38 protein-coding genes and 1 tRNA gene (1 of these 39 running past the window's edge) are annotated in these 57,671 nt (G+C 64.1%); 19 read left to right on the top strand and 20 right to left on the bottom strand.

Features of this window, described 5'->3' with window-relative positions:
* Positions 1-675 carry the 5' portion of a PHP domain-containing protein gene (locus K8I61_20475; GenBank protein ID MBZ0274419.1) on the bottom strand. It extends 78 nt beyond the left edge of the window, so 675 of the gene's 753 nt are visible here — the first part of the coding sequence; the start codon lies at positions 673-675; its stop codon lies beyond the left edge, outside the window.
* Positions 676-712: 37 nt separating this feature from the next.
* Here K8I61_20475 and K8I61_20470 point away from each other — a divergent pair, with 37 nt between their 5' ends.
* The 3 genes from K8I61_20470 to K8I61_20460 are packed head-to-tail and all read left to right on the top strand — an operon-like array spanning position 713 to position 7,464.
* Entirely contained in the window at positions 713-2,692 is a 1,980-nt protein-coding gene (locus K8I61_20470; GenBank protein ID MBZ0274418.1) for a hypothetical protein, read from the top strand.
* A 15-nt stretch (positions 2,693-2,707) separates the two neighbouring features.
* Positions 2,708-4,930 (top strand): hypothetical protein, encoded by a 2,223-nt coding sequence (locus K8I61_20465; GenBank protein MBZ0274417.1) that lies wholly within the window; start codon positions 2,708-2,710, stop codon positions 4,928-4,930.
* On the top strand, positions 4,918-7,464 hold the full coding sequence (locus tag K8I61_20460) for a beta-N-acetylglucosaminidase domain-containing protein (GenBank protein ID MBZ0274416.1): 2,547 nt from the start codon (positions 4,918-4,920) through the stop codon (positions 7,462-7,464). The genes K8I61_20465 and K8I61_20460 overlap by 13 nt, the downstream gene beginning before the upstream one ends.
* Before the next feature lie 91 nt (positions 7,465-7,555).
* Here K8I61_20460 and K8I61_20455 read toward each other — a convergent pair whose 3' ends face one another.
* The 3 genes from K8I61_20455 to K8I61_20445 form a co-directional block, all read right to left on the bottom strand.
* Positions 7,556-9,208 carry a hypothetical protein gene (locus K8I61_20455; protein ID MBZ0274415.1) on the bottom strand — a complete coding sequence of 551 codons (1,653 nt, stop codon included), beginning with the start codon at positions 9,206-9,208 and terminating at the stop codon, positions 7,556-7,558.
* Positions 9,205-11,052 carry a hypothetical protein gene (locus K8I61_20450; GenBank protein ID MBZ0274414.1) on the bottom strand — a complete coding sequence of 616 codons (1,848 nt, stop codon included), beginning with the start codon at positions 11,050-11,052 and terminating at the stop codon, positions 9,205-9,207. Before K8I61_20450 ends, K8I61_20455 begins: the two co-directional genes overlap by 4 nt.
* Positions 11,053-11,775: 723 nt before the next feature.
* Complete coding sequence (locus K8I61_20445; GenBank protein MBZ0274413.1) at positions 11,776-13,911, bottom strand: S9 family peptidase; 2,136 nt, start codon at positions 13,909-13,911, stop codon at positions 11,776-11,778.
* A 218-nt stretch (positions 13,912-14,129) separates the two neighbouring features.
* On the opposite strand from K8I61_20445, the gene K8I61_20440 reads away from it, so the two are divergent.
* From K8I61_20440 to K8I61_20420, 5 genes are all read left to right on the top strand, one after another.
* A tRNA-Asp gene (locus K8I61_20440) sits at positions 14,130-14,203 on the top strand.
* A 505-nt stretch (positions 14,204-14,708) separates the two neighbouring features.
* Positions 14,709-16,547 (top strand): HAMP domain-containing protein, encoded by a 1,839-nt coding sequence (locus K8I61_20435; GenBank protein MBZ0274412.1) that lies wholly within the window; start codon positions 14,709-14,711, stop codon positions 16,545-16,547.
* Complete coding sequence (locus K8I61_20430) at positions 16,544-17,176, top strand: response regulator transcription factor (protein MBZ0274411.1); 633 nt, start codon at positions 16,544-16,546, stop codon at positions 17,174-17,176. Before K8I61_20435 ends, K8I61_20430 begins: the two co-directional genes overlap by 4 nt.
* Before the next feature lie 102 nt (positions 17,177-17,278).
* On the top strand, positions 17,279-18,466 hold the full coding sequence (locus K8I61_20425; GenBank protein ID MBZ0274410.1) for a tellurite resistance/C4-dicarboxylate transporter family protein: 1,188 nt from the start codon (positions 17,279-17,281) through the stop codon (positions 18,464-18,466).
* Positions 18,463-18,858, top strand: a complete 396-nt coding sequence (locus K8I61_20420; GenBank protein ID MBZ0274409.1) for a hypothetical protein — start codon at positions 18,463-18,465, stop codon at positions 18,856-18,858. Before K8I61_20425 ends, K8I61_20420 begins: the two co-directional genes overlap by 4 nt.
* Before the next feature lie 29 nt (positions 18,859-18,887).
* Here K8I61_20420 and K8I61_20415 read toward each other — a convergent pair whose 3' ends face one another.
* From K8I61_20415 to K8I61_20365, 11 genes are all read right to left on the bottom strand, one after another.
* On the bottom strand, positions 18,888-21,086 hold the full coding sequence (locus K8I61_20415; GenBank protein ID MBZ0274408.1) for a response regulator: 2,199 nt from the start codon (positions 21,084-21,086) through the stop codon (positions 18,888-18,890).
* Positions 21,083-22,846 carry a hypothetical protein gene (locus tag K8I61_20410; protein MBZ0274407.1) on the bottom strand — a complete coding sequence of 588 codons (1,764 nt, stop codon included), beginning with the start codon at positions 22,844-22,846 and terminating at the stop codon, positions 21,083-21,085. The genes K8I61_20415 and K8I61_20410 overlap by 4 nt, the downstream gene beginning before the upstream one ends.
* Positions 22,847-23,027: 181 nt before the next feature.
* Entirely contained in the window at positions 23,028-24,416 is a 1,389-nt protein-coding gene (locus tag K8I61_20405; protein MBZ0274406.1) for an MFS transporter, read from the bottom strand.
* The gene (locus tag K8I61_20400; protein ID MBZ0274405.1) at positions 24,413-25,921 is read right to left on the bottom strand and encodes an MFS transporter; all 1,509 of its coding nucleotides are present in this window, start codon (positions 25,919-25,921) and stop codon (positions 24,413-24,415) included. Before K8I61_20400 ends, K8I61_20405 begins: the two co-directional genes overlap by 4 nt.
* Before the next feature lie 75 nt (positions 25,922-25,996).
* Positions 25,997-26,725 carry a respiratory nitrate reductase subunit gamma gene (gene narI / locus K8I61_20395; GenBank protein ID MBZ0274404.1) on the bottom strand — a complete coding sequence of 243 codons (729 nt, stop codon included), beginning with the start codon at positions 26,723-26,725 and terminating at the stop codon, positions 25,997-25,999.
* Positions 26,725-27,417, bottom strand: coding sequence for a hypothetical protein (locus K8I61_20390; GenBank protein ID MBZ0274403.1), 693 nt, complete (start codon positions 27,415-27,417; stop codon positions 26,725-26,727). Before K8I61_20390 ends, narI begins: the two co-directional genes overlap by 1 nt.
* 2 nt (positions 27,418-27,419) lie before the next feature.
* Positions 27,420-28,970 (bottom strand): nitrate reductase subunit beta, encoded by a 1,551-nt coding sequence (gene narH / locus K8I61_20385; protein MBZ0274402.1) that lies wholly within the window; start codon positions 28,968-28,970, stop codon positions 27,420-27,422.
* A gap of 14 nt (positions 28,971-28,984) precedes the next feature.
* Positions 28,985-32,602: a nitrate reductase subunit alpha gene (locus K8I61_20380; GenBank protein ID MBZ0274401.1), complete on the bottom strand. Its 3,618-nt coding sequence runs from the start codon at positions 32,600-32,602 to the stop codon at positions 28,985-28,987.
* Positions 32,603-32,666: 64 nt separating this feature from the next.
* Positions 32,667-33,506 carry a cytochrome c gene (locus K8I61_20375; protein MBZ0274400.1) on the bottom strand — a complete coding sequence of 280 codons (840 nt, stop codon included), beginning with the start codon at positions 33,504-33,506 and terminating at the stop codon, positions 32,667-32,669.
* Positions 33,507-33,762: 256 nt separating this feature from the next.
* Positions 33,763-35,013, bottom strand: coding sequence for an MBL fold metallo-hydrolase (locus tag K8I61_20370; protein ID MBZ0274399.1), 1,251 nt, complete (start codon positions 35,011-35,013; stop codon positions 33,763-33,765).
* Entirely contained in the window at positions 35,001-36,005 is a 1,005-nt protein-coding gene (locus K8I61_20365) for a hypothetical protein (GenBank protein MBZ0274398.1), read from the bottom strand. The genes K8I61_20370 and K8I61_20365 overlap by 13 nt, the downstream gene beginning before the upstream one ends.
* 128 nt (positions 36,006-36,133) lie before the next feature.
* Between K8I61_20365 and K8I61_20360 the strand changes: the two genes are divergently transcribed.
* A complete protein-coding gene (locus tag K8I61_20360) occupies positions 36,134-37,162 on the top strand; it encodes a transcriptional regulator (protein MBZ0274397.1) in 1,029 nt (342 codons plus the stop codon).
* Here the strand turns inward: K8I61_20360 and K8I61_20355 are convergent.
* Both K8I61_20355 and K8I61_20350 read right to left on the bottom strand, forming a co-directional pair.
* Positions 37,135-37,977 (bottom strand): HIRAN domain-containing protein, encoded by an 843-nt coding sequence (locus K8I61_20355; GenBank protein ID MBZ0274396.1) that lies wholly within the window; start codon positions 37,975-37,977, stop codon positions 37,135-37,137. The genes K8I61_20360 and K8I61_20355 overlap by 28 nt on opposite strands.
* 166 nt (positions 37,978-38,143) lie before the next feature.
* Positions 38,144-39,379, bottom strand: a complete 1,236-nt coding sequence (locus K8I61_20350; protein ID MBZ0274395.1) for a DegT/DnrJ/EryC1/StrS family aminotransferase — start codon at positions 39,377-39,379, stop codon at positions 38,144-38,146.
* Between the two features lie 86 nt (positions 39,380-39,465).
* Between K8I61_20350 and K8I61_20345 the strand changes: the two genes are divergently transcribed.
* Positions 39,466-40,491, top strand: a complete 1,026-nt coding sequence (locus tag K8I61_20345) for a flippase-like domain-containing protein (GenBank protein ID MBZ0274394.1) — start codon at positions 39,466-39,468, stop codon at positions 40,489-40,491.
* Positions 40,492-40,546: 55 nt separating this feature from the next.
* On the opposite strand, the gene K8I61_20340 is transcribed toward K8I61_20345, so the two are convergent.
* Entirely contained in the window at positions 40,547-41,587 is a 1,041-nt protein-coding gene (locus tag K8I61_20340; protein ID MBZ0274393.1) for a radical SAM protein, read from the bottom strand.
* Between the two features lie 238 nt (positions 41,588-41,825).
* Here K8I61_20340 and K8I61_20335 point away from each other — a divergent pair, with 238 nt between their 5' ends.
* From K8I61_20335 to K8I61_20315, 5 genes are all read left to right on the top strand, one after another.
* Entirely contained in the window at positions 41,826-42,947 is a 1,122-nt protein-coding gene (locus K8I61_20335; protein ID MBZ0274392.1) for a radical SAM protein, read from the top strand.
* A gap of 71 nt (positions 42,948-43,018) precedes the next feature.
* Positions 43,019-44,509 carry a B12-binding domain-containing radical SAM protein gene (locus tag K8I61_20330; GenBank protein MBZ0274391.1) on the top strand — a complete coding sequence of 497 codons (1,491 nt, stop codon included), beginning with the start codon at positions 43,019-43,021 and terminating at the stop codon, positions 44,507-44,509.
* Between the two features lie 184 nt (positions 44,510-44,693).
* The gene (locus K8I61_20325) at positions 44,694-47,072 is read left to right on the top strand and encodes a YfhO family protein (protein MBZ0274390.1); all 2,379 of its coding nucleotides are present in this window, start codon (positions 44,694-44,696) and stop codon (positions 47,070-47,072) included.
* Positions 47,073-47,079: 7 nt separating this feature from the next.
* Entirely contained in the window at positions 47,080-48,282 is a 1,203-nt protein-coding gene (locus K8I61_20320; protein ID MBZ0274389.1) for a DegT/DnrJ/EryC1/StrS family aminotransferase, read from the top strand.
* Positions 48,279-49,940 (top strand): hypothetical protein, encoded by a 1,662-nt coding sequence (locus K8I61_20315; protein ID MBZ0274388.1) that lies wholly within the window; start codon positions 48,279-48,281, stop codon positions 49,938-49,940. The genes K8I61_20320 and K8I61_20315 overlap by 4 nt, the downstream gene beginning before the upstream one ends.
* On the opposite strand, the gene K8I61_20310 is transcribed toward K8I61_20315, so the two are convergent.
* Entirely contained in the window at positions 49,867-50,277 is a 411-nt protein-coding gene (locus tag K8I61_20310) for a glycosyltransferase (GenBank protein MBZ0274387.1), read from the bottom strand. The genes K8I61_20315 and K8I61_20310 overlap by 74 nt on opposite strands.
* Positions 50,278-50,420: 143 nt before the next feature.
* On the opposite strand from K8I61_20310, the gene K8I61_20305 reads away from it, so the two are divergent.
* Positions 50,421-51,446: a flippase-like domain-containing protein gene (locus K8I61_20305; protein ID MBZ0274386.1), complete on the top strand. Its 1,026-nt coding sequence runs from the start codon at positions 50,421-50,423 to the stop codon at positions 51,444-51,446.
* A 4-nt stretch (positions 51,447-51,450) separates the two neighbouring features.
* On the opposite strand, the gene K8I61_20300 is transcribed toward K8I61_20305, so the two are convergent.
* Positions 51,451-52,872 (bottom strand): B12-binding domain-containing radical SAM protein, encoded by a 1,422-nt coding sequence (locus K8I61_20300; protein ID MBZ0274385.1) that lies wholly within the window; start codon positions 52,870-52,872, stop codon positions 51,451-51,453.
* 331 nt (positions 52,873-53,203) lie between these two features.
* Between K8I61_20300 and K8I61_20295 the strand changes: the two genes are divergently transcribed.
* The 3 genes from K8I61_20295 to K8I61_20285 all read left to right on the top strand — a co-directional run.
* Positions 53,204-54,232 carry a radical SAM protein gene (locus K8I61_20295; GenBank protein ID MBZ0274384.1) on the top strand — a complete coding sequence of 343 codons (1,029 nt, stop codon included), beginning with the start codon at positions 53,204-53,206 and terminating at the stop codon, positions 54,230-54,232.
* 60 nt (positions 54,233-54,292) lie between these two features.
* On the top strand, positions 54,293-56,230 hold the full coding sequence (locus tag K8I61_20290) for a tetratricopeptide repeat protein (protein MBZ0274383.1): 1,938 nt from the start codon (positions 54,293-54,295) through the stop codon (positions 56,228-56,230).
* Between the two features lie 343 nt (positions 56,231-56,573).
* On the top strand, positions 56,574-57,671 hold a 1,098-nt coding region (locus K8I61_20285; GenBank protein ID MBZ0274382.1), incomplete at its 3' end, for a B12-binding domain-containing radical SAM protein.

The raw sequence follows: 57,671 nt of genomic DNA, 5'->3' as shown, positions 1-57,671 counted from the left end.
GCGGATCATCCGCCCGACGCGGATCTGCCCGAGCGTGTTGCCGTAAGCGAAGTTGACAAGCGAGCGCGCCATGGCCTCGCGCTTGCGCGCGACGATCGTGCCGCGATGGAGCTTTTCGAGAAAATCCGCCGGTCCGTCAAACGGCTCCATCAGCACGTATCCCGTGCCCGCGCCGCTTATCGCATGTGCGTCCGACCCCGCGCCGCGCGCCTTGCCGTAAGCGTTCGCGACAAGCGCCGCGTCGCGGTCAAACGCGGGATCGGCGTTACGCGCGTTGACGCACTCGATGATGTCGATGTGTTCGAGCACCGCGGGCAGCACGCGCGGATCGATGCGCGTCGGCACCACATCGATCATCGGGTGCGGCAAAAGCGTCAGCCCGCCCGCGTCGTGGATCGCCTTCGCGGTGTCGATCGCGGACAGCCCCCGGGGGATGTCGCGGTCGAGAAACAGTCCGATGATCTCGCCCTCGCGCGATTTTACCTCGCACGAAACGATGACGCGAAACGGCGGATCGAGCTCGGCGACCGCCAGCGCGCCAAGGCGCGTGTTGTGATCGGTCACCGCCACCGCGCCGAATCCAAGGCGTGTGTAGACCTCGACAAAGCGGCGCGGGTTCATCTCGCCGTCGAAGCTGAAATTCGTGTGGTTGTGCAAATCGACCTTGATGCGCACGAGCCGAGCCTACTACACTTGGCGCCGTTTCAAACGCATGAACGCTCAACCTCCCAACGCAACCGGCGACGTGGCGCGCGCGCCCGCGACCGTGCGCCTTTCGTCCGAATATCTCGCCGCGATTTTTTTCGGCGCGCTTTTGTTCGTCACGTTCCTGAAGGTGCACGATTACGACCTGTTCTGGCACGTCAAGACGGGCGAGCAGATTCTCGAGCGCGGCGAGCTGGCGTTCCCCAGCGTCGTGACGCACACGAACGACGGCCGCGTCATCAAGCATCACGACTGGTTGATCGAGATCGTGCTTTATGGCCTCTCGCGCCTGGATTCCGTCAACGTTACCGGCCTCATCCTTTTTCAGTCGCTTGTCTTTGTCGGCATCTACGCGTTCCTCTGGCGGCTTGGGCGGTCCGTTGGCCTGGCGCCGGCGATCGTCGCGCCGATTCTCGTCGCGTCGTTTTTGGTCATCCGGTTTCGGCTCCAGATCCGCCCCTTCATGATTACGTACCTGATGCTCGCGGCGTTCATGTTTTTTCTCGTGCGCGCGATGCGCCAAAAGGATGCCGACTTCCGCGTCTTCGCGGCGTTGCCGCTGTTGGGCGCGGTGTGGGCGAACAGCCATCCGCTCGTCGCGCTTGGGGTTTTTCTTTCGGGGCTCGCGTTCGCGATCTCGGCGATCGCGGATGGACGCGCGCGGGCGCTCACGATGAAAACGCGCGTGCTTCTCGGCACGTTTCTGCTCGTCGCGGTCGTTTCGGTGTTTTCGACGATGCATCCGGGCTTCAACTACGCGCGGCTCTGGTACAACCTCACGCAGTACAACAAGCTCGTCGCGACGGATGAGGAGGTCGCCACGAGTTTCGCGCTGCATCCGGAATTCTTCGGGATGCTCGCGGCCGGCGCGATCGCGACGCCGTTCGCGATCCGGCGCGGCCGGTGGTTTTCGCTTGCCGCGTTTTGGGTTTTCGGCCTGGTGGCGTTAAAGACGGTGCGTTTCGTCGGCGATTTCGCCGTCGTCGCCGTGCCGCTTTATTTCGAGGTTCTCGCGGACCGGCCGTTCGCGGGTATCGTCGAGCGTATCTCGCGCCAGCGACTCGTGCCGGTGTTGTCGGCCGCCGTGCTCGCCGCGGGGTTCGTGCACGCCCATCGCACGCTGCCGGCATGGGGCGCGGGGATCGATTGCTCGCGCCTGCCTTGCGACGCGGTGACATTTCTCGAACGCGAGGCCGCCGACCTGCGCCTGTACAACGACATCGCGTTCGGCGGGTACGTCGAGTGGCGCGCCTGGCCGCGCCTGTCGGCGTTTTGGGACACCCGATTCGAGGCGCAGCGGCACCTATTCGAATTGTTGCCGCGCGAAAAGTTTCCAGAGTGGCTGGCCGCCAAAGGCATCCCTGTCGCGCTTTTGGCGAACAAGGGCCCATACGAACCCAAGCCCCTGATGGCGATCGAGCGCGAGATCGTCGACGCGCCGCACTGGGAGCTTGTGTGGATCGACCGGCGCGCGATCGTGCTGGCGCACGTCGAACCGGCCACCGCCGATCTGAGCGAGCGCGCGTTTCGCACGCTCAAACCGTGGGAGCCGATGTATGGCCTTCGCGGCGCCGGCGAGGCCACGCTCGTGCAAGCGCTTTCCGAGGCGCGCCGCGCCGTGGCCGACGTTGCCGACACGCACAACCTGTTCATGCTCGCCACGGTCGCGCGGCAGGCCGGCGCGCGCGAAGCCTCGATCGAGGCGGCGAGGGCGTGCGTCGATACCGACGAAAAAAACGGAAGCTGCCACGCGCTGCTTGGGCTGTTCGCGCTCGAGGCGGATAACGTCGGCGCGGGGCGCGCGCACCTGGAGCGCGCGGTGATCTACGGGGCGTGGGACGCCTCGACCTGGACGAATCTCGGCGTCGCGCGCCTTCGCACCGGCGATCCGGCCGGGGCGCGCAAGGCGTTCGAGCACGCGATCTGGGTCGATCCGAACTTCGCGCCCGCCCGCGAGAATCTCGCGCTTCTCGGTGCTTCCAAATAGTTGGAGTCTGATATCATGCCGGCCATGAAATGCATTCGGGCGCGTGTGATGGCGACGTTATGGCTTGCGGTCGGCCTTCCCGCGCCGGCCCTTGCGAGCGCGCCAGGCGACCTGGCGCCGACGTTTTCCATCGAATGGATCGACGGCTTCCCCGTGCCGTTTCAATCGGGCGTGCCGCTGCCCGATTTCGATCCGCAGGATCACGATACGCTCGACCTTTCCGGTACGTGGAAACGCGAGCGCGTCGATCTGGATCATGACATCTCGTTCGGCGCGCGCGACGCGGACGGTATCGCCGCGCTCGAAGCCGAAGCAGCCGGCCGATTCGAATCGGACTACGACGACTCCGCGTGGGCGACGCGCGAACTACCGGGCCACGAGGGCGATCTCGCGGGAGACGAGTCCGGCATCCCCGAGGGCTACCACGGCGGTGTTTGGTATCGCCGCGCGATCGACGTGCCCGCGGACTTCGACGAGGTGGTGCGTCTCGTGTGCCTGGGCGCGAACTACATCACGGATCTGTGGGTGAACGGAGAATGGGCCGGCGTGCACGAAGGCGGCGATCTGCCGTTCGCGTTCGACGTGACACCGCACGTCGTGCCGGGCGAGCAGATCGTATTTGCGATCCGCATCGACAAGCCGTTTCCCGGCGCGCGCCAGGACGCCATCCCCGCGTGGTTTCTGATGGACTGGTGGAGCTATACGGGCGTGTTGCAAGACATCTACCTCGAATCGCTGCCCGCCGTTCACATCGTCCGTGCCGACGTGCGGCCGGTCGGCCGGCGCGGTTTGATCGACGTGCGCATCGTCGTCGCGAATAGCGGCGCCAACGCCGTCGATGCGCGGGTGGGCATCGAGGCGCTCATCGCCGATCGCACAGGCGGCGCATGGCTTGGCGATCCGCGCGCTTCGGCGATCGCGGGCGAGGCGGCGGTGTTGTCGGGCGGCGCCGCGACATTCGTGACGATTCCACCGGGTGGCGTCCGCGTCGTGCATCTGGTTCCGCGAATCGAGGATGTCGCGCTATGGACCCCGAACGAACCGAATCTTTATGTGCTGCGTTCGACGCTCGAGATCGACGGCGCGCTCGCCGACGAACGCCACAACCAGTTCGGCGTGCGTACCGTGGACGCGCGCGAGGGCAAGATGTTCGTGAACGATCGCGTCGCGTTTTTCCCCGGCGTGGCGCGGCACGAGGAGTGGCCGGACACCGGCCGCACCGCGACGTTTGAACGCATCCGCGACGACCTCGACGTCATCCTCGATCTCAACGCGATCTTCCTGCGCACGGGCCACTACCCCAATCATCCGTACACGTACCTGCTCACCGATCGCATGGGCCTGGCGGTTTGGACCGAGCTGCCGGTGTACTGGATGATGGGCTGGAACTGGGGCTATCAGACGTATCGCCGCGTGCCGCAACAGATGTTCCGCGAGATGGTGTTCATGGGCCTTTCGCGCCCGTCGATCCTCGTGTGGGGTACGATGAACGAGTGCCCATTCGTGTTCACGCCGCAGATCCGCGACTACAACGCGTCGCTCATCGACGATCACGCGGCGTACGACGATGGCCGCATCGTCAGCCAGTCGCCGGCCGCGGACCTGGGCTGGCAGATCCTCGCGGCAACGGTGAACGATCTCGATCTCGCCGGATGGACGATGTACTACGGCGTTTTCTACGACGACGATCCGTACGCCGACACGCTGGCGTTCGTCGCCGAACACCAGGCGCGTTTCCCCGACGTGCCGATGGTGGCGACCGAGTTCGGCTACTGGTCGGAGGCCGACGACTCCGAGGCGCAAAAGCAGAAGGATGTCTTCGACGACACGTGGGTGGCGTTTGCCGAGATCGCCGCGTTGACCGAGGAGGGCGAGGTGAACCCCGATGGAATCCTCGCGGGCACGAGCTGGTGGACGGCGTTCAACTGGTTTACGAAAAATGGCCTGCCGGAATTTTTTGCCACGCCCCTTCAGTCGATGGGCCTCATCCACATGGATCGCACGACGTGGAAGCCCGCGGCCAATGCGCTCGCCGCGGCGTACGCACCCTACCGCGCGTTCGGCGGCCTGGGGCCGATGCCGCCGGATGACGACGTGGATGACGATACGACTGATGATGACATGGGCGACGACGATAGCGGGAACGCAGACGATGACGACTACGCTTGGGATGGCTGTCCCGATTGTTGGAATGACGATGACGACGACGATGACGGAGGATGCGGATGCGGTTGCTGAATTTGCGAAGCGCGACGGGTGTTGTCGCCGCGTTGTTCGCGATGCTTCTTGCGGCGACGCCCGCGTCATCGGAACCGATCGACCTGGCGCCTTACGCCCGCATCGTCGCCGACCGCACGCACGAAACCTTCCTCGGCTTCTGGCCGAACGAGCGCGAGGACGCGGCGTACACCATCCGCGACGAGCGCGGCGACACGTCGTGGAAGCCCGCTCGCCAGGGGCGCGTCACGCTGACGCTTGATTTCGCGCCGCTCCTGCCGGACGGCTTCGTGCCCGATCGCGTGGAGATGGACTGGAACCCTCCGCCGGGCGGCGGCATCCAGGCGCGAGCGTTTTCGTATTGCGGCGCGCTCGCGAACGACGAGGTCATCGTCGCGCCGAATGACGACATCGTTTTTGGCGCCGGCAAGGTTGCCAGGTGCGTCACGCTGACGATGTACGACGCCGGCCCCGCCGCGCTCGTGAGGCTGCGCGTGTTCGCGCGTGAGCTTGGCGTGCCGCCCGCCTCGGCGCGAAGCGTCGTCGTCACCGAAACGGACGGCGCGCTGCATCTCGCCTTCACGCTTGCCGATAGCGCGAACGCGCCGCAGATCGTGCGCGTTCATTACACGGATTTCGGCGACGCGCCGACGCCGGAAAATCTCATCGACGAATTTCCCGCGCGCGAGACGTGGGACGGCCCGCTGCCGGATTTCGCGAACGCGGAAGCCGTCATCGTGACACTGCGCGCCGACGGAACGGAAAGCCGCACGACGCGCGTGGAGATCCCGTGGCGCATCGAGCCGGTTTTCGCGCAAAGTGGCGTCGTCGAGGGCTTTTACGGCACGCCGTGGACGCACTCCGAGCGCCGCGCGATGATGCGCCTGCTCGGACGCGCGGGGCTTGGGCTCTACATCTACGGCCCGAAAAACGATCCGCTGCATCGCGACGAGTGGCGCACACCGTATCCGGACGAGGACATCGCGCGTTTCGCGGAACTGCACCGGCTGGGCGAGCGCGTCGGCGTCACGTTTTCGTTCGGCATCAGCCCCGGCAAAGACATGGCGATGGAAGACGAGGCCGAGCGCGCGACGCTCATCGGCAAGCTCGCGCCGTTCGTCGACGCGGGCTTTCGCCATTTCACGCTGCTGCTCGACGACATCGAGTTCGACCTGGCCGAGCCGGTCGACGGCGCGCTTGGCGCAAAGCACACCGACCTCGCGAACTGGCTGCGGCTGACGCTTTCGGACATGGCCGGCGAGCGCGTTGCGATGCTCGTCGTGCCGACGGTGTATTCGACAAACCGCCAGGAGAGCTGGGCGGGCGGCGACGATTATCTCGATACGCTTTTCGCCCTGCACCCGGACATCGGCGTGATGTGGACCGGCACGGAAACGTTCAGCCAGACGCTTGCCGCCGCGGACCTCGCCGACGTAAACGCGCGCGTCGGGCGCGAGGTGGTCATCTGGGACAACGAGCATGCCACCGATGGCGGCGATGCCTTCGTCGCCAAGGTGTACCTGCGGCCGCTCACCGGCCGCGCGCCGGATCTCGTGGACGCGATCGGCGGCCTGGTCGCGAACCCCATGATCCTCGGCGCGGCCGATCGCCTCATCGTGCCGAGCTACGCGGACAATCTGCGCGATCCGGACGGCTACGACACGAACCTCGCGCGAGCGCGCGCCGCCGGGATGGAAGGCGCGCATGCGTTCGACGAACAGCTTCTGCAATTCCTCGCGCTCGCGTTCGACGGCAACGGCGGTTCGGGCGTGCGCGGCGTGGCGTTTCCATCGAACGGCGTCATGGAGGCGCACGTCGCGGCGTTCAAACAAGCGGTGTCCGCGGGCGACCCGAACTCGACGATCGCGGCGGGCGGCGATCTTGTCGCGTACGCGGCATCAATGGCGACGGCGCAAAATCGCCTGCACCATTCGGCGCTCGACCCGTCGCTTGTGGATGATCTGTGGTATCCCGCCGACCGGCTCACGCACGAGGGCTATCAGCTTCTGTACCTGCTCGCGTGGTACGGAACGCACCTGGCCGGCGCGCCCGACCCGGCGCTGCTCGACGTGTCGAACCTGTTCGCGGGCCTGGCCATCGGCGACCGCTACCAGCTCAGCCTGTTCGTCGTCGATTTGCTGCGCTTCTTTTTGATCGACCGCCTGCCGGAAGCCACCGAATTCGTCGCGCCGGCGATCGGCGCGCCCGAACGCGCGTTTGTGGAGGTCGGCGCCACGTATCGATACCAGGCGTCGAGCGCCGCGCGGGTCGACGTTTACGGCATGCCCGGCGCGGACGTTTTCGGCGGCGTGCTATCGTTCACGCCGGCGCACGCGGGCACGTATCACGGCATTGTCGTGGCGCGTGACGCAAGCGGCTACGCCTTCCGCGATATCGCGATCACGGCGACGCCAAAGAGCGACGCGGTATCCGACCCCCCGCCATTCGATCGCGGCAGCGATGACGACGACGACACGGACGATGACGGCCAGGACATCGCGCCGGACCTCGAACCCGACGATGTGGACGAACACGACAGCGGCTGCGCGTGCTGACAGGGTTCACGCCCAGGCGCGGAGTGCGCGGAGAGAGATCGACGATAAAGCCTACCGCAGGCCCGAGATGACCTTTCAGACTTCCAGCCTTTCAGCCTTCCAGTCTCTTCCTTGAAACGACGTCCCGTGACGCCCAGATCGGCCCGGTGAACGGCACGAAGTCGCGTTCGAGCGTTTCGATCACTTCGCGCGGCAGCCGATCGAATTCCTCGTCGCGGATCACGAGCCTGGCGCGCGATAGCGCCGCGAGCCCGCCGTCCCGTTGCACCGGCAACGGCAACATCTTGCGCACCTCCAGATGCAGGAAGTGGTAGTACGACGCGGTGGGATTGAACGCGGCCCAGCCCGTCCACGCGCCCATCACCGGCCACGCCGGATCGACCTCGTTCACAAAAAACGAAATCGCCGCGCGCTGATTCGCGTTCGATTCCGCCGGGCCTTGCAGCGGACGCGCCAGCGTGCCCATGCCGAGCGACGTGATCAGCGCCGCGCCGACCAATAGCCCCGTCCCCCGTCGTCCTTGCGCGATCCGTGGGGAGGCGGACTCAAGATCGTCCGGCGGATCGGGGATGCCGTACGCCCGGGCGATGAAGGCGAGATTCGCTCGCGTCACGAGAATGTGGATGGCGTGCGTCGCGGCGAGCGCCGCCGCGGGGACGAGCAACAGCCAGTATTGCGCGTAGGGAACGTGCACGGCGAACGCCCCCGCGCCGCCGCACGCGAGCACGAGCGCGAATAGCAGCGGCGGACCGGCGACGCGAGTTTGCGCAAAGGTGCGCAACGCGAGCGCGACGCCGAGTATCGAAAACAAAACCAGCGCCGCATTTTCGCGCGCTACGTCCGCGAACGTCGCGAACGGGCTGAACGTGTTGGCCCAGTTCGCGTTCCAGAAGATCAGGCGATCGACCATCGCGGGCAGCGCGCCGGGCAGCGCCCGCACGAACTCGGGCGCGTACCACGGGTCGGGGATCGACCGCGGCTCGGCGAGCGCGTAACCGACCGCCCACGGCAGCGCGGGAACGGCGGCCGCGACAAACCAGACCGCTATCTCTCGCGTTTGAAACCGCGTGAGCTTGTCCTGAGCGGAAGCGAAGGATAAGGGAGCGGGTACGGACGCATCATTGCGTCTACCAAAGGCGTTCCGCGCGATCTCAAACAGCGTCGCGCCGGCAAACGCGAACAGGGCTTTGGGCGTGAACGTCAGCGCCAGGCCCCAGAAAAGCGCCGCGACGATCGAGCGCCGTCGCGTGTCGCCGCTCGTCGCCTGAAAATAAATCGCCCACGCGATGAGCGCGGTCGCCGGACCGTCGGGGCGAAACTCGATGCCCTTGTCGAGCACGACCGTGCACCACAAAAAGGCGATGCCCGCGACGCCGGCGAGCGCGACGGATTGCGTGGTGCGATACGCCGTCGCAAACAGCGCGGCGAATGTCGCGGCGACGCACGCGAGCATCAGGAAACGCAGCGCCGTCATCGTGCGCGGATCGCGCGCGAAAATTTCGTAGAGCGGAACGGACGCGTAGTAAAGCGCGGGCGGGTGGTGCTCGAAAAAATCGCGGAACGGTAGATCACCTTGTGCGACGCGATACACCGCGTGCGCGTGCTGCAACTCGTCGCCGTTGTATTTTCGGTTGATCGCGCGCTCGACCAGATGCGCCATCGCCACCGCGCCGAGCACGACGGCGATCGCGACGACCGCGCGCGTTTTCGGCGCGAAAGCCGCGTCCTCGCGCGCGTTTTTCACCACGCCCGCGGCGAGACGTTGATCGCGGTGTCGTTCGAGCGTCGCATAAACCGGCCAAGCCAATATGCGCCGTGGAAATCGCCGCCGGGATTCAGGCGCACGCCGCCGCCGCCGTTGACGTCATACGGCGGCGAACGCCAGTCGAAGTTACTCGGCGGCCGGATCGTGCGCGGCAGCGGGTCCGTTGAAATCGGATCGCCGGTGTGCGTGGGATACGCATGGAAGACGCCGTGCGTATCCGTGTAACCCGCAAGCGTGATGATCGTGGTGCCGTCGATCGCCAGGCACTCGCCCGCGGCCAGCTCGTCATCGTCGCAGTTCACGATTTTGGGCGCGTGCCAGTACGGCGGCGTCTTGAAGCCCGCGAGATCGTACGCGGCTGTATCGGCCTCCGCGTCGTCCGTCGCCCCGTTTTTGAACGACGCCCAGATCAAGCCGAAAAACGCCTGATGCGAGTTGGACACGGCCCAGTCCGAAAAGCGGCTGCCCCACAGATCGTCGGCCATCACCTTTTGCCAATACGCGCGCAAATCGCGATCGGCCTCGTAGCGCAGCAGCGGATAAATCGCCACGAACATCATGTTGACGTTCGACCAGTTCGTCAGCGGTCCGTTGTTGGTCAGAAAGACCGTCTGGTCCACGTAGTCAAGGAACCCGCGATCCTCGATCATCTCCGCGAAGAAATCCCTGAACCGCTCCTCGCCCGTGATGAACGCGATCGTCTTGACGATGCCAAGCGCCATCAGCGCGTTGAAGCCGTTGCCGACGCCGAGAAATTCGGGGATGACGAACGAGCCCATGTCGCGTGGGTGAATATCGTGGAATTGCGTCAGGCGGCCGTCCGCGTCGCGAATCGACAGATCCAGCCCCGTCTCCGGCGCGACCTCCATCAGCATGTCGCCGATGGCCGCCGCGTCGGCGATAAGCGCGTCCTTTTTCGCCTGCGGAATATCGGGATCGTCCGCGACGATGTCCCACACCGCGCCCATCGAGAAGATGTACCCGTCGAGCTGGTCCTTGCTCGTGTTGTCTTCCCAGATGAAGTCGGGATGCGCGCCGGAATTGTCCTCGCGCCAGACGTTGTCGTCCTTGTTCGGCGGATACGGATCGCCGTTGATATCGAACAGCGGCTCGGTCGTCTGCAACGGTCCGGGTTCGGCGATCTTGCGGATGCCGCGCACCACCACGCCCGGCTCTCCCGTGATCTCGACGCACACGTGCAGCGCGTCCATCAGCTCGATGACGTTCTGGCGCAACTCGGCGATCGGGATCTCGAACGTCTCGCCGCGGTCGCGCGCGAGCGCATAGCGGAACACGTCGCCGATTGACGCCATGCCGCCGAACATGCCGAGGTCGCCGTGCTCGCCGTAGGCGTCGGCGTTGTCGAACGGGTGGATGCCGGAATATTCCTCGAACGTCTCGTCGAGGTCGGAGTTTTCGAGCCAGTCGTCGATCTCGGCACGCATGTCCGGATCCGAGATATAGGCCTCGAGAGACATGCCGAACGGTACGGTCATGAACCCGTGGAACTGCTGCGCGTAGCGCGCCGCCAAAAGCTCCAGCGCCGCATCGTGACCGGGATCGGCGGGGCCGGGGATCAGGCCTCCCCGATCGAGAGGATCGGTGTCATCGTCGGCCGAATCGTCGTCAACGGCGTCGTCATCGTCCATGTCTTCGTCCACGTCGTCGTCGTCGGTATCGTCGTCGTCCATGTCGTCGTCGCCGGTGTCGTCATCGCCCAGGTCGTCGTCGCCGGTGTCATCGTCGCCGCAGGAACAGCCGGCGGCAAACGGGGCGGCGAACAGCAAAAACAGGACGAGAATGGCAGGGGCGCAGCGAAACATCGTGATATTCCTTACACATGCTTGCGTAGTTCCGGGAGAAACGAGAAGCAATCATATCCAAACAAGCGCCGCGTTCCTAGACGCCGCCGCCGCGTGCCAGGCCGTGAACCCCCTGACGGCAAATTTTTACGCGATTTGACACGATAAAACTCGTGAGGCGCGGTGTTTGGTCGGCCGCGGATGGCCGCGCGAAACGCGCCTTGCACCGGGCGGGATCGGTTGACATTGACCACACGCGTCCTTAAATTGCTTGAAATTGCCTTGCGGCGATCAACGCCGCAAATACAGGAGGAAAGCACCATGAAGCGTTACATGCTGCGTCCTGTGGCTCACTGCAGCGAAGGCTGTATAGCCCGGTCCTGGGCATGACTTAAAACGGCCCGTCGGCAGAAAGCGACCCCGTGAACGAAAGTTTGCGGGGTTTGCTTTTGTGGGCGCGTTGGCGGTTTCGATTCCTGGCACGCATCGACGGTATCGCCTCGAAGATTTCGTCGAAATCCCGAAAAATCCCAAAAAAAGGGCCCCGGTTTTCCGGGGCCTGGCGATGTCACCTTGGGTCGTGTCTTTCAGAAGGAGGGACTTCGATTCAACACGTCCAAAGGAGGGAAGGGTCCGTGACTCCTTTTTCAAGGAGCCACTGGACTTGGCTTATTTGTACCACAATGGTCCTATTTAGCAATATGAGCTATCTAACCAAAATCACAGCCGTTTTTTGACCGCACATCAGGGCAGGGTGGACGCATCCGGGGCGGAATTCGACGATTTTTCTACATCCGATTCCGTTTTCAGAGCTCCAGCCGGGTCCGCGACGCATTTCCGTAGAAAATCCGCGACCTTCGGGTAAGCGTCCAGGCGATTTTTCAGCTTGGCGAGGCCATGCCCCTCGTCGGGATAGAGGAGATAGGACACTTCCCGCCCGCGCTCGCGCAGCGCGGCGACCATCTGATCGGATTCGCTCGCCGGCACGCGCGGATCGTTCGCGCCCTGGATGACCATGAGCGGCGCGCGCATGGTATCGACCTGGTTTGTCGGGCTGATCGATTCCAGGAACTCGCGGTCCTCGGCGAGCGTCCCGTATTCCGCCTCGCGGATCGTTCGCCGCCATGCGCCGGTGTTCTCCAGGAACGTGACGAAGTTCGAAATCCCGACAACCGAAACCCCGCACGCGAATAACTCGGGATATTCCGCAAGACTCCCCAGCACGACGTATCCGCCGTAGCTGCCGCCGAAGATGCCGATTTTTTCCGCGTCGAACCCGCCAGCCGATTTCAGAAATTCCACCCCCGCCGCGTAGTCGCGCAAGGAATTGCGGCGCAGGCGCTTGTCGTCCAGATGTTCGTAGGTCTTGCCGTACCCCGTGCTGCCGCGAACGTTCGGCGCGAAGATCGCGATGCCGCGCGAGAGCAGATATTGAAATAGCCCCGAAAAATCCGGCCGCTCCTGCGCCTCCGGTCCGCCGTGCGCGTACACGACGACACCGCGCGGGCCGTCGCTCTCGCCGGGCGGAACGTAGAGGAACGCCGGGATCACAAGGTCGTCGTGGCCGCGATAGCGAACTTGGCGCGGGGAAACGAACGTTGCCGGGTCGATCCCCGCGAGGCTCGCGTCGGTCAGCGGCGCCGCGGTGTTCGCGGCCAGGTCCGCGATCCAGACGTTGTGCGTTCGCGTGGGAGAGCTGAAGTGAAACGCGAGCTTGTTGCTGTCCGGCGAAAACTCGAGCCCGCCGATGATGCCCTCCTCGATCGCCGGTACGGGCAGCGGCTTGCCCTGCTTGAGATCGACAAGCGCCAGCGTCGATTGGCCATTGACGTTCAGTGTGTACGCGAGGCGCGAGCCGTCGCGCGAGATCGCCAGCGTCTGCGCATCCCACTTGCCCGTGCCCTTGTAGGCGAGCTCGCGCTCCTTTGGTTCGAGCGTTGCGACCTTCGACCAATCCTGCCCGAGGTTGGATATAAGATAGAACGCGTCCGCTCCCGGCGGCCACGCGATGTCGGTGTACGTCGCCCATCCGGAGTGCGGAGTCAGGAGCTGATCGGCGAGCGACGGCATCTCGACGAGCGTGAGGTTGTTGTTGAAGTTCGACTCCCACGTCGACACGACGACGAATTTTCCGTCGGGCGAAAACGCGGCTGCCTCGTTGTACGCATCCTGCTGCAGCACGAGGCGCGATTGGCGCGTGGCGAGATCCATGACGTACACGTCGAAGTAGCGCTGGTCGCGCGCGTTGCTCGCGTAGGCAATGCGCTTGCCGTCGCGATCCACCGCGCCGAGCGTGTGGATGACGTTTTCGTCGGAGGTCAGGCGAACGACGTCCATGCCGTCGTCGTTCATGATGTAGATCTGCGTGCGCTCGTTGCCGCCTTCGTCCATGCCGAACAAGATGCGGCGCGCGTTCGGCAGGTATTCCACGAAGCCGATCGTGTTTTCAAACTGCGTCAAACGCACGGGCTCTCCGCCGTCCGCGGCGATCTTCCACGCCTGATAGGTGCCCGTATCGTTCGAGAGGTACACGAGGCTCTGCCCGTCGGGCGACCACGTCGGCCCCACCGCGCGGCGGATGTTCAGATACGCCTCGATCGGCGGCAGACCATCGTCGGGAGGTTTGGCCGGCGTGGCCTCTGCGTCCACCGGCGTCGCATCGGGCGCCGGCGTCGATTCCGCCGCCGGCGCGGGTGACGCAGCGGGTGAAGGGGTGGGCGTCGGCGTCGGGGTCGCTTCGGACGAGGGGGGCGAATCGCCCTTGTCGTCCTCGGCGACCGCGCGCTCGATTGCCGCGCCGGCTATTACGGTGAGAATCAAAGCGCACGCAATCGCGATCGCCGCGCGCCAAACCCATCCGCGAAAAATTTTGTCGAACATGGCGCGGATCGTAGAAAACGCGCGCGACACACGCAACGTTCGACTAAGAGCGAAACGTCGTCGCGTCTCGCGCCGCGAGACGAACCCGACGCGCGGCGAAACATGCCCGGGGAAAAGCCCATGTCATTCCCGCCTTGAATCGGTGCGGATTTGCTTGACACCGGCGCGGCTCTATCTACAATACGCGCCTTGGCACGCGGCCCGCCGTGCGCCTTGATGGGGTTGTAGTTAAGTTGGTTATAACGCCGGCCTGTCACGCCGGAGGCCGCGGGTTCGAGTCCCGTCAACCCCGATCGACCAAAGTCCTTGAATCCCCGGGGAAATTCCCCCGGGGATTCGTTTTTCCGTGTCGTGGTGCACACCTGGTGCACAAGGATCAGGTCCCAGTGGGCTTTTCGGTGGCCGGGTTACCGGCTACCTAGAATCGCGGCCGGCATAAGGGCGGCGCCGATGTCGTCGACTACCGGGAACCGGGTTTCGCCGAGCCGTGGCATCTCCTCGTTTCGCCCGCCGCCCGAAACCTCCGCAACCCGGAGCGTGCCGTCGAGTTGTATTGCGAGCGATGCCGATCGTGCACAGCTTCCGCGACTTTAAGACGCATCCCGCCTCCCTTGACACCGGCTCCCGTACGGACGTCAATGCCTGATACGTATCGCGCTACTGTCCTGGACCTGCCGCGCACCGGGATACCCGTGTTATGACACAACGACGATCCACGCGACGGCCATACTCGATCATGCGATGGAGGAAGAACCCGTATGACCGCGCCGCGCCGGCCTGGCGCGTCCCGTGAGCCGATGGAAAACCGCGAGGTCAGCGGAAAACAGCTATCGACGACGCGGCGGTTCGTCAAAGTCTTCCTTACCCTACGCGGCCGCCTGATATTGCTCATCGGCTTCGCGACCGTACCGGCGGTCCTGTTCATTTTTCTTGCGGCGGCCCGGGAGCGCGTGGCGGCTCTGGAACGCATGGAAACCGAGGCGCGCCATCTCGGAAACCTGGCGTCGCGCGAACACGCCCATCAGCTCAACGGCGGCCGCAACCTCCTTCGTCGCCTCGGCGACGTGCTCGCGTGCGAAGGCGGGCCGCCGGTGGCGGCGCCGGTCTGTCCGGAATACCTACCCGCGCTTCTCAACGGATTTCCCCAGTTCGCGAATATCGGCGTTGCCGATCCGGACGGCGAGGTTGTGTGCAGCGCGGCGGACATCCGGCATTCGAGCCTGAAGACGAACGTCGCCTTCGAGCGCGCACTCGGCTCAATCGAGGTCGAGACGGGGACGTATGTCGTCGGCTTCGTCGACCGACCCGTCCTGCACCTGGCCCATGCGATTCGCGGCCCGGATCAAGCGCCTTGCGCCGTTGCGTTCGTGGCGGTGGAACTCGGCTGGCTCGATCAACTGGCCGAGCAGGCGAATCTGCCGGCGGACTACTCGCTGCTGATCACGGACCGCGACGGGCACGTGCTCGCGCGTTCGGGTGCGGATACGGGCCTTCTCGCCGCCGAGCAACAGCAACCCAATCCCGCCCTCGCCCAGGCGTTGGGCCGCCCGCACGGAGCCGTCATCGATATCGGTCCCGACGCGATGTCGCGATTTTTTGTGGCGACGCCGATGGAAGGCATCCCCGGTATCTTCGTCGTCGCCGGCTTGCCGTACGAACGCGTGCAAGGGACGGCGAATCACGCCTTCTACCGCACCTTGGTGGGACTCATCCTGGTGACGATTTTCGCGATTGCCTCGGCGATTTTCGCGGCTGAGTTCTCCGTGCTGCGTGTCTTGCGCGCGCTGACGAGGGCGGTGCGACGGTTCGGCGCCGGCGACCTCTCGGCGCGGGCTCCGTTGCCCGGAAGTCACGGGGAGTTGCGGGAGCTTGCCGTTTCGTTCAGCGCCATGGCCGACGCCTTGGCCACCCGGCAAAAGGAGGCTCACGAAGCCCAGGGGCGGCTTCGCGCCCTTTCTCATCGACTCCAGGCGGCGCGCGACGAAGAAGCAAGCCGGATCGCGCGCGAACTTCATGACGAACTTGGCCAGATTCTGACCGGCCTGAAGATGGAACTTTCGACCGTCTGCCGCGTGTGCTCGCGCCGGCCGGACTCGTTGGCCGGCGATGAGGCGATCGTCAAGATGGGCGAGCAGATCAACCGCGCCATCGATTCCGTCCGGCGGATTTCATCGGAACTGCGTCCCCCGGTGCTTGATCGGCTGGGGCTTGCCGCGGCCGTCGATTGGCTTGTGCGCGATCGCGAGGCCAACTCCGGTCTTGCGATCATTCTCAATGTCGGCAATGTTTCGGAGCCCATCGACGGGCTGGTATCGACCACCGTGTTCCGGATCGTGCAGGAAGCCTTGACGAACGTCATCCGACATGCCGACGCAACCGAAGTGAGCGTTGACCTTATGGGCAACGAAGCGACTCTTGCGCTTACGATTCACGATAACGGCAAGGGCATCGAGCCCGCGGACGCCGAAGGGCCCCAGTCGCTCGGCATCCTGGGCATGCGCGAGCGTGTCCACCTTCTCGGCGGCTCGTTCGCCGTGCGGGGACGGCCCGGAGAAGGCACGACGATCGAGGTTGAAGTGCCCCGGGAGGCGCCGATAGCGCCGGATGGCGCGGCGGGTCCGGATGGCGGACCATGAAGATTCTCATCGCCGATGACCACGCGATCGTGCGATCCGGGTTGAGCCGGATCCTCGAGCTGGAGTTTCCGGGCGTCACGATCGGGGAAGCGACGACGTGCGCGGAATTGCTCCGGAAGGTGAGGTCGGCGCCGTGGGATGTCGTGATCCTGGATGTCGCGCTCGGGGCCGAAAACGGCCTGGCCGCGTTGCCGCAAATCAAGGAAGCGCGGCCGAGCCTGCCGGTGATCGTGTTGTCGATGTACAGCGAGCGGCAGTTTGTCGTCCGCGCGCTCGCCGGCGGCGCCTCCGCCTACCTCACAAAAGAGCAAGCCGCGGATACGGAGCTGTTCAAGGCCATTCGAACCGTCCGCAAGGGACGGCGCTATCTCTCGGAAACACTCGCGGAACAGCTTGCCGATCACCTGGCCAAAAAGCCCGGCGAGATGCCGCACGAAACCCTTTCCGGCCGCGAGCTCGAGGTCTTTCTGCTGTTGGCGTCGGCCAAATCCGTGTCGGAGATCGCCGAACGACTCCAACTCAGCGTCAAAACCGTGAGTACGTACCGGACACGCATCCTCGAAAAGATGTCGCTCGCTTCCAACGCCGAAATCATCCAGTACGCCGTGCGCAACGGTCTTGTCGGTTGAAATTGTAGGACAAACGCCGACCGGCGCCTTCCCGCCTTCCTACGCCGCGATCGGACGAAGCCCGATTCCCGGCGCAACGGGACCGAGCTCATAATTTCCTGCATGATGGGATTGGACGTGGAGAGCCGGGCATCGTTCCCGGCATCGGGACGCGCGCGCCGCTTCCTCGGCGAGGGGGTGGCGACGTTTCACCCGGCGTATTTCGCGATGTCGATGGCGACGGGGATCGTCTGCATCGCGTGCCATCTGCTCGGCTTGCGCGATCTGTCGGCGTTCCTGTTCTGGGTCAACATTTTCGCGTATGGCGCGATCTGGCTTGCCACGATGGCCCGGGCGCTCTGGTTTCGCGAGACGTTCCTCGCCGACTGGAGCTGCCATCAGCGGAGTCCCGGATTCTTCACGATGGTGGCCGCGACGTGCGTGCTGGGATCCCAGTTTGTCCTTGTGCGGCATTCCCTGGCGATCGGCTTTGCGCTGTGGATTGCCGGCCTGTTGCTCTGGGTGATTTGTACCTACACGGTCTTTGTCGCGCTCAGCGTTCGGGAGGTGAAACCGTCGCTGGCCGAAGGCATCAACGGCGGTTGGCTTGTCGCGGTCGTGGCAACGCAGTCCGTCGCCGTCCTGGGGTGCCTTGTCCTTCCCGGGCATTCGGGCAATCGGGACGCGACCTTGTTTTTTCTGACCTCCTTTTGGCTATGCGGCGGGATGCTCTACATCTGGATGATCTCGCTGATCTTCTATCGTTATACGTTTCTCCGGTTTTCCCCGGCCGACCTCATGCCGCCGTATTGGATCAACATGGGCGCGGTCGCCATCTCGACGCTTGCCGGCACGGCACTCGTCGCGGTTTCGGGCGATTCGCCGTTCATGGAGTCGATCCGCCCGTTCGTCAAAGGGTTCACGATTCTCTATTGGGCGACGGCGACCTGGTGGATTCCGATGCTGATCGTTCTCGGCATCTGGCGGCACGTCGTGCGCAAGGTGGCCTTCACGTATGACCCGTTGTATTGGGGAATGGTCTTTCCGCTCGGGATGTACAGCGTCTGCACCTTTCGTCTCGTCGAGACCTTCGAGTTGCCGTTTCTCGCCTGGATATCCCGATCCTTCGTTATCCTTGCCATCATCGCCTGGCTGTTCACCTTCTTTGGTCTGGTGAACCGCTTTCTTTATCTGCTCCTTTCCGCATGGAGCGATCTGAGGCGCCCGCTTTCCACCGGATCGCCGTTTGCCGCTCTCGCGGCGACCGGCCGCCCGGGCACCCGTTCGTCGTCACTTGGAGGTTCGCCATGAGCACGACCCCGTTGTCTTCCCGAATTCTGAACCGGCATGCCGCGGGCGCCTTCGTTCGCGAGATCCCCGATTCGGAATCCCGATCGCCCGCGCTCCCTTCGACGGCCGCGCGCGCGGAATCCATGCAAAAAACTGGTAAGCGGATGATTTTCGCCGGCTTCGTCATGACGGTCGTGGGCGTGATTCTCTACTGCGCGGCCTGCTTTGCCGGCGGGATGGATACCGATATCGGCGACATCCTGTTCCGGAACGCCGTCCCGTTCGCGCGGGGCACGCTCGCTTTCCTCGGCCTTGGCACGCTCGTGTGGCTCGTCGGTTCGTTCACCTACCTGCGCGGGGCCATGGAAGCGGACGAAGACGCCCGCGAGGAAAGCGGATCGGGCACGCCGTAAATGGTGTTCGCGTTAGCGGGACGTCGCGGTCATGGCCGGGACGCGGGTCGCCCTTGCCGGTTCGCCTGTTCCTGCGTCGTTCTCATCAGGCGCCGATAGAGAATCCGGATATCCTCGGTGGGTTCGGCATCGAGATCGTCCATCAGCAGCCGCCGGTAATCCTGATAGCACGCCATCGCTTCCGCGGGTCGCCCCAATTCGGAAAGCAGACGCATTTGCGCCTGCAAAAGGTTCTCGCAAAACGGTGACGAATGCCGCGCGAGGCGCAGGCATTCGAGCGCTTTTTCCGGCGCGCCCCGTTTTGCGTGAAGCCGCGCGAGCCGATCGAGCATGTTCGCGTGCGTTTCCTTCAGTTTCTGCCGTTCCGCCTCGCACCAGGAGGAAAACGGATCGTCCTCGAACAGATCGCCCCGGTAAAGCTCCACGGCCCGTTCGAGGTCGTCGATGACGTCCGCGGTCGCCGCGAAACCGGCCCGAAGCCCCCGCGACGACAACTTGCGAAAACGGACGAGATCAAGGTCGATCGGCGCATCCAGATTGAGATAATAAAATTCGCCCCGATTGACGACGTAGAGCCATTCCTGCCGGGCCCGGCGCGGCTCGATCACCGAGCGAAGGTCGTGGATGACGCCATACAGCCGGTTGATCCCGTGCCGGGGGTTGACCTCGGGCCACAGGTGTTCGATGAGCACGTCGCGGTGCTGCGGCGTGCCGGCCTTTAAGGCAAGGAACTTGAGCAACGCGAGCGCCTTGCTTCGCGAAAAGGCCTCGGCCGGCACCGGCCGGCCCCCAAGGGCAAGAGTAAAGGAACCAAGGCAACGTAACTCGAGCCCCGGCGTCGGGTGCGCCGCGGCGCCGGCGGCGAAACCGTTACTTTCCACGGTCGGCGTGTGCCCCGCGCGATGCGATTGCAGCCTGACGGCGGTCTGGTGCGCCATCGTCAAAAGCGGCACGAGCCGGCCGATCGCGTTTTCGGCTCCATCCCTTCCGAAATCAAGAAAGACGACGCCGTAAACGTGCCCTCCCGCGACGAGCGGAAGACAACAAGGCGTCGCCGCACGCCGCGGCAGTCCGCACCGGCAGCGGTCGGGCCAGGTACGGCGGCTGGAGTCCGCGACGAACCCGTGCGCGGCCAGGATGGAAGGGCAGCCCATCCAGGAGTTCTCCGCGGCGTGTCCGCACGACAGCGATGCCGGGCCGGTGGACACGACACGGTCCGGGTATCCGGTGCGCGGATCGATCAGAAACAGCGATCCATTGCGGGCGCCCGCGACCTGCCTCATGGATTCAAGAAGGACGCGAAGCGGCGGGCCGGTCGATTCGTCGGTGTCGCCGCAAACGCGGTCGACCGACTGACGCAATGCCGCGAGTCCGGCGCGCACCACATTGCTGACGGGCGAAGCGGCACGCGTCAGCAACTCGAGCACGTGTTCGGTCGGAAAATCATGGCGCCGGGACATCAGGTGGATCGAGCCCAGGGCTCCGTGTGTGTCGGGAAGGGGAACGGCCACAAACGAACGTATACCGGCATCGACGACGCGCCGCCTTAGATATCGCGAATCGTCCGCCAGTCCGCCCTTGGTGGACAACGGTTTGCCCGTCGCCACGACGATACCCGGATAGCCGACGCCGGGTTCGAAGCGCGTTCGATCCGCAAGCGCGATGGCGTCCGGTCCCGCCCACGCGGCGAGCAGCGGATCCCTTCCTTCGGGTTCGCACAGGAATATCTCACCATCGTCCGCGCCGGTGGCTTCGAGAAGCACCGCAAGCGCGCTTCTTAAACTGGGCAAGAGATCCTCGGCGGAAATGGCCGCCGCGACGTCGCCGACGACGGAGGCCGTGTCGGTGCCGCCGGAGGCGACGCCGCTTGCGAGGGCGCGCCGCACGACGTCCACGAGCGCGTCGTTGTCGAAAGGTTTGGTCAGATAGTCGCACGCCCCGCCTTTCATCGCATCGACGGCCGTGTCGATGGCGCCGTAGGCCGTGATCAGGACGACCTTCGTCAACGGCCAGCGCGCGCGGATGTCCTTGAGCAAATCGAGGCCGCTCATGGAAGGCATGCGGATATCGCTCAACACCAGTTCGAATTCGCCGGCTTCCAGGAGCTCAAGCGCGCTTGGGGCGGAATACGCGACGTGGGCTTTGAGCCCGGCTTCGCCGAGCACCATGGCGATTCCGTTCGCCAGGTCGCGATTATCGTCCACGACGAGAATGCGCGCGCCTGTCATGCCCGGCCCGCCGCGAAAAAGGTTTCCCCGCCCAAGCGGGGCGGGTCCGGCGGCATGTCGTCCCGCGCGGGGTCAGGCAGGACGATGCGAAAGACCGTTCCCCTACCCGGCGCGTTCTCCACATCGATCCGGCCGTCGTGGCCCTTGACGATGTTGTCGGCAACGGAAAGTCCAAGCCCGGTCCCCGTCTGTTTCGTCGTGAAAAACGGCTGGAAGATCCGTTCGAGATCGCCGGCGGCAATCCCCGCGCCAGTGTCGCGGACCTCGATGGCCTGCGCGGGCGATAGGCCGTCCTGCGTTTCGTAAGCGCCGATCGAGACCTCGTCGCCCGCGCCGCCGGCTTCGATGGCGTTCACCGCCAGATTGAGCAGCGCCTGATGCAACATGCTTGCGTCGGCTTGCGCCCAGATCGGCACGTCGCTCGCGTGAATCCCGCCCGAGATTGCAATACCATGACGCAGCGCCAGCGGCTCGACGAACTCGACCACCTCGCGGCACAACCGCCGCAGGTCAACCCGCCGGCGCTCCGGCTTCGGCGAACGGGCCAGCTTCAGAAGGTTCCCGATGATCGTGCGGCAATCCTCGGCGTTGCGGCGGATCGTCTCGAGATTCTTGTAGACGGGGTTGTCCCGCGACAGGTGGGCCAGCGCATGCTGGCTATACAAACACAAGACCCCGATCGGGTTGTTGATTTCGTGAGCGATCGTCGCGGCGAGCTTGCCCACGACGTTCATCCGCTCCTCGTGCATGTGGCGCTTGTCCATCGCGAGGCGGTCGGTCACGTCGCGCACGACCAACACCGTTCCAAGGTTCGCTCCCTTTGCGCCGCGCACCGGCGAACGGATCGCGTCAAACGCGCGGCCTCCCTGCTCGAACGAGGTCCGGGCGCGCGAGGCGGCGCGGGCGCCGCCGTTATGAGGCAAAACGCCGCGGGATTCGTAGCCTCCCGGCGGCGCGCCGTTACGCCAGAGATCCCGCGCCTTGCGGTTGCTGAACAGCGGAATGCCGCCGGGTCCCAGAAAGGTCACCGCGTCGTCCATGCAGTCGATGATCGCCTGCAACCGGGAGCGCTCGGTTTCGATCGCCGCTCGCGTGTCCGCCAGCCGTTGTCTCTCGGCGGTAAGTTCCGTGACGGTGGAAAGCAAACGCCGTTGGCCGGCGCGCAGCCTTGCCGCCAGGAAACGCGTGAAAAGGGATGCGCCGACAAGAGAGAGCACGAGGCCGCCGAGCTGGGCGATCGCACGCAGGTCGAGAATTCCGGTGCTACACGCCGCGCCCGGGCCGCGCAGGCAATGGTGGGGGATGAGGCCGCTGCCTTCCCCAAGAATGATCGTTGAAACAATAGCGATGGCGAGGCCGAGCGTAAACAGCGCGCCGCGGCTCGACATGACAATACCCGCGGTGACGACGTGGAGCACGAAAAGCGGAAGGAAGGGATTTTCCGGGCCGCCGGCCAGATGCACGAAGGTGGCGAGCGCCACGCAGTCCACCGTGATCTGCACGGCAAAGTGCGTCAACCATAACCGGTCCCGGCGCGGCCCCATGACGACCAGCATCGCGTTGTAGGCCGCGAGCGCCGCCGCCGTCGCCCAGAGTCCACCGGCCACGCCGGCCGGGAGCATCGAAAGGACCGGCCCCGCCAGCAAAAGGACGAGCGCCACGCCGAGCAGCGCGATCCAGCGAAGTCGGACGAGCCAGCCGTAAACGGCGTCGCTCGACTCGCGATCGGTGCCCTCGATGATGGGCCAGCCCGAGAACATCGTCTCACCTCGGCGGACCTTGGGTAAAACAACGCAAAACGCCCCATCGACCGGATACCGATCGCCGGCGGGTTTTTCGGACGTCGGGGGCGCGGCGTCATGCCCGTAAGCTACGCCACATCATAGCCCGAATGGCGGGTCGCGATCAACGCGAAAGCGATGCCCGGCCGGTCCGCGCGCGCTACGAAGGATGCTCGCAGCCTTTGCGCGTGTAGAACCACCAATTGATTCCGACCGCGACGAGATAGAAGACCGCGACCGCAACGAAGAAGGGCGCCGCGGAGCCGGTTCGGGTAATGGACGCGCCGACCAGGGTCGAGAAGACGAACGGTCCATAAGCGGCGACGGCTCCCGTCCAGCCGAGCACCTGGGCGCCTTGCCGGGGTGAGTGCGCAAAGACGATGGGGTACTGGCGGAAGGTGGAGGCGTTCCCGATCCCGGCGAAAAAGAACAGGCCAAGCATGCAGGCGACGAAGTAAGGGAATTGATCGACCGAGACGGGGGTCAGCAAGCCGAAAAAAACGATGATCGCGCAAATGGCGGTCATCGCCAGGCCGGCGATGTGCGTGAGAATGGCGCCGCCGGTCCGGTCCGCGACAAATCCGAAAAGGACGCGCGTGGCCGAACCGACCAGAGGTCCGAGAAAGGCGAACTTCAACGGATCCGGCGCGTCCGGGAAGACGCCGTAGATCGTCGTGATCATCAGCGGGAAAGCGGCGGCGAATCCCGAAAACGATCCGAACGTCATCACGTACGTCGCGGTGCAAAACCAGGTGTGCCGGTTCTTGAAGATATCGAGTTGTTCTCGAAACGACGCCTTCACAGGCACCGATCGAAGCAGGAACAGGCATAGCCCTCCCACGACGACAAGCAGCGGGATATACCCAAACACGGCGTTTTGCAGCCAGATCGGTTTTGTGACCTCGCCCTTCGTGAAAACCTGCGCGCCGCCCGCGATCGCGCCGAACGCCGCGAAGCCGATGATCCACGGGCTTACGAATTGAGCCAGGCTCACGCCGAAATTGCCGATGCCCGCCTGAATGCCGAGCGCCGCGCCCTGAAGGCGTTTGGGGAAAAAGAGGCTGGTGCTTGGCATGTAGGATGAAAAATCACCCCCGCCCATCCCGGCGAGGAGCGCAAGCACCATGAAGACCCAGAAGGGGGTCGTCGGGGTAAGGACCGCAAGCCCCAGGCCGAGGCAGGGGATGATCTTGAGCAGCGTGGCGACCCCGATGACGAGGCGCGTGCCGAAAATGGGAATCAGGAATGTGTGAATGACCCGCAGCGTTCCGCCGGCGAGTCCGGGCATGGCCGCGAGCCAGAAGAGCTGCATCGTGTCGAACTTGAAGCCGATGGCCGGCAGGCGCACGACAAGCACGCTCATCACGAACCAGGTGGCGAACGAAAGAACCAGCGTCGCCGTCGTGAGGGTCAGCGTTCGCCAGGCGATTCGGCTGCCCGTCTCCCGCCAGAACGCCGCGTTCTCCGGCTCCCACGTGGAAAGCCACCCCCCGATGCCGCCGTTCGCGACGGTGTCGCGGCCGGATTGCGTTTTTGCGGCCGAGCTCATGCCATTCCCGCGTCTGTTTGGTGTTCGAGGTGCCGGTACGTGCGCGGGGCGGCTTTCGCGTCGAGCCGGCGCACGGTCCGCATCATCCAGACCAGGCACGTCAGGGACAGAACGAACATGAACATCCAGCAGCTCGTCCAGAGTCCCGTGCCTTCAAGCAGATATCCAAAGATGATCGGGCAGAAAAAACCGCCAAGGCCGCCGAGCACCCCGACCATGCCGCCGACGACGCCGACCTCGTCGGGAAAATAGTCCGGAATGTATTTGTACACGGCCGCCTTCCCGATGCCCCAAACGGCGCCCAGCAGCATCACCAGTCCCGCGAAGATCCAGACGTTGGCCTGGAAAAAGATCCGGGTGACGCCCTTCGCGAGCAGCTCCCGGCGATTGACGGTCTGGCCGACGGCGACGGCGGGTTCCTGCCAGACTTCCTTCCTCGGAAAAACGAGGATTCCCGATTCCAGGTCGGCAAACGCGGTCGGCTTCTCGATCAACGGATAGATCAGGCCGTCCACGCTGAGGCTTTGCCCGGATACCGCGGTGACCGTGCCCGGGCGCGTGGCCATGATCCCCTTGCCCGGGGAGAGAATCTCCATGCGCGGAATCGTCACGGCAAAGCTGATAAGGCACGACGCCGTGAGGACCCAATACATCACCCGGCGGGCGCCCCACTTGTCGGACATCCATCCCCCCGCCGCGCGGATCACGCCCGACGGGAAGCTGAACAGGGACGCAAACAACCCGGCCACGCCAAGCGGCAGGTAGTAGGCATTCACGAAATACGGGACGAGCCACTGCGAAAAGGCGACAAAACATCCGAAGACCAGAAAATAATAAAGCCCGAAACGCCAGACGCGGGCGCTCCGAAGCGGCGATAGCATCGCGCCAAGCGTCTTGACCGAGCTGGCCGGTTTCTTGTTTGTGGTGAAGATGAGGAAGATCAGCCCCATCGCCACGAGCGTCGCCGCGTAAACGATCGGGAGCTGCCGCCAGCCGTCGAGGTTTGCGCCGTTGTCGGTGAACCTGTTCAAGAGCGTCGGCGCCAGTAGCGTTGTTGCCGCGGCCCCCGCGTTTCCGGCCCCGAAGATTCCGAGCGCCGTCCCCTGGAACTTTTTCGGATACCAGACCGATGTGAACGCGATTCCGACGGAAAAGCCGACGCCCGTCAGCCCGAAACCGAAGCTGCAAAGCGCGAACGCCTGGAAACCGTCGGCCCGCGACAGCAGAAACATCGGCACGGCGCTCAGCAGCAGCAACGCGCCGAACACCGGCTTGCCGCCGTACCGGTCGGTCAGGATGCCGCCGGGGAGCCGGAGGACCGATCCGGTCAACACCGGAATTCCCATCAGCCAGCCGATCTCGACCGGACCCCACGGGAAGACCTGGTTGATCGACAGGAACGTCACCAGGACGCCGTTGAGCATCCAGGCCGCGAAGCAGACCGCAAACGCGAGCGTGTTAAGGGCCAGCACCTTGTGCGAGGTCGCCGTCGCTCGTTCTTCCACGATCGGACTCCCTATCCGGCAAACCGGAGGGTACGGACCTTACGATGTTCGTGCGCGCGCATTTGCTTTCCCGGCTCAGTTGTTCCGGGGGCGCACCCGGCTCCAGGGCGTGGCCGGATCCCGCACGGCCTTGCGGTCCCAGTTCCAGATCACGCGCTGGTACGGCCGGGCGATGTAGTGCAGGGGGGCCACCAGGATGTGCACAAGGCGCGTAAACGGGAAGATCGCCAGGATGAGCCACGCGCCGGTGATGTGAAGTTTGACCACGACGGGCATCGCGCTCACGGCCGAGATGTTCGGATTGAGGGCAAACAGCGATCGGAGATACGGCGTGAGATCCGAGGCGAACCAGGACGAACCCCAGCGATATCCGAGCGCGATCCACAGGCCGAGGATCACCTGCGCCAGCAGAAGAACCTCGATGGCAACGTCCATTCGCGTCGTCACCATCCGCACCCGCCGGTTGGTCAGCCGGCGATAAATCAAACCAAGCAAACCCACCGCGACGCTCAGGCCGAACGCGAACGCGCAGACCTGCAATACGATCAGGCGCACCGGGTGGCTGTTCCAGAGCAAAAGTCCGCGCGGGATGAGAAAGGCCGTCAGGTGACCGCAGAAGACTACGAGGATTCCGATGTGAAAGGGCAGGGTGCCCCAAAACAGCGCGTTCCCCTCCAGGAACTGCGACGAAAGCGAGGTGACCTTGAAACCCTTCGAGCGGTACCGCTGAATCGTTCCGTAGAGAAAGATCAGCGCCGCCGCGTAGGGCAGCCCCGCGAACAGAAACGCGTTCGGCAAATTCATCACGCACCTCTCCCGTTGTTGACGCAGGTTCCGCCGTCCTCGATGGCCAGTTCGGTGCCAAGCGCGCCGGCAAACCGGGAAGCCATGTCGTCCGAAAAGCCGTCGTCCAACGCGAAATCCGCGCGCAGCCGCTCGAATATCGCCTCGAGCGCGTGGCGCCACGCGGTGCGGGCCGGCCCCGTCGCGACGGCGATGATGGTCTTGTGGTGCTTTCGATACAGATCCTCTTTTTTGGCGAGACGCGACGGCTCGAAGTCGCGAATCATTTCCCGCAACGCGGGCGCGAGCAAAAGGCGGACAAACTCCTCGCGCAGCGCGGCGTCCGCCATTTTCGGCAGCAGGCGCAGCACGTTCGGCAGATGGTCGGCGAGCTCCGCGCCGCAGTCGTTGCCCGCGCGCGTGTGTTCCGCGCTCAGATTCGCAAGGAGCGCTCCCCGCTTGTAATCCTCGCCAAAGAGCGTGTAACCGATGTCGAGCGTGGTGATGGGCTGAACGTCGAAGGTCCGCGTGTGCAGTTCCCGCAACGCGACAAGGTCGTCGAGAGGCAGTTGCTCGCGAAACGCCTCGATTTCCCGCGCCGTGCCCGGGTGAAGCTCGGAATGAAGCGCGATCGCCCGTGAAAGTTCGGCCTCGAATCCGGGACCGGGATAGGCAACCAGGCCCGCAAGAGAGTCGTAATGCGCCAGGGACATATTTATAACCCCCGCTCCGGCCTCTCCCGGAAGCCGAAGCCGACGGACCCCTTCACGTCGCCCGTGAACTCGAGCATCTCGATCGCCTGCTCGCGATGAGCCGGCGGGATCACGAAGCGATCGTTGAATTTGGCGAGCGCCGTCAGGTAGAAGATGCCTTCGGCCGACTCCTGCGTCAGGCCGGTTTCGGCGAGGGCCTGCTTCATCTTTTCCTCCGCGATATCGCCCACGGTCTTCCAGCGGCGATACAGCCGGACCGCCATCAGTCTCTTGAGGCGTAGCGCGACGGCCGTCGTATCCCCCGCGCCAAACAGGCTCGCCATGTATTTGAGCGGGAAGCGGGCCTGCTCGATCGCTCCCCAAAGCTCCTCGGTGCTCGTGTCGTAGAGCCGGTTTTCCTCCCATCGCTTCGCGATGGTATTCAGTTTTTCCTTTTGGGCGCCGTCCGACGGCGTCACCGACGCCATCACGGGCAATAGCGGCGGCACGTAGAAGAGCATCGGCAACGTCCGGAATTCGGGATGGAGCGGCAGGGCCATGCCCCATTCCTTGACGAACTTGTACGTCGGCGAGTCCTGGGCCGCCTTGATGGTCGAGTCGGGAATGCCGTTGGCCTTGGCCGCCGCGATCACCGTCTCGTCGAAGGGATCCATCAGGATGTCGAGCTGACGCGCCACCAGGTCGTTTTCGTCGGCCGACGCCGCGGCTTCGATCCGGTCGGCGTCGTAGAGAAGAACGCCGATATAACGAATACGCCCCACGCACGAGTGCATGCATGCGGGGGCGTAACCGGCCTCCATGCGGGGGAAGCACAGGATGCATTTCTCGGACTTGCCGGTGTGCCAGTTGTAGTAGGACTTCTTGTAAGGGCAAGCCGTGACGCACATGCGCCAGGCGCGGCACACCTTCTGGTTGATCAGGACGATGCCGTCCTCGCCGCGTTTGTAGATCGCGCCGGACGGGCACGAGGCGACGCACGCCGGATTGAGGCAATGGTTGCAGATCCGGGGCAGGTAGAAGAACGCCATGCGTTCGAGCTGAAACATGGCGTCCCGCTCGGCGGGCGTCAGGTTCTCAAGATTCGGATCGTTGCGGGCGTAGTCGGGCGTCCCGCTGAGATCGTCGTCCCAGTTCGGTCCCATCTTCACGTCCATCGGTTCGCCCGTGATGAGCGAAATCGGCCTCGCGGTCGGTTGATCGTCACCCGCGGGCGCTTCGATCAGATTCAGGTAGTCGTAGGTGAACGGCTCGTAGTAGTCGTCGATCGTAGGCAGGGCGGGGTTGTGGAAAATATTGGCGAGGCCCTTCTGCTTGCCCGCGCCTTTCAATTCGATACGTCCGTTGCCGTTTCGGGTCCATCCGCCCTTGTAAACGTCCTGGTCTTCCCACTTTCCGGGATAGCCGGTGCCGGGCTTGGTCTCGACGTTGTTCCACCACTGGTACTCGGCGCCCTTGCGGTCGGTCCAGATGTTCTTGCAGGCGACACTGCACGTGTGACAGCCGATGCACTTGTCAAGATGGAAGACCATGGAAATTTGTGCTCTGACGTCCATTTTTGTGCCCCTGTTCAGAAGACGACCGTGGTCATTTTCTTGACGATGACGTGCGTGTCCCGTTGCGGCGCGATGGGACCCCAGTAGTTGAAGTGGTAGCTGAACTGGCCGTAGCCGCCGCTGAGGTAGTTCGGTTTCAGGTGAATCCGGGTGAAGCTGTTGTGCCCGCCGGCCCGCCGGTTGCCCCGCACCTGCGATTTGGGAATTCCGACCGTGCGCTCCGGCACGTGGTACACGATGCACACGCCCCGGGGGATTCGCGAGCTGACGCACGCGCGCGTGCAGTAAACGCCGTGGTCGTTGTAGACCTCCACCCAGTCGTTGTCCTCGATCCCCAGCGCCGTCGCGTCCTTCTCGCTCAGCCAGCACGGCTCGCATCCCCGCGACAAGGTGAGCATCCGGTGGTTTTCCATGTACGTCGAATGGATGTGCCATTTGCCGTGCGGCGTCAGGCAATTGAGGACGATCGCCTCGCCGCCCTTGAGGGTCTCTTTCAGATCGCCATAGACGTCGGGCTTCGGCGACGGTTTGTACGTCGGAAGATTTTCGCCGTAGGCGAGATAGAACTCGTGGTCGAGGTAAAAGTGCTGGCGGCCCGTCAGCGTCCGCCAGGGCACCCGCCGGTCGTGGTTGTAGGTGTACGCGCTGTAGGCGCGGCCGTCGTTCATCAACCCGGACCACAGAGGCGACGTGTTGTATCGGCGGGGTTGCGCCTGAAGCTCCTCGTAGGTGAGGTGCACGTCCTCGCTGCCCGCGCCCAGATCGGCCAGCGTCAATCCCGTCCGCTTTTCCATGTTGCGGTACGCCCGCATGTTGAGCTTGCCGTTCGTGAGCGTCGACAGATGCAACAGGACGTTCGCCGCGTGGTTGTCCTCGCGAAGCGACGGCAAGGTTTTTCCGTCCACGACCTCGGTCGGGAAATGACGCGAGGCGATGAGCTGGTCGTACTCCTCCTCGCACAGGTAGTGATTGCCGTGGGCGCCGAGCCCCTTCGAGCGGACGTTTTCGCCGAGCGTGATGAATTTCTCGTAAAGCTTCGTGTAATCGCGTTCGACCACGCCCATCTTGTGCATGGTCCGGCCGGGAATCGGCTCGCATTCGCCGCGGTACCAGTCCTTGACCTGCGGTTGCGTGATCTCGTCCGCCGTGTCGTGCGACAGCGGCGTCGCGACGAGATCCTTGTGCGTTCCGGCCATGTGCTTCCGGGCGCAGTCGGCGGTCGCCTTGGCGAGCGCCTTGAAGATGTCCCAGTCCGACTTCGACTCCCACACCGGGGCGACCGCTTGCGAGAGGGGATGAATGAACGAATGCAGGTCCGTGCTGTTGAGGTCGGCTTTCTCGTACCAGGACGCCGCCGGCAAAACGATGTCGGAATACAGCGCGGACGAGTCCATCCGGAAGTTGAGGTCCACGACCAGGTCCATCTTGCCGGTCGGGGCCACGTCGTGCCATTTGACCTCGGCCGTGTGTTCGTCCGAGTCCTTTCCGATCGCGTTGGAGTGCGTTCCCAGGTAGTGCTTCAGGGCGTATTCGTGCCCTTTCATGCTCCCCATGATCGCGTTGCCGCGCCAGATGTACCAAACCCTCGGGAAGTTCGACGCCGCGTCCGGATCGCCGACGGCGTATTGAACGTCCCGGCTCTTCAACTTCTCGAGCGCGTACTGGACGATCTCGTCATCCGTCACGGCGCCGTTGGCCTGCGCCTCGCGGCACAGGTCGAGCGGGTTCTTGTCGAACTGCGGGTAAAACGGCATCCAGCCGTTGCGCACCGACTGAAAGATCGTGTCGGCCGTGTGCTGGGCGGTGAGCGCGTTTTTCGGAACCGTGTTGTATCGCGAGAATTGCCCGTCGTACCGGTACTGGCAGGTATTGAGGTAGTGCCACAGTGGCGCTTGTTGCAGGCGGCTTGGCCCCTGCCAGTCCTTGGCAAACGCGATGGCGGACCAGGAGTCGACCGGCGCGAGTTTTTCCTGGCCGACGTAGTGATTGAGCCCGCCGCCGTTCCGGCCGACGCACCCCGATAGCATGAGCGCCATCGCGCCGGCGCGGTACATCAGGTTGGCGTGGTACCAGTGATTGATGCCCGCGCCGATGATGATCATGCATTTGCCCGACGTGGCCGCCGCGGTGCCGGCCCACTCGCGCGCGAACTGGAGGACGGTTTTGGAATCGATCCCGGTCAGCGTCTCCTGCCAGGCGGGCGTGTAGGCGGCGTCCGGATCGTCGTAGTCTTTCGGGTAGTCGCCCGCGAGGCCTCGTCCGACGCCGTATTGCGCCATGATCAGATCGTAAACCGTGGTGACCGGGACGCGTCCCTCGGTCGTCTCGATGTACCGCACGGGCACGGAACGCACGACGGTCTTGTCGAGCGCGAAGTCGGTGAACTCCGTTGGAAGGGTGTCGTCCCGGTCCGAGATCAGGGTCAGCCGAGGATCGTACGGCCGGTTGTCCGCGGCGTTTTCGTGCAGCGTGTTCCAGTTTCCGGGGTTCTTGTCCCAGCGGTGGCCGACGGCGCCCTTGGGCACGACCAGCTCGTTGCTGTCCGTGTCGATGTTCAGGAATTTCCAGTCGCCGTTTTCGATGTCTTTCCACCGGTCGATTTCGTTGGCCCGCACGAGGCGCCCGGGGCGAAAGCGATCGCCGGACTTTTCCAGCTTCACCAGATACGGGCTGTCCGTGTGTTTCTTGACGTAGTCGATGAAATACGGGGTCGGCGTCTCGTGATGAAACTCCTTGAGAATCACGTGCGTCACCGACATCCAGAACGCGCCGTCGCTGCCCGCGTGCAGCGGTACCCACTGGTCGGCGTATTTGCAGACCTGGCTGAAGTCCGGCGAGAAGACCACCGCCTTGGTCCCGTTGTGGCGCGCCTCCGCGAAGAAATGGCAGTCCGGCGTGCGCGTCATGTTCAGGCACGCGCCCATGTCGGCGATCATCTTGGCGTTGTACCAGTCGGCGCTCTCGCACACGTCGGTCTGTTCGCCCCAGATTTCCGGGAACGCCGTGGGCAGGTCGCAATACCAGTCGTAGAAGCTCAGATTCACGCCGCCGAAGAGTTGCAGAAACCGCGAGCCCGCCGCGTAACTCAACATCGACATCGCCGGGATCGGCGAAAAGCCGAACACGCGGTCGGGCCCGTGTTTTTTGGCGGTGTAAATGTTCGCGGCGGCCATCAATTCAAGCGCGGTATCCCAATTCGCCCGGCGAAAGCCGCCCTTGCCGCGCGCCTTTTGATAGGCCGCGCGTTTGACGGGGTCCTTTTGCAGGTTTTCCCAGGCGAGGACGGCGTCGCCGTTGGCCGCGGCCTTCTCCTTCTCGAAGGCGTCAAGGAGTGCGCCGCGGATCAGCGGGTATTTGATCCGAAGCGGGCTGTAGAGATACCAGGAATACGATATGCCGCGCTGGCAGCCGCGCGGCTCGTACGGCGGAAGCGAATCCTCAAGCAGCGGGTAATCAAGCTGCTGCGTCTCCCAGACCACGATGCCGTCCTTCACGTGGATCTGCCACGAACATCCGCCCGTGCAGTTGACGCCGTGCGTGCTGCGCACGATTCGGTCGTGCTGAAAACGGTTGCGGTAAAACTCTTCCCACTGGCGCGTCTGGGGGGAGATGATGTCCTGGATCCAGCTCATGGTTTTCCCTTCCTCGTTCTTGTCCGTGGCGGCGGCGTCATCGCTTCGTTCGCGCGGTTCCCGGTCATTGGCTTTTGGTCTGGCGGTCAAAGATCTTGTGGTTCACCGAGAGCTTTTTCCGCTTGCGCCCGATGATCCCGTAGATCCCGAGGAGCAGCACGAACCCGGCCGAGCCGCTGTAGAACAGCTTGAATCCGTAGTCGTTGGGCTGCTGAAACGCCTGCTGCCGGTTGGCGTCTTCCAGAAAGGCGACCAGGGCGAATACCTCGTCTTCGGAAAGCGGCCTGTTCCGGTACGCTTCCTCCATGACCGGAAACGGCGGCTTGCCCAAAATCGCGTTGATGCCCGGCGCGCCCATGCGCGCGAACACCTCCGTGAGATCCTTGGCCAGGATGCCGCCGCCGATCACCGCGTCGTTTTTCACGTGATGGCACGAGTTGCACGCGGGACCGCCTTGGGCAAGGCGCGTGTGGCCCTGAAACAGCGCCCGGCCCCGCTCGATGTCTTGGGGCGTCGTGGCCCGCAGCGGCACGAAGGCCTGCGTCGTCGGGCCGGTGGCGATGTAGGCGAGGATCTCCTTGATCTCGTCCGCGGTGTATGGCGCGTCCGGCATTTCGATCTTGTATTCCTCGAACAGCGCGACGGCGTCCGGGTCGCCACTCTTGACGACCGACTGCGACGACGCGACGAACTTGACGAGCCACTCGTGGGAGCGGCGCTCGGTGACGCCCTTCAAATCCGGGCCGACGCGCTTGCCGCCGCCGATCGTGTGGCACGCGAAGCAGTAATTGGTGAAATTCTGCTCGCCGGTCGCGGCGCCGGCGTCCGGGATCGCGACGGCAAAAACCGCGAGTGCGGCGGCGATCGAAAGCCGTGTTCGACGTAGAGAAAACGGATGGCTCATCGCGGGCGGCCCTCCCTTTGGCCGTGCGGCTCGGGGTGTCGAGCTCTACGGTTCCACGCGAGAGTAGGCGCCCGCACTTACACGCCACTTACAAGGAAATCACGATCGGCGGCCGCGTTGCCGGCGGACGTTGACGGGCCGCGGACGCTGCTTTTGACCCGCTCGATTGAAATGTTCGGCCCGCACGGCAGGCGGCGCGAAGGAGGGTCAGGGCCGGGGAGGTTTCGGGTTCGCGGCGCGATGATGAGAGGCGCGTCTAAACGATCGCGAATCGCTCGCCGTCGCGCAAGCGCTTCACGTTTTTGAAGCGGTGCAGGTGTTGATCCCAGTCAAAGCCGTGGATCGGCACGAGATGTCGCGGGGCGACAGCGTCGGCAAACGCGACGAGGTCGTCCGGCGCGGCATGGCCGCTTGTGTGGATGCGTTCAAGGCGCGCACCGGCGGACTCGAAAGCGGTCCGCAATTCCGCGTAATCGGTTTTCTTTTCGTAGCCGGACCACATCGAAAATACCCAGCCGTCATGCGGTGTCAGCGTGACGCCTTTGCGCGCGTAGTCCTTCCAAAGCGACGGGCGGAGCATGATGACGTTTCGCGCGCGGGATTCGAGTTTGTCGGCGCCAAACGCAAAGCCGGATGTCGCGCAGCGATCCACGAATGCCGCGTCGTTCACGCGCGCCCGATCCTTGTACATGCGCGCAATGGATTTCGTGACGACGACCTGCAAACAGGGCCAGCCGAGCCTCGGAATCTTGCTAGAATCGGTCGCCAGGCGATCGAGAACGCCGGCGGCATAGACGTCGAGAACAAGCGTTCGGCGAGCCCTCTTGCAGGCACGGTAGAGCGTCACGGTGCGGTCGATGTTCTGCGCCGACCACGTCACGAAAATCCGCCCCTTCGTGTCTTTCAGCAGATCGACGAGACGCTGCTCGATGTCCGTCTCCGTCGGAAAATCGCCGGTGCGGCCGAGCGTCGTTCCTTCGAGCAACAACACGTCCACGTCGCGCGGCGGCTTTCGCATGAGGCGTTCCGTCAACAGGCTTTTGCGTCCGGTGCGCCGGAAATCGCCGGAGTAAAAGATGCGCCGGCCGCCGGCCTCGACGAGGAGCATGTGCGCGTCGAAGGCGGAATGGTCGACGAGAAAGGGCGTGACCTTGAACGGCCCAACGCGAAACGCCTTGCCGCTTCGGTAGTGGCGAAACGACTGCCGATATCGTTTGCGGCCGATGGAAGCCGTGAGGCGCATGAGAATTTCGGTCGGCGCGCCGGACCACACCGGCCAATCGGCGGGAAGGCGATCGAGCAGGCCGTAGTGATCGAGATGCGGATGCGAAATGACGAGCCCGTCGATCGGGCGCTTCCGGTCGAGCGTCGGCGGGATGTCGTCCGCATGTTCGTCCGCGTCCAGTGAACTCCCCGCGTCGAGCAACAAACGGTGCCCGTCGTATTCGATCTCGACGCAGTTGCCGCCGACCTGATGGGCGGCGCGGTGGATGGTTAGAAATACCAAGGCAGATTTAGCCGTGCGATTTGTTCCGGTCGCATTGACTGTTTGTCGAAATCGACATCGTCGAATGTACAAATTCGAAAATCCTTAAAAGTCTCCGACTTTTTTTCGAGGCATTCAGACAGAACGATTCCAAGCGTTTTCCACATCGACGAGCGCCAATTCGGTTCACCGACAGCCAGAATCGGTGCAATTTCGAAGTCGCCAGACGGGTTAAAATCCGGAGCACTTGCGGGTAGTAGGCCAAGTTGCTTTTTTTGTTCGATCAGGGGACGGACGCCGGCAACTAGGTCGCCTTTAAATTCCGTCAAGAGCTCGGTATAGCCTCCCGCTTGAATCGGCCCCGAATAGACGCCACGCGCGCTGGTCCCGACCTTAATTTCGACAACGATGATCTTGCCATCACCGTTTATTCCGAGAATGTCGATTTGATCCCAGAAACTGCCGGACGCAAACTCCTTTGGCAAACGAATTACCGGCAATTCGCATAGTGATTGGCGAATCGGCCTATAACTTTCTTGGACAATTTCTAGTTCACGGCTGTCTGCAAGCGTTTCCATCCTCATTTGGGCGTCAATGACACAAAATGGATCGCCTTTTTTGAAATTCCGTCCGAAGCGAAAAGCGAGGGCAGCTTGCCACGTCGATTCATTTAATAAGAACCTCGGTTCATTAATTTCAACCGAGTCTCGATGGTGCTCCCAATTTTCCACAATCGCAGTGACTGTGTTTTCGCGCAAACGGATGAAGTTGTGGACACTTTTCGGTATTGACTGAAACGTCGTCCCGTTCCACTGCAACCGCAGAACGCACGCGGTTCCGGCGTACAGTTGGATAAAATCGCCCCGTCGGAACTGGACGTCGATAGGGACGCGTATCCCGGCATTTGTCGTTTTGACGCCGGGTGACAGCAAAAGTTTCAGAAGGTCCGCGCCATCGCTGCTTAAGAGGTATTCAAAAGCCGGGTTCGACAAATGTCTGTTGTATAAAGGCACTTCGTTCTCCGTTGTTTCTAAGGACTTTTAATGTACGACACGATCCGCTATAAAAACGTAGGCTCAATTCGGCGTCAACCATAAACAGCATTTTCGCATGATTTCGCGATTCGAAAGAGAGCGTCCCCATGCCCGACCACATCGGCCGAAACGAACAGCTTGTGCGCCAGTGGAATATCCTTATGAAGCTCGCCGCGCACCGGAAGGTCGGCGTGACCGTCGCGGAGCTTGTCGAGGAGCACGGCGTCGCGCGGCGGACGATCGAGCGCGATCTGGAGGCGCTTGGCGCGGCGGGATTTCCGCTCGGCGTCATTCATCAGGAGGGCGCGGTCAAGTATTGGAGCGTGATCGGGCCCGCGCCGGACATGCCGCCGTTTCCGCTCGATCACGACGAGCTTATCGCCGCGTGGCTCGCGTCGGGCCTTTTCGATTTCTTCGAGGGTACGCCGTACAAGGACGGCATGGATCGCCTGCGCCAGAAAATCTCCTCGACGCTCCCGCCGCACGTCGTCGCGCGTCTCGTGGACATCGAGGATCACTTCGCGCCGATCCATCACCAGCGCGCCCTCTACCGCGAGAAAAAAGAGATCATCTCCACGCTGAACCGTGCGATCCTCGCGCACCGCGTCTGCCGCATGACGTATTTCAATCCCGCGTGGGAAGCGCCGCGCGAATATTCCATCCGGCCGTGCGGCATCGTGGTGCACCGGCAGATTCTGTATCTTGCCGCGTACTCCGCCCAGCACGACGATCTGACGATCTTCTCCGTGCGCCGCGTTCAATCGGCCGCGATCACGGACGACCGCTTCGATCTGCCGGACGGGTTTTCGCTCGCGGCGAAGGTCGATCGCAATTTCGGCATCTATCACGGCAAGCCGGTCGAGGTGCGCGTGCGTTTCGACGCCGATGTCGCGCACTACGCCGAGGAAATCCTTTTCCACCCCACGCAGTCGAACACGAGAAACGTGGACGGCACCGTGGATGTCGCGATGACCGTCGGCGGCCTGCGCGAGGTCGTGTGGTGGGTGCTCTCCTACACGGACCGCGTGCGCGTTCTTGCACCGCCGGAACTGGCGGACGACGTGCGGCGTACCGCCGCGGCGATCGCCGCGAAATACGGCGGTGCGCTTCACCCCACGCGCTCCACCGACACGTAAACGCGCTCCGGCGGATCGAACTCGTTCGACAGGAACGCGCCCACTTTCGCGCGATACACCACGCCGAGATCCATGAGCGGCGCGACGAGCGCGGCGATGGTCTTGCGCACGTAGCCGAGTTTGCGGCCGGACACGTGCATGATGCCGATCGCGTTCGGGTCGACGGGGTTGTACGGCTCGCGGAACAGGCGGCATTCGTCGCCTTTGGCGAGGATGGTTTTCTCCACGCCGCACTCCTCGCGGATGAACGCGCCGCCGTGATACGAAAAACCCGCGACGCGCGTGGACCACGCCTCGGCGCGCGCGTACCAGTCGCGAAGCACGCGGCGGATGTCGTCCGGGTCGGCGTGCGCGTCGATGCCCGCGATCGCGCGCAGCGGCGAAAGAAAGGCGACGTCGATCGGCGACCACGGCCCGAGAAACGCCTCGGCGAAGGCGTTCATGCGCTCATCCGCGGACAGGACACCGGCCGCGATCTCCATGTCGAGATTGTCGGCGTAGCGAAACGAGTGCACCTTCTCCAGGCCGCGCGCGATCATCCCCGCGCGAAAATACGCGAGCGCACCATAGAGCCGCGTCAGCCGATGCGCGGGATCGATACCGATCGGCGCGAGGCGGCGCGCGCCGGCCTCGCCGCGAATCGCCAGGCGAATCGCCGCGCCGCTGACGTCGTCGTTGACGATCCATTCGTCGATAAGCGGCGCGTCGCCGGCGTGCGCGACAGGTTGCAGCGAGCCGCTGGCCTCGGCGAATTGCCCCCGGATATCCCCCGCGATCCCCGTCACCGAGACTTCGTAAAATCGAAACGCCTGCATAAGGTCTCCTTTGTCCAATGCAAGCGGATGTTCCGGCGGGCATGCGTCAGGTGGGGTCGTAATGCAAAAAAAACGGCTCGCGCGAAAACGGTGCGTCGAGCGGTCGGCGCACATCGGCATTGACGCAAGGCGACACGAAACGCCGCGTGGAAACAGCCCGGCGACCTCAGTCGTGCGCCGCCGCGAGAATCCGCGCCACCACGACGCGCGCCTCGCGCTCGGTCATCGTCGACCAGATCGGTAGCTGCACGGCGTGGGCAAGGGCGTGGCGCAGATTGGGGAAGTCGCCGCCGGCGCCGTACAAGCGCGGTAGATCCTCGCAAACATCGTCGCCCGTACCGACATCCACGCCGTGCCTGAGCAACTTCCCGGCCAGCGCGGACGGATTGTGCGCCATGACGATCAGCTCAAAAAAGTTGTGCGTGATCGCGCCGGATCCGAACGCGCGTACGCGCAGCGCGGCGAGGTATTCGCGGTCGAAGTCCGGCGATTCCATTAGACCGTCAATGATGGTCTTCGCGACGGCTCGCCGCCGCGCAATGGTCGCGGAAAGGACATCGAACTGGTCCAGCCCGAGAAGCGCCTGCAGGTTGGCGTATCCGAACTCCGTCTCCCGCCCGCGGCGGTGCATCGCACGGTAGAGCCCGACCATCATCTTGTTGAACCGGGGAGAATGCAAAAGACGGACGGTCATCGGCGCGAAAATACGGCCGAGGCTCGATATTTCAAGTGAACAGGTGACGACGCGGATCAGAAGCTTTTTGTGCGTGACCGGCAGGGACGCGACGGCCTCGCGAATTTTGGCGGCAAGGGCATCGTCGTTGGTAAGAATGGCGCCGCCCGCGAAGGTGTTGACCACCTTGCGCGTGGCTAGCGAGACAAACGACGCGCGTCCGAGCGAGCCGAGCGGTCGCCCGTCGGGCAACGTCACCCCGATGCCGTGCGCGTTGTCCTCGATCACAAGGAGTCCGCGCTCGGCCGCGAGGCGCAAAATGCCGTCCACGTCGCCCGGCTCGCCGGTCATGTGCGTCAGGAGGATCACGCTCGTGCGTTCGGTGATCTTTTTCGCGATCTGCTCCGGGCCGACGTTAAGGCTGTGCGCTTCGATGTCGGCCAGCACCGGCGTATATCCCGCATCCCGCACGACGTGCGGCAACTCGGTGAGCGTGTACGCCGGCACGATCACCTCCGCGCCGGGCGCAAGGCCGATGTTTCGCAGAATCAGTTGCAGCCCGAAGCGGCCGGACGACACGACGATACCGTGGCGCGTGCCCGCGATCGCGGCCAGGCGCCGTTCGAACTCGGCCGATGCCGCGCCGGCGACGGCCTCGCCATTGAGATATGCGGAGATGATCCGTCGCGTCATGCCCGGGTAGGTGGTGGTGCGGCGGCGGGGGATCATGGCGCGCAAGGTAACTTGGCGGCTCTTGCCTACACAAGCCGCACAGGTCGTAATGGCGGCGGAATAATCCCCATGGATGAAGACGCATGAAGCCTGTCGAACGAAAGACCGTCTTGTCCGCGATCGGACACGGCTTTCGCCGGCGACGGCTCTGGCGCGCGGCGGCGGCGATCGTGCTCATGGCGCTCATCTTCGCGGCGCTCGTTCGCGTTGGCGGCTGGGACGACCTGCGCCGGACACTTTCCGAGGCGAATTCCGCCTCCATCGCCGCGGCGATCGCGCTGCACTTCGTGGTCATCTTCGTTGGGGCTCCGCTTTTCTGGCATCGAATCGTCGTGTGGCTTGGCGCGCGCCCGCCGCTCGTCGAGATCTACCGCCTGTGGCTTGGCGTGCTATGCCTGCGCGCGATCCTGCCCATGAAGGCGGGGTCGTTTGTCATCGGGCCGAATTATCTTCGCGTGCACTACGGCCTGCCTTTCGCGCGCGGCGCGGGTTCGATGGCGCTGTACCACTTCATCAACTTCTACACGATCTGGGTGTATCTCGCGCTTGGGCTTCTCCTTACCGGCACGGCGGGCCGGGTGCTGCCGGCGGCCGGCCTCGCGGTTGTTCTCGCCGTGCCGTTCGCGCTGCCGTGGATGCGCCACCCGGTGGCGTGGGTGCGCGCGAAAAACGGGCGCGCCGGCGACCTGTTCGCCAATCTCGTCGGCGGGTTCACCGACCTCGGCCTTTCGAATCGCCTTTGGTTGGTCTTGGCCGGCTGTGCGCTTCAGTTGGTCGATCTGTTTGCGATCGGCATGTGCCTTGACGCCGCGGGCGTGGGTGTACCGATCGCCGAGTTGCTCTGGCGTGCGCCGCTCGTGTTCCTGGTGGCGAATCTGCCGATCACTTTCATGGGGCTGGGGACGCGCGAGGCGGCGATGGTGGCTTTTTTCGCGCCGTTCGGCAGCGAGGTCACGGCCCTCGCGGGCGGGCTCATCATGTCATTTTCGATGAGCCTGCTTCCCGTATTCGTATCGTTGTTTTTTCTGCCGTCCGCCCTTCGCATGGGGCTGTTCACGACGGCGGACGACGCATCCGGAATGGATCGAACCCGCGCGAAGGGTTCGTGAGGATCCTGCGCGAAAACGGGGTCGCGGTTCGCGCCGTGCGTGCCGATCCGCGACGTCAGCGGGGGGCGGTCGATTTTACCAGATGCACGCGTTCGATTTGCCGGCGCGGCCGCCGATAGAATCTCGCCACCAGCGCCAAGGCGGTGCGCGCCCTAAACGACAACGCGTGGTTCAGGTCCAGCATGCCGCTGTCCCAGCATTGCTGGCAGTCCGGAACGTGTAGCTGCGCGAACGCCTTCGGAAACGATCCGTCCCGCGCGATGCGCTGCCTTTTCTCAAGCGGGCCGCGCGTGCAGGAGGTGATCGTGCCGTCAGGCTCCAGGGCCAGCGACAAAAGGCCGGCCCAGCATTCCACGGCGGTCGATTCCGGCCACTTGCGGATGTGACGCAGCCCATCGAGCGTGTTCGCGATCTGACGGCAGCCCTTCTTCTTTCGCGCGATCAGATCGTCGACAACTCGCCGGTATCCCTCGATATCGGGGCAGACGGGATTGGGCTCGAAGTCGCGCAGCTTGGCGAGCGTCGTCGGCTGAAACATCACCTGCGTTTGGAATTGGCGCGACACGTCAATCAGGTAGTCGATCGCCTCGAGATTGTGATTGCCGAGCACCGCGGAAAACTTGATCGGGATGCCGTGCTCGAGACAGGTTTCGGCCGCGCGCATCGCCACCGCGTGGGAGCCCGCGCCGCGAACGCCGTCGTGGACGTCTTCGGGTCCGTCGAGGCTGATCTTGACACGGCCGACGCGGCGGATCTCGTGCCAGCGCGAATCGATCTGGCGGCCGTTGGTGCTGATACTCGTCTCCATGCCGCGCTCGGTGGCGTAGTCGATGAAGGCGCCCACCTCCTTGCGCAACATGGGTTCGCCGCCGGAAAATGAGAGCCAGATGGTTCCGGCCGCGGCCAGGTCGTCGATGAGTTTCTTGCCTTGTTCCAGATCGAGTTCGTAACCGAGTTTGTCCCAAATCTGGCAGTACGAGCATCGAAGGTTGCACCGATGCGACAGCGGCCAACTCGCCGCGAGAGGCGTCTTTTCTCCCCGAATACGCAATCGGAGAGCCGCCCGAAACGCACGCACGAAATGAATCGCCCTCATGAAGCGATCTCCCCTCGCGCGCGAAATTTCCGCTCGTCATTCATGCGTTCTTCGAACCTTTGCCCGGCGCGCCATATCCCATCGGACCTGACGCTCGACTTTACCCGATGCCGGGGTTGGGGTCGAGGGAACGCCGGTATTCGCGAGACTCCCATCGCGCCGGCGGGTCCGCGCGGAAAAATTCCGCGGCGCATGGCGTCGGTCGCGCGCGGGCGCCCCGTATGCGACAATTCACCGGATGACAAACCGTGCGTCGAATCGCTTTATTAAAGAACTGCGTTTCGCGGCGTCGCTCGCGGCGCCGTTTGCCGGCGTGCTTCGCGCGCGATACGGACGCGGCGCGCCGACGCGCCTTCCGATCGTGTATTTCGACATCACGCACCGCTGCAACTCCGCATGCCGAAGCTGCGAATTCTGGCGGTTGGCCAACGGCGGGCCGGACGATTTGTCGACAGGCGAGGTGTTGTCGATGATTCCGTCGCTTGCCGCGCTCGGGACGCGCGTCGTCTCGATCGGCGGCGGCGAGCCGACGCTTCGGCACGACCTCGAAACGATCATCGCGGCCTTTTCCGGCGCGGGCCTTTCCATCCACCTGAACACGCACGGAATGAACATTGACGACGCGCGCGCGGCGTCGCTCGCCGACGCGGGTCTTTCGATGGTGTACGTCTCGTGCGATCACCACAAACCCGAAGGCTACAAGGCGATTCGTGGCGTGGACGGCCTACCCAAAGTCGTTCGCGCGATCCGCGCGTTTCGCTCGCGGCCCGCGCCGGTGCCGGTCGGCGTCAACGTGACCGTGATGCGCGACAACATCGCGGTGCTCGACGAGCTCGCCGCGTTTCTCGTCGGGCTCGGGGTGCAGAAAATCCAGTTCACGCCCGTACACACCGCGTTGCAGCAACGGCACATGGACCGCGCGGCGTTCGACAATCTGTTGCCCACCGACGACGAATGGGAGACAGCCAAGGCGACGCTGGCGCGGATCGTCGACGATCTGAACGCGCGGGGCATACACGCGAACTCGCCGCTTTTCGTGCGCCGCATCGACGACGCGTACAGGCCCGGACGCGCCGTGCCGTGCGTGGCGGGCTTTCTGTTTGTCATCGTCGAACCGAACGGTGATGTGAAGGCTTGTTACAACGAACGGCCCGCCGGCAATATTCGACAGGCGCCGCTCGAGGAGATTGTGGCCGGCGCGGACTATCGCGCGCAATGCGAGATCGTGCGCGGCTGCACGCAGCCGTGCTGGGATATCGGTATCACCGAACCGGCGATCCGTTTTCATCTGCCGTATCTCGCCGCGCATCCGATCGAAACGTACCGTCAGGCGAGGGCGCATCTGCTGCGCGGGGCGTAAATTGCGGCCCTTTGCCGCGCGGCGCGGGTCGCGTATCATGAGCGGTACATCATCACAGGAGATGGGAACGGTTGGCGCGCGCGGATAACACAAATCGTCTCCCCATCTCCGACGGTCGGCCCGGCGCGCCTCGTGCGCTGTTCATCCGCACCGCGGAGGAAAACGGGCCGCATCCGCGCGATCGTGTGCTGCCGTTTTCCGCCGCGCTCTCGGGCGCCATGCTCGGGCGGCTCGGGTTTGGCGCCCAGCTTGCCGTGATCGCGCCCGGCGCGACTCCGGACCTCGCGGATCGGCCGGACGCCGTGTTCGTGGAGATCCCGTTTGGCCGCATGCCGGCGATGCGCCGCGTCATCGACGCCGCGCGCGATGTGGGGTCGATGGTTGCCGCGTTCGGCTCGTATGCCGAGGCGCATCCGGGCGACGTGCTCGATGCGGGCGCCGATGCCGTCATCGGCGGCGATCCGGAGCCGACGGCAGGATCGCTTGTTTCGTGGTGGAGCGCCCGCCGCGCCGGCGCGCCGCCGGTAGGGTTGATCCTTCGCGACGGCCATCGAATGCGGTCGACCGGGGCGGCGCCGCTAGCCCGCACGGACGATCTGCCGTTTGTCCCCGCGCGTCTTCTGGCGACGGACCGCTTCCACAAATATTCGTTTCCGCTTGCGATCGGTGAAAGGGCCCGCTGGGGATTCATCCTCGCGACGCGCGGCTGTTTTTATGACTGCGCGTTCTGCTCGTCGATGGCGCGGCAGAGTGCTCACCTGGCTTTCCGCGCGTGCGAACCCGAGCGCCTCGTCGCCGAAATGGAATATCAGGTTCGGGAGGCTCGCCGCAACGTGATTTCGATCGAGGACGAGATCTTCACCGGTCATCGCCGGTGGGCGCTGGAAGTGTGCCGCCAGCTTGGGAAAAGGCGCCTGGGCGTGCCGTGGATCGTTCAGACGCGGCTTGACCACCTGGACGAGGAACTTGCCGCCGCGATGAAGGCGGCGGGGTGCGTGGGGATGACGTGCGGCGTCGAGTCCGGCAGCGACGCGATCCTCGAACGGCTGAATAAAAAGACGACGGTCGCCGATATCCGGCAACGCGCCGCGATGCTCGACCGGTTCGGCTTCCGAAACCGCTACACATTCATGATCGGCGCGCCCGGCGAGACACGCGAAGATTTCCAAAAGACCGAGGCGCTCGCGTGCGCGCTCAATCCCCTGGTCGCGCAGATGTCGTTTTGCACGCCGTATCCGGACACCGCGCTCGCGGCCGACCGCCCCGGTGATACCGACATGCGCCACGTCGATCGGCCGCGCGGCAATCTGAGCGCGATGTCCGACGTGACGATCGCCCGGCTGCGGCGCCGCTTTTATCGGCGCTACTACCTGTCGAGCCGATATCTGCGCGCACACGGCGGCCAGTGGTTGGCGTGGATGAAGCGCAATCCGTCCCGGGCGATTGAGATCGCCGGGCACGCGCTTTCGTACGCCGTGTCCGCGGCTTCGATTCGCCCAGACGATACCGATGCGGGCGTCCCGTTGCGCGAAATGCGTGTCCCCCCCCAACTGTCGTCATGAATTCGCGTTCGCCCCGCCGGGCAGTCTTGCCCGCGGGATCTCCGGCCGCCGCAATCGTTCCTGTAGCCGGCGCGGTCGTCCTGACCGCCGTCGCGATACGCAAATTTCCTGAACCGCCGACACTCCCGTTGCCTCACCCGCGGCGGCGCGCGCGCCGGTTAACGGCGACGCCGGCGGCATCGCAATGAACATGCCGCTGCCGCGCGCGGCCGCCGCACGGGCGCGGCTCGTGGGCGCGGCGGCGATTTTCATTGTTGGCGCCGTGCTCTTTGGTTTGGGCGCGTTGCGCGTGACCTCCCTGGTCCCGACCGACAACCTTGGCGTCGCGTATCCCTGGGCGGGGGAATCGATCGACGACGTCAACAGCCTTCAAAGTCCTGACCTGACCGACGTTCTCGACTTTTATCTCTCCTGGCAAAGCTACGCGATCCAGGAGGTGCGGCATGGGCGTTTTCCGCACTGGAATCCACTCGTGCTCGGGGGAACGCCTCTTCACGGAATCAATGAACAAGGACTTCTCTATCCGCCGAACGCCCTTTATCTGATCCTGCCGATGGATCAGACACTGGCGATTCTCGCGTTTGCACACGCGTTCATCGCCGGGTTCGGCTTTTTTTTGTTGCTGCGCGCGTTTGGCCGATCGGTCACGGCATCGATTCTAGGGGCCGTTGTTTTCGCCTACGGCGGATTCATGCTGGAGACCATTTTCGACCCACCCATGCATCACACCATCGCGTGGCTGCCCGTCACGCTATTGTTGGGGCGCCGGCTTGTCGAACGCCCCGACGCGCGCCGTGCCGCGGCGCTCACGCTTGGATTTTCGGCGATCATGCTGGCGGGCAATCTCAAAACCGGCGTGATCGTTTTTTTGACCTGGGGCGTGTTTTTTCTGATCGATCTTCTCGAAAAACGCGCGGGCATCGCGCGGGCGAGGGCGATCGGCTGGGCCGGGGTCGCGGCCTCGCTCGCCGCCGCCATCGGCGCGGCGCAAATCCTGCCGACCATGGGTTTTCTCAGCCGAACGGACTACGAAGAGCCGGCGGCCTTGTTGATTCGCGACCACATTCCCTGGGTCGATGTTGCCGGCGCGATTTTTCCGGGTTTCGGCGCCGTAAAACCGTTGAGCATGTCTACGTATCCGGATTTCTGGTCGCATCAGACGTTAGCCTACACCGGCTCGACGATCGTTCTCCTGGCCGCCGCGGGTCTTGCCGCGCGGCGTCGCCCGCGCCATCTGGCGATCGCGTTGTTCGGGCTTGTCATGCTCCTCGTCGCGTTGGGCACACCCTTGGCTTGGCCGTATTTGCACACGCCGCTTCTAAAGTCCGTCGCGCTGTCGCGCGGCCTTCTTCTCATCCCGTTGGCGGCGATCGTCATCCTGGGCGCGGCGGGGTTCGACGAGATCGGTGCCCCGACGCCCCGGCAGCGCAAAAAGGCGATGGGCAGGGTTCTCATCGCGGCCGGTTTGATCGCAGCCGTCGCGATCTACATCGACGCCGTTCGTCCGATGCCCGGTCAGGGCATTGAGATCGACCGGCCGCTGGCCTTTGGCGCGGTCGCGACGGCGGTCGCGCTTGTCCTGCTGATGGCCCGCGCGCGACATCCGGACTCCCGCGTCCTCCCGTTCGTCATCCTGATCTTTGTCGCCGCCAACATCCTTCGTTCGGGTTTGCCCGTTGTTCCGGACAATCCGCCGGGCGACATCTTTCCGCCGACGCCGATCACGGACGCCATGCGCGCGGATACGAGCGTTTTCCGCTTCGCGCGATTCGACCCCGATCCGCCGGGACGCTACTCGAACATCTTCCCCCCCGACACGGGGATGGGATACAATTTGGCCGACGCCGCGGGTTACTTGTCTGTGATCATCGATTCCTACGCGGCGGTGTGGGATCGCATCGAGAAGGGCTCGTACGTCAACCAGATATGGAACATCCGCGTGCGTGAATTGCGGTCCCGCGACAGCTTGCGGAGCCCTTGGGTCGATATGTTGAATATCAAATACATTTTGTCGCGCACGCCGATCGATGCGCCGGGTTACACGTTCGTGCGGCGTGACGGCGTTTATCTGTATCGAAACGATAACGCGCTGCCGCGCGCGACGTTTTTCTCCGGCGCGCGGATTGAGCCGGACGACCAGGCGGCGGCGGGGCAATTGGATGCCAAGTCCTTCGATCCGCGCCGATCCCTTGTGTTGGTTTGCCCCGAACCCGTCCAGGCGCCGCCGGAGACAATGACAGGCTCGGGTGCGCAATTCATTGTGAACATCACGAACCACGTTTCAACAAGCGTTGACATGCGCGTTGACGCGCCGTCGCCGGGATTCGTTCTGTTGACCGACGTTTGGGATTCGCGCTGGGAGGCGACGGTCAACGGACAGTCCGCGCCGATTTGCCGCGCGCAGGGGGCGTTTCGCGCCATCCCCGTCGGTCCGGGTGATAACGAAATACGCGTCGCGTATGTACCGCGATCGTTTCGTCGCGGCCTCGCCGTGAGCGCCATGGGTCTTGGCATCGTCGCGCTTCTCGCGTTCGGCGGGCGGCGGGCGCGGCGACAGGATTGAGCGCGCGATGATTCCGCGGCGACGCCTGTCCTTTCGATTTCGTGACGTCTCGTTCTGGTGCCGATCGCTCGCGGGAGACGCGCGCGGGCGTGACGACGTGCGCGCGTTCGAGGCGGGGTTTCGCGAATACCTCGGATGCGAATTCGCCCGGGCCGTCGCAAGCGGCCGCGATGCGATGATGCTCGCCTTCAAGGCCGTCGGTCTTCGGCCGGGCGACGAGGTCATCGTGCCCGCTTACACGCTTGGCGAATTGCTGCCGCTCATGCAGGCGCACGGGTTGCGCCCGGTCGCGGCGGATATCGAACCGGTGGGATTCAATATCGATGTCGAAAGCGTCAGGGCGCGCATCACGCCCGCGACGCGCGCCGTCCTCGCGACGCACTTGTTCGGTGCGCCGTGCGATATCGAAGCGCTTTGCGCGCTCGCCGACGAGCGAGGGCTTTCGGTCGTCGAGGACTGCGCGCACGCCCTTGGCGCCACGGTGAATGGGCGCAAGGTCGGCACGTTCGGCGCGGCCTCGTTTTTCAGCCTGGAGGTGAACAAGGCGCTGCCCACCTACGGCGGCGGCATCGTGGTCGTGAAGGATGCGGGAAGGGGCGCGGACATCGCGCGGGAGATCGACGAGCGCCCGGTAACGGAATGGCCGGCATTGAAAAAGGCTTTGCTGGCGTGGATCGAGGAGGGCGTGATTCGCAGCCCGATCTATGGACTCGCGGCGCGCGTTCTTTTTTCGCCCTTGATGGCGGCGCGATTCGAACGCGCCTATCGCGGCAGCCACGACCGGATTCGTCGCAAAGTCGCCTTCAGCGTTTTTCAGGCGCGGCTGGGAATCGCGCGCTTACGCGATCTCGATCCGCGAAACGCCGCCTTGAACGCCCGATTCGACGCCCTCGCGGCGGGGCTTCCGGCGGGCCTTGTCGCGCAGCGGCGCGATCTTGCCGGTGAGCCGGCTTTCTACAATTTCGTTGCGTTGTCCGAGATACCGCCCGCCGACTTGCGCCGTCTGGCGATGCGCCGGGGACTGGATATCGGCATCGGCGGCGAGGTGGCGGATGACGGTGCCGCCGCGCTGGGCGCGTCCGATTGCCCGGTGGCCGCTAACGTCCACGCGCGCGCGGTATTGCTGCCGCTCTATGGCGGATTGAACGATCGCAGGTTTGATCGCCTCACCGCCGCGATGCAAGAAATTTTCCCGGTGCGCGGCCGATGACAAGTCATCGGGCCAGGGCGGTGGCGGCGAAGATGCGACGCGGCGCGGCGTTCGCGTTATTTCTCGCACTATCGTTTTATGCCTACGCCCACCATCTCACAAAAATCGTCACGCCCGACTTTTTCGCCATCAGCCAAAGGATCCCGCAGCAAGCCATTTCATGGGGCATCCTCTTTATTCCGCCGCTATTGTTTTGCGCCGTGGTCGCGGCGGGACGCGTGGAACGAAATGCCGATCGGCGCGCCTGGTATCGCGCGGCCCGCTACACGCGCATCGCGGCGTGGACGCTGCTCGTCGCGATCGCGTTTCCGATATTTTCCGTTCTCATCGTCTTTCAATCGCTCGTTCAGCCGATTGTGCCATGGCTTGTGGCCGTGGCGGTCGCCGTGTCGGCGTTGCTCGCCCGGCGTCGAAACATTCCGGCGATCTATCCGTTCATTTTCTTTCTTGCGATAGCCACGTATGCCTACCGGTGGGTCGATTTCGAGCGGCCTCTGGATGAGAGCGCGTATGAGAAAACGCTCGATCAACGGGGCGTGGTTCCCCTTGCGACGTATGCCTATGGCAGACCGGCGCGCGCGCATGGACCGGATCCCGCCGGGTCGTGTCCGCATTTTCCCGTCGGCGAATACCCAATCGAAAATCCGCCGCACTTTCTGTACTACCTGACGGCCGATCCGGAAGAGCGTTACATCTACGCTGCGGACGTCATGTCCGCGTTTCCCGCTTCACGGCCGCACCCGTACAGCAGTCTTTTCCGCTACGAATTGACGACCGGCCGATTCGACGCGTTGCCGCTGCCGACTCGGACCGAGGCGATCACCTACGACACGGCGTCGGAAACGCTCTGGGTGGGCAACGTCGGCTTCCGAACCCTTTTGCGCATTCCTGCCAAGGCGTTCGAGCATCCGGTCGAATTCGCATGCGAGGTCATCTCGCAATCCCGCGATCGCAATTGCGTCTGCCCGGACGACGCCGGGCAACTTTATCGCGAGTACCCGGCGCACCGCGACGTTCAAAAGATCGTTATCGAGCACGAAAGAAACCGGATGATCGTCTTTTACGAAACGCCTTCGGACGAATTGGCCTGGCGCCCTCTTCCGCATGAGTTGACGATCTGGCAGATCCAGCCGCGACGCATCTTGATGGGCGTCCCGAATCCCAGCGCCGACGTGGTGGTGAAGTCGCCGAAGACGGGGCACTTCTACACGCAGGTTGACTGGATCCCGCCCGGCGTCGCGGAACTTGACAACGACACGCTCGAAATCCGCCGGACGCTCATGTGGCCGTTTGGTTTTGGGCTCGAGACCGAGCCTGCCACGGGCGACCTGTTTCTTGTCAATCCGCTGACCGGGCGGCTATACGGGATCGATCCGGCGACACTGACGGTGACCGGCTCGATGAAAATCGGCATCGGCCTGCATCTGGTCGCCGCGGACGCGCGGCGCGATCTGCTCTACATCGGCAACTATTTCAACGGCGAGTTCCACGTCGTCTCGTGGAAAGACAAGCGCGTGCTTGCGACGGTCAACGTCGGCCCGCGCAACTATGCGATCCTCGTGCTTCCGAAGAGCGGCCGCGTGTTTACGACGACGACCTACGGATTTTTCGAGATCCAGGTGGACGAGCTGCTCGAAGAAGCGCGCGGGACGATTTGATCCCTTCCGCGCGTCCGGGGAAGTCCGGTGCTTGCGCCTGGCGTGTCGTCGTCCGGCAAACGCTTGGCACGAGGCCGCGACGGAGCGTTCGCTTCGCTCGCGGGATTAACCCGCGCGCAGTTTGTGCAGTTTTGCGAGCGCCTCGACGGCCAGGTAGGGATGGAATGTGCCCAAACGCCCGCACGATGTCGGCGGTGTGGTCCGGCGACGCATCGTCGATGACCAGGATGTCCGAACGAGGATCGGCTTCGATGATCCGGTCGACGAGCGGGCGAATAGTCGCCGACTCGTTGTATGTCGGGATCATGATGATGCGGTCGCGCGGAACGGTTGGCACGGCGTATTCGACTCCCCCGACCATTCTCCCCTGACGAGACGTGCGCGTCCACGCTGCGGCCGGCGAGGGATCAACCCGGGACGGTATCAACGAGGCGCTTGCCTGGACTGGGGACGGGCGCGATAGTCACGCGCGGGAGGAACATGCCGGCGGCGGATCGAACGAAATTCCTGGTGGAATTCGGGCGCGGCGTTCGGAAGCGAAAGGCGGCGAGCCTTTTCGTGTCGCTGATTCTGATGGCGCTCATCTTCGCGGTGCTCATTCACCTGGGCGGCTGGGAGGCGTTGATTGACGCACTCTCCAACGCGCGTCCCGCCTATATCGCCGCCGCGATCGTGTTGCATCTTCTTGTCATCTTCGGCGGCACCCCGTTTTTCTGGCAACGCATCGTGGTGTGGCTCGGCGCGCGCCCACCGATTGCCGAGATCTACCGTTTATGGCTCGGCGTGTTGTGCTTGCGCGTGATTTTGCCGATGAAAGCCGGCTCGTTTGTCGTCGGACCCCATTACCTGCTTAGGCATTACGGCCTGCCGTTCGCGCGCGGCGCGGGTTCGATGGCGATGTATCATTTCATCAATTTTTACACGATTTGGGTGTATCTCGCGCTCGGATTGTGGATCACCGGCGCGGCCGGGTATTGGATACCGGCGTTTTTGAGCGCAGGCATTGCGTCGGTCCCGTTTGTCCTTCCGTGGATGCGTCACCCGGTCGCGTGGGTGCGCGCGAGAAACGAGCGCGTGGGCGATCTGTTCGCTAACCTCGTCGCCGGATTCACCGACATCGGGCTATCGCATCGGCTCACGCTGATCGCGGCCGGCTGCGTGCTTCAATTAGTCGATCTGTTGGCGATCGGCATGTGTCTGGGCGCCGCGGGGATATCCGTGCCGCTTGGTGACCTGCTTTGGCGCGCGCCGCTCGTGATGTTATCCGCGAAACTGCCCATCACGTTCCTGGGCCTGGGAACGCGCGAGGCCGCGACGGTGGCGTTTTTCGCGTCGTTCGGAAGCGAAGCCGCGGCGCTCGCCGGCGGGCTCATCGTATCGTTTTCGATGCGGCTTCTGCCCGTGTTCCTTTCGATGCTTTTCTTGCCGGGCGCTCTTCGAATGGGATTGTTCGCGCCGGTGGCCGACGCGGCGAACGCGGATCGGATCGGCGCGAACGCATCGTGACGGATCAGTCGGCGGCGCGGCCGGGAATGACCTTGGGTGTCGGGCGCAGGATGTCGTCGAGTGTCTGCACGGCGTACTGGAACATGCGCATGTTGGCGTTCTTGATCATCCGCGCCGGATAACGCACGGCGTTGCGGCCGCGCAAATACGACTTCCGGTAGAATTTCTTGCCGTACCGGACGAGATCGTCGCGCGACTCGGTCCACGGCAGGCGCACCCACGGCCAGTCGGGCACGTTGGGATCCCAGGATCCGACGAGGGTGCCGTTGGCCTTGGCCTGCTCGTAAACCTCGGTGCCGAGATAGGGCTTGAGGATCTGAAGCGAAACGGCGTCGGGCTTCGTTCGCCGCGCGAATCGGATGGTCTCCTCGATCGTTTCCGGCGTCTCACCCGGATAGCCGATGAGGTACCCCGTGTGCACCTGCAGACCTGCCGCCTGAGACATCGCGATCACCCGCGCGTTGTCCTCGACGTTGGTTTCCTTGTGCATGGCGTCCAGCAGCCGTTGCGAACCGGATTCGACGCCGTAGCTGATGATCGACACGCCGGCGCCGCGCGCGGCGAGGATGAGTTCCTCGTCGACGTTGTTCGGCCGCGCCTTGATGAAAAGCGACAGATCCATCTTCTCGCGCGTAAGGCGCCGGAAAATTTCCATCGCCCGGGGCCGATCAAAGGTGAAGTGGTCGTCGTCGACATCCACGAAACGCACGCCGCGTTGATGGAGATAGACGAGCTCCTCCATGACGCTATCGGGCGAACGGGTCATCGTGCGCGGGCGAATGGCGTTGTAGCAAAAGCCGCACACGAACGGGCAACCGCGCCCCGTGACGATCGTGTCGAACGGTTTGGCGTTCAGCACCTGATAATAAGCGTTTTTTTCCGTGTACGCGCGGACAAGCGAGCGGTCGGGGATGGGGATCGCGTTGATATCGATCCGCGTCGTGCTGTCGGGATTGGTCCGGAGGCCGTCGGGCGCGCGCCAGGTCAGCGAGGGGATCGTGTCGAGTGGCGCGTGCGTCTCGAGCGCGCGGGCGAGCAGCGCGAGGCTCTGCTCGGCGTACCCGGTGATGAAGTAGTCGGCCTCGGGAATCGTTTCGGCGTTGTGGCGCGGATCGGCGGTGACGTGGATGCCGCCGAGCACGATCGGCGTTGCGGGCATTCGTTTGCGCGTCGCGCGGATGAGCCGCGTCGTTTGATGCAGAATGTCCGAGAACAGCGGAAAACCGATCAGCCCCGCCTTGGCCGCGACCGCCGCGTCCACGGTTTGGTCAAGCGTCATGTCCGCCGCGTTGGCGTCCAGAACCTCGACCTCGTGACCTTCGTTTTTCAGGGCCGTGCCGAGGTACAGAAGATTCAGCGGCGCGTGCACCTTTTTCGCCATGCGGTGCGCGTCCCAACGCGGCGGATTGACCAGCAAAATCTTCATGGGCGCACCATGCCTCGACTCCCACGGCGCACGCCCTTCGCGCATCGCCATCGGCTCGGCTCGCGAATTCGGTTCGAGCACCAAAAAACCATTTTACCCGAGTCCGTTTGTGCGGTCGAGAATCGCGATGTGTAAGCCGCGTTACGCCGGAAGCGCGCCATGCGAAAGTCTCCGCGTTGCGGTTGAGTTTCCTCAGGTATTCGCAAGTCGCCTGACGTCGTTTGTTATCCGGTCGATATTCCGTAAAATGGGAGGTCGCCAATACGATCCGTCTCGGCGCGCGGCCCCCCGGGGGTTGATTTGTCCGATTGGCCCAGCCCGCGAGTCCATCATGTTGAGAATGCGCCAAAAAGCCCAAGCCGCCTCGCGTTTTGCCCAGGTGAAATTCCTGAAACGCAAACGGCCGATCGCGGTGCGCTGGCAGCTTCTCAACGCATGCGACGCCGAGTGCGTCTTTTGCCATCTGCACACACTTCCCGCCGGGCTCGTGCCGCTTGATTTCATCCTTCCGCGCCTGGAGCAGGTCGTGGAAATCGGCGGCATCCACCTTTCGCTGTCGGGCGGCGAACCGCTCATCCGCGACGACATCGGGACGATTGTTCGAAAGGCGAAAGCGCTCGGTCTTCAGGTCAGCATGAACACCACCGGGACGTTCATCGAAAAGCGCATCGACGACCTGCACCGGATCGATTTGCTGAAGGTGAGCGTGCACGGCCCGCGCGAGATCCACGCCCGCGTCGAAGGCGGCGTGGACCGGTTTGAAAAAACGATGGCCGGCCTTGAGGCGGCGTATCGCGAAAAGATCCCCTTCGCGCTCGCGTGCACGGTGACCAAATACAACGTCGAGCATCTGGATTTCGTCGTCGATCTCGCGGCGAAGTACGACACGGTCGTCGCGATTCAGACCATGAAGGAGATGCGCCACGGCGCGGAGCGCATCCACGAACACACACCCAATCGCGAAACCTTCGTTGCCGCGATCGACCGTCTGATCGACATGAAGCGTCGCGGCAACAAGCACCTCCGCAACACGATGGTGAATCTGCGCCACATCCGCCAGTGGCCGAATTATCCGCCGTTGCCGTGCAAGGCGGGGAGCCTGTTTGTCATCATCGAGCCCAACGGCGATTTCATGCCGTGCGATCGCATCGGCTACGATCATCCGCTGCCGAATCTCCACCACATGACGATGCGCGAGGCGCTGCGGCGAACGCGCACCGACTTCTCCTGCGCGGGCTGCGGCTTTTGCGGCGCGCTCGAGATCAACTACGCGCATCAGCTCAGCACGCAGGCGTTTGTCGCCATCAGCGAGATCGTGCGTCGCGGGCCCGGCGGCAACGGAACGTCGCCCGGCGCCTGACCGGGGCGCCCGCGGAAATCGGCGCTTGCGCGAAACACGCTTCCCGCACAATCTTTCTTCATGAATATGCCACGGCCCCCTGGCGCCGCGCCGGATACGCGCGGGGCGCCGCCGCTTGAGGCGCGGGACGGTGCGATCCTTGTTGCCGCGGGCGTCGCCGCGCTGGTCGTGCGCCTTGCCTATCTGGCCGTCGCGCAAAAAAGCGGGCTTTTCGTCGGCCTGTTTCTGGATGCGAAATATTACGCCGACCTCGCCGTGCGCATCCGCGCGGGGCTTGGCGCCGGCGATCATCCGTACCTGATGTCGCCGCTCTACCCCTACGTGTTGTCGCTTTTTGTCGGCGACGCCGGCGCGTTGAACGAAGGCGCCGTGCGCGCCTTTCAGGCGATCCTCGACGCGGGCACCGTCGTCCTTATTGTGTTTCTGGCGCTGCGACTTGCCGGCCGGCGCGCGGCGACCGTCGCGGGAATCCTTGGCATCATCTACGCGCCGATGATCTATTTCACCGGCATCGTTCTGGTCGCGACGACGCAGGCCTTCCTTTTGACACTCGGCCTCGCGCTGCTGGTGGAGGCCGATCGCGCCGCTCGCTTGCGCGTGTCGTTGACGCTTGCCGCGGGCCTTGCGTTTGGCCTGGCCGCCGCGCTGCGCCCAACGGTGCTGCTCGTCGCGCTCGCCGCGGCGATCGTGCTGATCGTTCGAGCGGTGCGCCGGCGCAATGAGGACGACGCGCTTTTGCACCGGCTCGCCGCCGGCGCGATCGTGCTTGGCGTCGTGCTCGTCGTCGCGCCGTTCACCGTCCGCAACATCGCCAAGGGCGGCGAGTTCGCGCTGCTGTCGGTTAACGGCGGATTCAACTTCTACGTCGGTAACAACACGATGGCGACCGGCGTTTTCCACCTGCCCGAAGCGATCGACCCGACACGCGACGTGCTTGGCAAGTCGTACGCCGAGCGCGTGACGCGCCGCGATCTCACGTACCGGGAGGCGTCCGCGTGGTGGTTCTCGCGCGCGACGCAGGACATCAGGGGCGCGCCCGCCGCGTGGGCAACGCGCCTTGTCAAAAAGCTCGCGTTGTTTTTTCACCCGGTCGAAATCCCGCAGCTTGGGTCGAGTTTCCACTGGTTCCGTAAGCACGCGTGGCCGCTCGCCTTGCCGATCGACGCGCGCGTCATTTTGATCTTCGCGCTCGCGTTTCCGGCCGCGCTCTGGGCCGCGGGGCGCTCGCGCGAGATCACGCGATACCGCTGGCCCGCGCTTGTCGCCGGCACGTACGCGGTCGCGATCGCGCTGTTTTTCGTCAATGCGCGCTATCGGTTGCCCGTCATGCCCGCGGCGATCGTGCTCGCGTCCGTAACGGTCGACGCGCTGGCGTCGGTGCGTCGCGCAAAGGAGCATCGCGGGCGATACGCCGGGGTCGCCGTGGCTCTCGTGGCGGTCATGGCGGCTAGCCAGTGGGTGTACGCGAAGCCGCTCGCCGTTCTGGCCGAGACGGGCACGGAGCATCGCCACATCGGCATGGCGATGTATCGGCAGGGCCGGTTCGTCGAGGCGGTCGAGGCGTACCGGCGCTCGCTGGCCATCGGCGATTCGGCGATCACGCGCAACAACCTGGCGAACGCGCTGAAAAGGCTCGAGCGTTTCGACGAGGCCCGCGAGCAGTACCACGCCGCGATCACCATGAATCCCGCGGACGCGATCGCCTGGTACAACCTCGGCAACCTGCGCCGCGATCACGACCGAAACCCCGCGGCGGCGATCGAGGCGTACGAAAACGCGCTTCGTTTCGCGCCGGACATGACCGCCGCGCACTTCAACCTCGGCACGGTCCGCATGGCCGTGGGCGATCGCGACAAGGCGCGCGTGCATTTCCTGCGCGTGTTGCAGGTCGCGCGCCCGACCGACCGCCTCATCCCCGAGGCGCGCGCGGCGCTTGATCAGCTCGAGCACGGCGTCGAAGCGGAACAGACGATCCCCGACGCGGCGATCATGCCGTAGACTGAAGGCTGACGGCTGCAGGCTGCAGGTCATCGCATGAAGCGGTACACCCTTCGGCTTCGCTCAGGGCAAGCTCCGCGCATGGAGGAGACACGGAGGGCACGAAGAAATTCCATAGTCTGGAAGACTGAAAGACTGGAAGACCGAAAGGCCATCGCAAAACGCATCTCCCCGCTCGAAACTCGCTGCTTGAATTGTGCTTCGTGCCTTTCGTGCCCTTCGTGTCTTTGTGTTGAATTGCGATTCTGCGATTCCGCGATTCCATTCCCAATTCGCAATTCCCCATTCAAAACGTGTGTTATATTACAAGCGCATCCGACGACGCTTTCCGGGGAGGGCGGTCATGAAGGTTCTTCTCCTCAGCCCCGCGCAGCTTGCCGCGGACGGCAAGCCGCTGCGCGTCAAGCGCACGTTCATCACGCCGCTTTCGATCCTGCTTCTCGCGGGCATCACGGGCCGCGAGCACGACGTAGCGATCGCGAACGACTACAGCGAGGACATTCCGTACGACGAGCCGTGGGACGCCGTCGGCATCACGACGACGACGCTGCACTCCGCGCGTGGCTACCAGATCGCGGCCGAGTTTCGCAAACGCGGCGTGCCGGTGGTGATGGGCGGCTTTCACCCGACGCTGTTCACCGACGAGGCGATGCAGCACGCGGATGCCGTGTGCGTCGGCGAGGCGGAACTTGTATGGCCGCGCGTTCTCGACGACATCGCCGCCGGGCGCTTGCAGCGCGTGTACAAGGCCGATCGCCTGGTGGACCTCAAGGATCAGCCGATCCCGCGCTACGACCTGTTCAAGCGCGGCAAGTACATCAACTACATCATGCCGGTGGAATCGACGCGCGGCTGCCCGTACGACTGCGACTTCTGCTCGGTGACGCAGTTCTACGGCCGCAAGTACCGCTTCCGCCCCGTGGCCGACGTGGTGCGCGACATCCGCGCGGCGGGCACGCGTTTTATCGGATTCGTCGACGACAACATCGCCGGCAAGATGAGTTACTCCGCGGAGCTTTTCGAGGCGCTGATCCCGCAAAAGATTTTCTGGATGAGCCAGGTGTCGATCCGCCTGGCGGACGACGAGCGCGTGCTGGCGCTCGCGGCGCGCTCGGGTTTTCGCTACGCGATCGTCGGCATCGAGACGCTCGATCCGAAAAACCTCGAGGCGGTCGGCAAGAAGAAGGTGAACCGCGTGGAGGATTACGTCGAAAAGACGCGGATGTTCAAAAAGCACGGCATCACCGTGGCGGCGAACCTCATGTTCGGCTTCGACAACGACACGGACGCGACGTTCGAACGCACCTACAAATTCGTCGCCGACAACCACTTCATGCCGAATCCGTACATCGTCACGCCGTACCCCGGCACGCGCCTGTACACGGCGATGAAAAACGCGGGCCGCGTGCTGCACGACGATTTCTGGAAGTACACGTCGTAT

It is taken from the genome of bacterium (genome assembly GCA_019912885.1).
Taxonomy (GTDB): Bacteria; Lernaellota; Lernaellaia; order JACKCT01; family JACKCT01; genus JAIOHV01.
This window is presented reverse-complemented; position numbering and strand designations above follow the sequence as displayed.

What these genes read in the sequence shown, in the direction of transcription:
- K8I61_20470 (MBZ0274418.1), top strand. Translation starts at nt 713, where the DNA reads ATGAACGCTCAACCTCCCAACGCAACCGGCGACGTGGCGCGCGCGCCC.
- K8I61_20465 (MBZ0274417.1), top strand. Translation starts at nt 2,708, where the DNA reads ATGCCGGCCATGAAATGCATTCGGGCGCGTGTGATGGCGACGTTATGG.
- K8I61_20460 (MBZ0274416.1), top strand. Translation starts at nt 4,918, where the DNA reads ATGCGGTTGCTGAATTTGCGAAGCGCGACGGGTGTTGTCGCCGCGTTG.
- K8I61_20450 (MBZ0274414.1), bottom strand. Translation starts at nt 11,052, where the DNA reads ATGTTTCGCTGCGCCCCTGCCATTCTCGTCCTGTTTTTGCTGTTCGCC.
- K8I61_20445 (MBZ0274413.1), bottom strand. Translation starts at nt 13,911, where the DNA reads ATGTTCGACAAAATTTTTCGCGGATGGGTTTGGCGCGCGGCGATCGCG.
- K8I61_20435 (MBZ0274412.1), top strand. Translation starts at nt 14,709, where the DNA reads ATGGAAAACCGCGAGGTCAGCGGAAAACAGCTATCGACGACGCGGCGG.
- K8I61_20430 (MBZ0274411.1), top strand. Translation starts at nt 16,544, where the DNA reads ATGAAGATTCTCATCGCCGATGACCACGCGATCGTGCGATCCGGGTTG.
- K8I61_20425 (MBZ0274410.1), top strand. Translation starts at nt 17,279, where the DNA reads ATGATGGGATTGGACGTGGAGAGCCGGGCATCGTTCCCGGCATCGGGA.
- K8I61_20420 (MBZ0274409.1), top strand. Translation starts at nt 18,463, where the DNA reads ATGAGCACGACCCCGTTGTCTTCCCGAATTCTGAACCGGCATGCCGCG.
- K8I61_20415 (MBZ0274408.1), bottom strand. Translation starts at nt 21,086, where the DNA reads ATGACAGGCGCGCGCATTCTCGTCGTGGACGATAATCGCGACCTGGCG.
- K8I61_20410 (MBZ0274407.1), bottom strand. Translation starts at nt 22,846, where the DNA reads ATGTTCTCGGGCTGGCCCATCATCGAGGGCACCGATCGCGAGTCGAGC.
- K8I61_20405 (MBZ0274406.1), bottom strand. Translation starts at nt 24,416, where the DNA reads ATGAGCTCGGCCGCAAAAACGCAATCCGGCCGCGACACCGTCGCGAAC.
- narI (MBZ0274404.1), bottom strand. Translation starts at nt 26,725, where the DNA reads ATGAATTTGCCGAACGCGTTTCTGTTCGCGGGGCTGCCCTACGCGGCG.
- K8I61_20390 (MBZ0274403.1), bottom strand. Translation starts at nt 27,417, where the DNA reads ATGTCCCTGGCGCATTACGACTCTCTTGCGGGCCTGGTTGCCTATCCC.
- narH (MBZ0274402.1), bottom strand. Translation starts at nt 28,970, where the DNA reads ATGGACGTCAGAGCACAAATTTCCATGGTCTTCCATCTTGACAAGTGC.
- K8I61_20380 (MBZ0274401.1), bottom strand. Translation starts at nt 32,602, where the DNA reads ATGAGCTGGATCCAGGACATCATCTCCCCCCAGACGCGCCAGTGGGAA.
- K8I61_20375 (MBZ0274400.1), bottom strand. Translation starts at nt 33,506, where the DNA reads ATGAGCCATCCGTTTTCTCTACGTCGAACACGGCTTTCGATCGCCGCC.
- K8I61_20360 (MBZ0274397.1), top strand. Translation starts at nt 36,134, where the DNA reads ATGCCCGACCACATCGGCCGAAACGAACAGCTTGTGCGCCAGTGGAAT.
- K8I61_20355 (MBZ0274396.1), bottom strand. Translation starts at nt 37,977, where the DNA reads ATGCAGGCGTTTCGATTTTACGAAGTCTCGGTGACGGGGATCGCGGGG.
- K8I61_20350 (MBZ0274395.1), bottom strand. Translation starts at nt 39,379, where the DNA reads ATGATCCCCCGCCGCCGCACCACCACCTACCCGGGCATGACGCGACGG.
- K8I61_20345 (MBZ0274394.1), top strand. Translation starts at nt 39,466, where the DNA reads ATGAAGCCTGTCGAACGAAAGACCGTCTTGTCCGCGATCGGACACGGC.
- K8I61_20340 (MBZ0274393.1), bottom strand. Translation starts at nt 41,587, where the DNA reads ATGAGGGCGATTCATTTCGTGCGTGCGTTTCGGGCGGCTCTCCGATTG.
- K8I61_20335 (MBZ0274392.1), top strand. Translation starts at nt 41,826, where the DNA reads ATGACAAACCGTGCGTCGAATCGCTTTATTAAAGAACTGCGTTTCGCG.
- K8I61_20325 (MBZ0274390.1), top strand. Translation starts at nt 44,694, where the DNA reads ATGAACATGCCGCTGCCGCGCGCGGCCGCCGCACGGGCGCGGCTCGTG.
- K8I61_20320 (MBZ0274389.1), top strand. Translation starts at nt 47,080, where the DNA reads ATGATTCCGCGGCGACGCCTGTCCTTTCGATTTCGTGACGTCTCGTTC.
- K8I61_20315 (MBZ0274388.1), top strand. Translation starts at nt 48,279, where the DNA reads ATGACAAGTCATCGGGCCAGGGCGGTGGCGGCGAAGATGCGACGCGGC.
- K8I61_20305 (MBZ0274386.1), top strand. Translation starts at nt 50,421, where the DNA reads ATGCCGGCGGCGGATCGAACGAAATTCCTGGTGGAATTCGGGCGCGGC.
- K8I61_20300 (MBZ0274385.1), bottom strand. Translation starts at nt 52,872, where the DNA reads ATGAAGATTTTGCTGGTCAATCCGCCGCGTTGGGACGCGCACCGCATG.
- K8I61_20295 (MBZ0274384.1), top strand. Translation starts at nt 53,204, where the DNA reads ATGTTGAGAATGCGCCAAAAAGCCCAAGCCGCCTCGCGTTTTGCCCAG.
- K8I61_20290 (MBZ0274383.1), top strand. Translation starts at nt 54,293, where the DNA reads ATGAATATGCCACGGCCCCCTGGCGCCGCGCCGGATACGCGCGGGGCG.